Origin of the sequence: Flavobacterium sp., assembly GCF_043756175.1 — a bacterium.
Taxonomy (GTDB): domain Bacteria; phylum Bacteroidota; class Bacteroidia; order Flavobacteriales; family Flavobacteriaceae; genus Flavobacterium.
In genome coordinates this window covers 1-50,822 of the sequence record NZ_JAYURN010000041.1, presented here as the reverse complement: position 1 = coordinate 50,822, position 50,822 = coordinate 1, and the positions used below count along the sequence as shown (strand labels likewise).

General features: G+C 33.5%; 37 protein-coding genes and 3 tRNA genes. 15 read left to right on the top strand and 25 right to left on the bottom strand.

The features are described 5' to 3' along the window. The 7 genes from ACH2BP_RS02370 to rpsU all read right to left on the bottom strand — a co-directional run. Positions 1–90, bottom strand: a 90-nt coding sequence (locus ACH2BP_RS02370; protein ID WP_395056641.1) for a GTP-binding protein, incomplete at its 3' end; no start/stop codon positions are given. 57 nt (positions 91–147) lie between these two features. After that, a tRNA-Thr gene (locus tag ACH2BP_RS02365) sits at positions 148–219 on the bottom strand. Positions 220–274: 55 nt separating this feature from the next. Next, positions 275–355, bottom strand: a tRNA-Tyr gene (locus ACH2BP_RS02360). Between the two features lie 64 nt (positions 356–419). Continuing rightward, positions 420–493 (bottom strand) — tRNA-Thr (locus tag ACH2BP_RS02355). Positions 494–582: 89 nt separating this feature from the next. Beyond that, complete coding sequence (gene hpf / locus ACH2BP_RS02350; RefSeq protein ID WP_395046746.1) at positions 583–885, bottom strand: ribosome hibernation-promoting factor, HPF/YfiA family; 303 nt, start codon at positions 883–885, stop codon at positions 583–585. Positions 886–918: 33 nt separating this feature from the next. After that, positions 919–1,815 (bottom strand): tyrosine-type recombinase/integrase, encoded by an 897-nt coding sequence (locus ACH2BP_RS02345; protein ID WP_395056639.1) that lies wholly within the window; start codon positions 1,813–1,815, stop codon positions 919–921. A gap of 69 nt (positions 1,816–1,884) precedes the next feature. Further along, entirely contained in the window at positions 1,885–2,079 is a 195-nt protein-coding gene (gene rpsU, locus ACH2BP_RS02340) for a 30S ribosomal protein S21 (RefSeq protein ID WP_091473327.1), read from the bottom strand. A gap of 297 nt (positions 2,080–2,376) precedes the next feature. Here rpsU and ACH2BP_RS02335 point away from each other — a divergent pair, with 297 nt between their 5' ends. Continuing rightward, positions 2,377–2,607 (top strand): hypothetical protein, encoded by a 231-nt coding sequence (locus ACH2BP_RS02335; RefSeq protein ID WP_395056637.1) that lies wholly within the window; start codon positions 2,377–2,379, stop codon positions 2,605–2,607. A gap of 374 nt (positions 2,608–2,981) precedes the next feature. Here ACH2BP_RS02335 and ACH2BP_RS02330 read toward each other — a convergent pair whose 3' ends face one another. From ACH2BP_RS02330 to ACH2BP_RS02285, 10 genes are all read right to left on the bottom strand, one after another. Then, positions 2,982–4,151, bottom strand: coding sequence for an acyl-CoA dehydrogenase family protein (locus ACH2BP_RS02330; protein WP_395056635.1), 1,170 nt, complete (start codon positions 4,149–4,151; stop codon positions 2,982–2,984). Between the two features lie 34 nt (positions 4,152–4,185). After that, positions 4,186–5,061: a helix-hairpin-helix domain-containing protein gene (locus ACH2BP_RS02325; protein WP_395056633.1), complete on the bottom strand. Its 876-nt coding sequence runs from the start codon at positions 5,059–5,061 to the stop codon at positions 4,186–4,188. 3 nt (positions 5,062–5,064) lie between these two features. Beyond that, positions 5,065–5,292: a PspC domain-containing protein gene (locus ACH2BP_RS02320; protein WP_395056631.1), complete on the bottom strand. Its 228-nt coding sequence runs from the start codon at positions 5,290–5,292 to the stop codon at positions 5,065–5,067. 73 nt (positions 5,293–5,365) lie between these two features. Then, complete coding sequence (locus ACH2BP_RS02315; protein WP_395056629.1) at positions 5,366–6,634, bottom strand: DUF2851 family protein; 1,269 nt, start codon at positions 6,632–6,634, stop codon at positions 5,366–5,368. 173 nt (positions 6,635–6,807) lie between these two features. Next, positions 6,808–8,166: a pyridoxal-phosphate dependent enzyme gene (locus ACH2BP_RS02310; protein WP_395056627.1), complete on the bottom strand. Its 1,359-nt coding sequence runs from the start codon at positions 8,164–8,166 to the stop codon at positions 6,808–6,810. A 317-nt stretch (positions 8,167–8,483) separates the two neighbouring features. After that, a complete protein-coding gene (locus ACH2BP_RS02305; protein WP_395056625.1) occupies positions 8,484–10,406 on the bottom strand; it encodes a putative porin in 1,923 nt (640 codons plus the stop codon). An 89-nt stretch (positions 10,407–10,495) separates the two neighbouring features. Then, positions 10,496–11,509 carry a hypothetical protein gene (locus ACH2BP_RS02300; protein WP_395056623.1) on the bottom strand — a complete coding sequence of 338 codons (1,014 nt, stop codon included), beginning with the start codon at positions 11,507–11,509 and terminating at the stop codon, positions 10,496–10,498. Positions 11,510–11,526: 17 nt separating this feature from the next. Then, the gene (locus ACH2BP_RS02295; protein ID WP_395056621.1) at positions 11,527–12,471 is read right to left on the bottom strand and encodes a hypothetical protein; all 945 of its coding nucleotides are present in this window, start codon (positions 12,469–12,471) and stop codon (positions 11,527–11,529) included. Positions 12,472–12,498: 27 nt separating this feature from the next. Next, positions 12,499–13,917: a SusD/RagB family nutrient-binding outer membrane lipoprotein gene (locus tag ACH2BP_RS02290; protein ID WP_395056619.1), complete on the bottom strand. Its 1,419-nt coding sequence runs from the start codon at positions 13,915–13,917 to the stop codon at positions 12,499–12,501. Between the two features lie 17 nt (positions 13,918–13,934). After that, positions 13,935–17,123, bottom strand: a complete 3,189-nt coding sequence (locus ACH2BP_RS02285) for a SusC/RagA family TonB-linked outer membrane protein (RefSeq protein ID WP_395056617.1) — start codon at positions 17,121–17,123, stop codon at positions 13,935–13,937. 199 nt (positions 17,124–17,322) lie between these two features. Between ACH2BP_RS02285 and ACH2BP_RS02280 the strand changes: the two genes are divergently transcribed. Further along, positions 17,323–17,982 carry a ribonuclease HII gene (locus ACH2BP_RS02280; protein ID WP_395056615.1) on the top strand — a complete coding sequence of 220 codons (660 nt, stop codon included), beginning with the start codon at positions 17,323–17,325 and terminating at the stop codon, positions 17,980–17,982. Positions 17,983–17,993: 11 nt separating this feature from the next. On the opposite strand, the gene lipB is transcribed toward ACH2BP_RS02280, so the two are convergent. Continuing rightward, positions 17,994–18,692, bottom strand: a complete 699-nt coding sequence (lipB, locus tag ACH2BP_RS02275) for a lipoyl(octanoyl) transferase LipB (RefSeq protein WP_395056613.1) — start codon at positions 18,690–18,692, stop codon at positions 17,994–17,996. Positions 18,693–18,976: 284 nt separating this feature from the next. On the opposite strand from lipB, the gene lysS reads away from it, so the two are divergent. The 3 genes from lysS to ACH2BP_RS02260 all read left to right on the top strand — a co-directional run bounded on the left by lysS (position 18,977) and on the right by ACH2BP_RS02260 (position 21,645). Next, a complete protein-coding gene (lysS, locus tag ACH2BP_RS02270) occupies positions 18,977–20,668 on the top strand; it encodes a lysine--tRNA ligase (protein WP_395056611.1) in 1,692 nt (563 codons plus the stop codon). A 114-nt stretch (positions 20,669–20,782) separates the two neighbouring features. Continuing rightward, complete coding sequence (locus ACH2BP_RS02265) at positions 20,783–21,241, top strand: hypothetical protein (RefSeq protein WP_395056609.1); 459 nt, start codon at positions 20,783–20,785, stop codon at positions 21,239–21,241. A gap of 62 nt (positions 21,242–21,303) precedes the next feature. Further along, a complete protein-coding gene (locus ACH2BP_RS02260; RefSeq protein WP_395056607.1) occupies positions 21,304–21,645 on the top strand; it encodes a hypothetical protein in 342 nt (113 codons plus the stop codon). Between the two features lie 52 nt (positions 21,646–21,697). On the opposite strand, the gene hemL is transcribed toward ACH2BP_RS02260, so the two are convergent. The 4 genes from hemL to ACH2BP_RS02240 form a co-directional block, all read right to left on the bottom strand. Continuing rightward, the gene (hemL, locus tag ACH2BP_RS02255) at positions 21,698–22,984 is read right to left on the bottom strand and encodes a glutamate-1-semialdehyde 2,1-aminomutase (RefSeq protein WP_395056605.1); all 1,287 of its coding nucleotides are present in this window, start codon (positions 22,982–22,984) and stop codon (positions 21,698–21,700) included. 34 nt (positions 22,985–23,018) lie between these two features. Further along, on the bottom strand, positions 23,019–23,885 hold the full coding sequence (locus ACH2BP_RS02250; RefSeq protein WP_395056604.1) for a glucosaminidase domain-containing protein: 867 nt from the start codon (positions 23,883–23,885) through the stop codon (positions 23,019–23,021). Continuing rightward, positions 23,878–24,780 (bottom strand): 1-aminocyclopropane-1-carboxylate deaminase/D-cysteine desulfhydrase, encoded by a 903-nt coding sequence (locus ACH2BP_RS02245; RefSeq protein WP_395056602.1) that lies wholly within the window; start codon positions 24,778–24,780, stop codon positions 23,878–23,880. Before ACH2BP_RS02245 ends, ACH2BP_RS02250 begins: the two co-directional genes overlap by 8 nt. Before the next feature lie 461 nt (positions 24,781–25,241). After that, on the bottom strand, positions 25,242–27,074 hold the full coding sequence (locus tag ACH2BP_RS02240) for a T9SS sorting signal type C domain-containing protein (protein WP_395056600.1): 1,833 nt from the start codon (positions 27,072–27,074) through the stop codon (positions 25,242–25,244). An 838-nt stretch (positions 27,075–27,912) separates the two neighbouring features. Between ACH2BP_RS02240 and ACH2BP_RS02235 the strand changes: the two genes are divergently transcribed. The 3 genes from ACH2BP_RS02235 to ACH2BP_RS02225 all read left to right on the top strand — a co-directional run bounded on the left by ACH2BP_RS02235 (position 27,913) and on the right by ACH2BP_RS02225 (position 40,859). After that, the gene (locus ACH2BP_RS02235; protein ID WP_395056598.1) at positions 27,913–32,667 is read left to right on the top strand and encodes a GEVED domain-containing protein; all 4,755 of its coding nucleotides are present in this window, start codon (positions 27,913–27,915) and stop codon (positions 32,665–32,667) included. 458 nt (positions 32,668–33,125) lie between these two features. After that, positions 33,126–35,372 (top strand): beta strand repeat-containing protein, encoded by a 2,247-nt coding sequence (locus tag ACH2BP_RS02230; protein WP_395056596.1) that lies wholly within the window; start codon positions 33,126–33,128, stop codon positions 35,370–35,372. A gap of 570 nt (positions 35,373–35,942) precedes the next feature. After that, positions 35,943–40,859 carry a GEVED domain-containing protein gene (locus ACH2BP_RS02225; RefSeq protein ID WP_395056594.1) on the top strand — a complete coding sequence of 1,639 codons (4,917 nt, stop codon included), beginning with the start codon at positions 35,943–35,945 and terminating at the stop codon, positions 40,857–40,859. A gap of 1 nt (position 40,860) precedes the next feature. Here ACH2BP_RS02225 and ACH2BP_RS02220 read toward each other — a convergent pair whose 3' ends face one another. Further along, the gene (locus ACH2BP_RS02220) at positions 40,861–41,187 is read right to left on the bottom strand and encodes a hypothetical protein (protein WP_395056592.1); all 327 of its coding nucleotides are present in this window, start codon (positions 41,185–41,187) and stop codon (positions 40,861–40,863) included. A gap of 25 nt (positions 41,188–41,212) precedes the next feature. Here ACH2BP_RS02220 and ACH2BP_RS02215 point away from each other — a divergent pair, with 25 nt between their 5' ends. The 5 genes from ACH2BP_RS02215 to ACH2BP_RS02195 all read left to right on the top strand — a co-directional run bounded on the left by ACH2BP_RS02215 (position 41,213) and on the right by ACH2BP_RS02195 (position 46,961). Then, positions 41,213–41,398, top strand: coding sequence for a DUF5522 domain-containing protein (locus ACH2BP_RS02215; RefSeq protein WP_395056590.1), 186 nt, complete (start codon positions 41,213–41,215; stop codon positions 41,396–41,398). Positions 41,399–41,469: 71 nt separating this feature from the next. Further along, a complete protein-coding gene (locus ACH2BP_RS02210; protein WP_395056588.1) occupies positions 41,470–43,452 on the top strand; it encodes a urocanate hydratase in 1,983 nt (660 codons plus the stop codon). A 64-nt stretch (positions 43,453–43,516) separates the two neighbouring features. Next, complete coding sequence (locus ACH2BP_RS02205; protein ID WP_395056586.1) at positions 43,517–44,047, top strand: DUF4136 domain-containing protein; 531 nt, start codon at positions 43,517–43,519, stop codon at positions 44,045–44,047. A 144-nt stretch (positions 44,048–44,191) separates the two neighbouring features. Further along, on the top strand, positions 44,192–45,157 hold the full coding sequence (locus ACH2BP_RS02200) for a DUF6340 family protein (protein WP_395056584.1): 966 nt from the start codon (positions 44,192–44,194) through the stop codon (positions 45,155–45,157). A 46-nt stretch (positions 45,158–45,203) separates the two neighbouring features. Beyond that, positions 45,204–46,961 (top strand): aromatic amino acid hydroxylase, encoded by a 1,758-nt coding sequence (locus ACH2BP_RS02195; RefSeq protein WP_395056582.1) that lies wholly within the window; start codon positions 45,204–45,206, stop codon positions 46,959–46,961. On the opposite strand, the gene ACH2BP_RS02190 is transcribed toward ACH2BP_RS02195, so the two are convergent. Together ACH2BP_RS02190 and ACH2BP_RS02185 are read right to left on the bottom strand one after the other, a co-directional pair. Then, on the bottom strand, positions 46,962–47,582 hold the full coding sequence (locus tag ACH2BP_RS02190) for a DUF4230 domain-containing protein (protein ID WP_395056580.1): 621 nt from the start codon (positions 47,580–47,582) through the stop codon (positions 46,962–46,964). Between the two features lie 2 nt (positions 47,583–47,584). Next, positions 47,585–48,535, bottom strand: a complete 951-nt coding sequence (locus tag ACH2BP_RS02185; protein WP_395056578.1) for a GSCFA domain-containing protein — start codon at positions 48,533–48,535, stop codon at positions 47,585–47,587. A 117-nt stretch (positions 48,536–48,652) separates the two neighbouring features. Between ACH2BP_RS02185 and ACH2BP_RS02180 the strand changes: the two genes are divergently transcribed. Together ACH2BP_RS02180 and ACH2BP_RS02175 are read left to right on the top strand one after the other, a co-directional pair. Continuing rightward, positions 48,653–50,398 carry an ABC transporter ATP-binding protein gene (locus ACH2BP_RS02180; protein ID WP_395056576.1) on the top strand — a complete coding sequence of 582 codons (1,746 nt, stop codon included), beginning with the start codon at positions 48,653–48,655 and terminating at the stop codon, positions 50,396–50,398. An 8-nt stretch (positions 50,399–50,406) separates the two neighbouring features. Beyond that, a complete protein-coding gene (locus ACH2BP_RS02175; protein ID WP_395056574.1) occupies positions 50,407–50,790 on the top strand; it encodes a RidA family protein in 384 nt (127 codons plus the stop codon). Positions 50,791–50,822: the final 32 nt, after the last annotated feature.

Below are 50,822 nucleotides of genomic sequence, written 5' to 3'. Positions count from 1 at the left end.
TGCTGTTAAAGTAGTTTTACCGTGATCTACGTGTCCGATCGTACCAATATTTAAGTGTGGTTTCGAACGGTTAAAGGTTTCTTTTGCCATTTTACTTAGTTTTAATCTTTAATTATAATATATTAGTGTTCAAATTTTACTTTGTTGAGCCAACTACGGGAATTGAACCCGTGACCTCTTCCTTACCAAGGAAGCACTCTACCCCTGAGCTAAGTCGGCAGAATCCTTGATTTTATAGTTTAAATTTCAGATTAAAATCTAAAATTTCGACTTGTGGGGAGAGCAGGATTCGAACCTGCGAAGTTTACACAGCAGATTTACAGTCTGCCCTCGTTGGCCGCTTGAGTATCTCCCCATTTTATTGATTTTTTCAGTACTGTAAAAGAACAATTTCCAAACCCCTTGGAAATAATTTTTAGAGCCGGCGGAGGGACTCGAACCCACGACCTGCTGATTACAAATCAGCTGCTCTAGCCAACTGAGCTACGCTGGCGAAATCAATAAAAAAAGTCCGCTATTTCTAACGGACTGCAAATGTATGTATTTTATTCATTAATCAAAACTTTTTTTAGAAAAAATTCTCTAAATATGCGCTTTGACTTTTTCTTTCCTTTTCAATAACAATCTTTCTAGAGATTCTGAAGCTAATTCCACCCCTTCTTCGAATGTTTTGCATTGTTTTTTTACAATAAATTCATCTCCTGGAACTATAACTTTTACTTCAACCATTTTGTTTTCTTTATCACTGGTTTTTTCGACTTTTAGAAAGACATCATACGACACTATTTTGTCATAAAATTTTTCTAATTTAACAATTCTCTCTTCTACAAAATCTACTAGTTTTTTGTCAACATTAAAGTTAACTGCATGAACATTTACCTTCATAATTTTTAAATTTTGGTTAAACAATGTGAAGAATTATTTTTGATTTCTAGGATGCGCATTTTGGTAAACATTTTTAAGCTCAGCTAAACTTGAATTTGTGTAAACTTGGGTTGACGCAAGACTTGAGTGACCTAATAATTCTTTGATCGAATTCAAATCGGCTCCGTGATTAAGCATGTGAGTTGCAAATGTATGTCGAAGCATGTGCGGACTTTTTTTTACTTTCTCGGAGACATTACTAAAGTAATCATTAATTAATCGATACACAAATGTTTCGTTGCCTTTATTTCCATTTGAAAGTAAAAATAAATTATCGCCATCTACAATCAACGGAAGTTGTTTTCTTTCAACAAGATACACTTTTATCTGTTGTCTAATTATTGGCAATAACGGGATTATTCTTTCTTTATTTCGTTTACCAATAACTTTTATAGTTCCTGTGACTAAATCTGTATTTGATATTTGAAGCGAAATAAGTTCCGACCTACGGATTCCCGTAGTGTAAAACAAATCGATAATTAGTTTATCTCGCAGCCCTTCAAATCCTTCTTTATATTGTATTTGAGTTAATACTTTGTCGAGTTCTTCTTCCGAAAATGGAATTTGAATTTTTTTTTCTGTTTTGAGCGCTTTGTGTTTAGCTAGTGGATTTATTTCTATTTGTTTGGTTTTTAATAGAAATCTGTAAAACGCCTTGAGCGATGCTATTTTTCGGTTTACCGATGTATTACTCATTTCCCCATTGACCATCGAAACTACCCAGCTTCTTATTAAGGTATAAGAAACTTCTTCGAGTAGTGTATTATCGAAATCTTTTTCAAGGAATTTTTGAAAAAACTGTAAATCCTTACCATAAGCTAATGCTGTAAGTACAGAGTAGTTTTTTTCTTTGAGTAAATAATCTTGAAATTTTTGCTGGTTTGATTGCATAAAAAAAACGTTAGCATAAAAGTACGAAACTTCTATAACTAACGATTTATATTTTAGGAAAATCATTTACTAACTTTCTAAATTCTCTCTCATGTTTTGAACATAAGCAGCTTTTTGAACCATTGCTCTGTTTATAACAGATGGTTTAATGAAAGCTTGACGTTTTCTCAATTGTCTTACGACTCCTGTTTTGTCAAATTTTCTTTTATAGCGCTTTAATGCTCTATCGATATTTTCTCCGTCTTTAATTGGTATAATTAACATAATATAGACACCCCCTTTCTTTAGACTGCAAAAGTATATCTTTATTTTGAATTTTGAATTATAAATTTTGAATTATTTTATAAGTTTTAAAACAACTCTAAAAAAGTATCAAAAAAAAATCCAATTTAGTAATTTTATATTTCATAAGTACATGAAACAACATCTATTGCAATTCATATCGAAAAACAATCCAATCCTTTTATATTACACATGATGTAAAATGCTTATGGTTGAGAAATCTGAAAATTATGATTTCATTCCCGGACAAGCCACAGACGTTTCTATAAATCTTCCAGGTTGGGAAAAAAAGTACGTCCGTTTATTTTTACCGATTTAAGAGATCAGAAATATTTAGAATTTATGATTAAGATTTATCGTGATCATGATGAAGTCACCAATAAGATAGGAGGAATTAACGCACGCGGCGAATTGATCCTATATGATATTTTTGGCGCTATTCAGTTTAAAAATTCAGAGGTTTTCATTGCTACTGGAGCTGGCATCACCCCTTTTATAACTATATTTTGAGATGAGTACAAACAGAATAAATTATATAAAAACCGATTGATTTACACCAATAAAACGTCGAATGGCATCATTATGGGTATTGAATTACAAAAAATACACACAACCGATTACACCAAAGTATTTACCAGAAAAACCATTAATGGGTATATAGAAAAACAAATTGACCGCTATTTTCTAATTGAAAAATTTCGAATTTTGATAAGCATTTTTACGTTTGTGGCTCTACAAATTTTGTAACAAATATTTCAAAAAACCTATTGGAATTAGGCGTGACTTCAGACTCTTTAGTAGTTGAACAATATAAAAGCCAAGAACATAATATTCTTGGCTTTTATATAAAATTCGATTTGACTTCGCTCAGCGTGACAAAATTTTTATTTTACCGCCGGCTTATAATTTTGATTATCAATTATCATTTTCGATAATATTTCTTTAAGAATTTCTGAAGTTCCGCCGCCAATCGGGCCCAAACGACTGTCTCTTAACAAACGAGCTAATGGATATTCTTCCATATACCCATAACCTCCAAGCATTTGTAAGCAATCGTAAATAGCCAAGTCAGCAACTTTTGTAGATTTTAGTTTTGCCATCGTGGCTTCTTTTACCACATATTCTCCTTTGTCTAATCTAGCTACGGCTGCATAATTAAATATTTTACAATGTTCAACTTCTGTGGCATGTTCTACCATTGTATGTCTTAGAGCTTGAAATTTATTTATAGTAGTTCCGAATGCTTGGCGTTGCGACATATAATCTATTGTATAATCGATAGCGTATTCTGCTCTTGCATGTGCATTAACAGCCATAATTAATCGCTCCAAAGCAAAATGTTGCATGATATAAGGAAAACCTTTTCCTTCTTCACCCATTAAATTTTCTTCAGGAATTTCGACATTATCAAACGCTATTTCTGCAGTATCTGAAGCTCTCCAACCTAATTTATCTAATTTTGTTGCAGTTATTCCTTTTAGATTTGTATCTAACAAAAACATACTAATTCCCTTATTGCCAAGCTCTGGACTTGTTTTTGCGGCAACTACATAATAATCGGCATAAACCCCATTAGTTATAAATGTTTTAGATCCATTAATAACATATTTATTTCCTATTTTTACTGCTGTTGTTCTCATACCAGCAACATCACTACCACCAAAAGGTTCGGTAATACACATAGCTCCTATTTTTTCTCCAGAAATGCTTGTTACTAAATAATCTTGTTTAATTCGTTCGCTACCTTCCGCGTTTAAATGCGTCATTGCTAAATATGCATGTGCCCACATAGCCGCTGCGAAACCAGAAGATTTTATTTTTTGAAGTTCTTCTAAAAATACAACCGTATAAAACAAATCTAAATTTAAACCGCCATAAGATTCCGGGTACGCTATTCCGAAGAAACCCATTTCGCCAAATTTTTTCCAAATAAAGCGTTCTATTGTACCTGTTTTTTCCCATTTTTCAATGTGTGGCACCACTTCTTTTTGTAAAAAATCTTGCAAACTCTTTCTGAATAATTCGTGTTCTTCTGTAAAATATATTGAATTCATAATAACTAAGACTGTTAAAAAATATTATGCTTTTTTAGAATTTCAAATATAAGGCAATAATTTTAACTTTTTCAACAGGAAAACCCTTAATTTTTGTTAAATCATCAATATCCTTGATTCCGTTATTCATACTTCGAAAAGTTATAATTTCTTTGGCCAAAGCATATTTAAAATACGGGAATTTTGTTAATTCTTTAGAAGAAACGTTATTGATATCTATTTTATTAGTTGTTAAAGTTCCAGAAACTTTAAAATGAGAGTTTAATTGAATAATCACTTCAGGCGATAACCCCCAAATATCTTCCATTTGATCCATACTAACAAAGGAACCAAAAACTTCTTTTTGTTTCAAAATTCTATCGGAAATAGCTTCACCAATTCCGTAAATTTTCATCAAATCATCTTTTGTTGCATTATTGATATCTAAAATTACAATTTTCTCTTTTTTATCTAAATCTTTATAGTTTGAATTCCCATAAGATTCATTAATCTTTTTGTTTGTAATCCAATCCGGAAATTTGAAATATGGAGAAATTACAGCCAAGAGTGAATCAGAAATTTTAGTCACTTTTTGAAATTCTTGCGAAGAATTTACATATTTATTGGTTTTCCTGAAAGCTAACAATCTATCTATTTCTGCTACTTTCATTCCTAGTTTATAACCTTTGAAATCGTTAATAAAATTAGGATTAAAAGGATACATTTTATTCGTATCTTCATTAGAAATCGATTTCATAGAGTCTATTTCTGTTTGCATCGCCAACCAAAGTTCTTCATCTTTTGTTGCCGTTTTTTTAGTTGAAAAATCTACAAAAAAATATAGTAATTGCACAGTAATTATTAGCCCAACCAAAATAGCCAAACCTATTTTTTGTTCTTTATTAAAAATGAAATATTGTTTGAAATTCATATGTTATAAATCGAAAACTGAAGATCTTTTAGCTCGTATTAAATCCTTTAGTTTTATTAAAAATCCTAATGTTAGATAAACTCCAAACCACAACCCTGCTGTTACAAACGAAATATAAATAAAAAACAAGCGCACACTATTGGCTCGCATTCCCAGTTTATCTGCCAGTCGAGATGCAATATGAAAACCTTGTTTTTCGAAAAGATATTTTAGCTTTATAACGAATCTCATTATTTGCTTGTTCGGTTATTTGTTGATTTGGTTAATCGTTTAATCCTTTGTAAAACTACAAAAAAATCACAAACTAATTCTTCAAAAGCTCTAAGCCAACGACACATTGCAAACATTTGCTTTTGTTACAATATTCATTTTTCAACTGCAATAAAGATTGACTTTCGAATGCATTTTTTGATGTGATTCCTATTACTTTAAATTTATCAATAATTGTATTTTTTTCTGAAGTAATTTGTTCTAAAAACTGAATATTTTCTTCCGATGTTTCTTTTCCTAAACTTTTTTCGTAAGCAAATCGAAAAGGAATAATGGTGTTAATGATTAGCAAATCGATAAATGATTTGGATAATGATTTTGTCTTTTTAGGGCTTATCTTATCAAAGTTATAATGCGTTTGCCAATATTCTGAAACTGAAACTCCAAATATTTCATAAAGCTCTACGATGTTTTTCGCACTAATTATTTTCGAAAATAAATTTTGATGTGTGTGATATAAATTTGCCAATTGTGACAATCGTATTGTAGGAAAATTATCTGGTCGATGCTTAAAGAACTGAACAGATTCTATAAAAACATTTTCTAGTTGGTATTTATTTTGAATGTATTCCCAACGTTGTTTTAAGTCTTTAAAACAATTATCTTCTTTGTCTGATTCTAATAAATTCGCTCGGCCAAACAAAATTGCTTCTAGATTTTCGACTTCAAAAGCTTCCTTACGAATGACAAAAAATGGAATTGATTGGGCTATTTTAAAAAATGATTCACCATTAGTATTCAGACCAAAACTCTTTACCAAAAAACAGAAAAAAGTAGCTTCCCAATCGTTTTTATTTTGTAAAAGTAAAGTTTCAATTGGGTTTGATTTTCTTTCTAAACGTTCAAAAAACAAGCGTTCTTGCCAGTTTTTAAATACAAAATCTGGAATGGTTTTTATTTCATTTTCACAATAAATCCATGATTTTGTTGCTTTTAGTTTTTCGTATAGGTGAATTAATACTGGAGAAACCTGCTTTTTGAGTTCGAGAACTGGAATTTCGGAGTTATCTTTTCTGAAAATTGCCGCATCATTTTCCCAAACTACATGCAAAATTACCGAATCATAATTTTCATCTCGCTCGTGATTGTGCACATACCAATCGGAAGATTTAACATGAATTTCGATATTTCCTGCCCATTTTTGATTATCGATTTCTATTTGTGCGTTAAAAAAATCTGGCCCTGCGAGTTCTGTAAAATTTCCAACGTTAAATATTGATAAATTTTCCCCCGAAGTAGTTTTTAAATTGGTAAAATCAAACTTCTTGTATTGCCAGACATAGTGGAGAAAATCTTCTTTCATTGTAATTATATTATAGGCTTCAAAATGAAAAACTAAAGTAATGAAAAAATACTAATCTCACTAATTTATAAAAACTGGTTTTTTTGTGCAAATCAATAGATTTAGAAAAAAAAACCTGACTGGTTTAGAAAACCTGTCAGGTATATTTTGAAATAACTATATTTTGATAACTATTATATAGATCCTATAATATCATATTTTGTAATAATATGGTGGTTTCCGTTTCCTAAATCGACTAAAACGGCTTGGTTTTCTTTGGTAAACAATTTAGAAACTTCTTCGATAGCTGTCCCTGTTTTTACAATAGGATATGGTTTTCCCATTATTTCACGAATAGGTTTATCGGCAATATTCTTGTCTTCTACATAGCTTCTAAACAAATCTGATTCATCTACAGAACCTACAAAACCTGTAATATCTATGACTGGAATTTGTGATATTTTGTATTTACGCATACGCTCGATTGCGTGTGAAACCAATTCTTCTGTACGAACAATAACTAATGGTTTGTCTATATGATCCTTGATAATATCTTCTGCTTTTGTAATTTCTTCGTCTAGAAAACCACGTTCACGCATCCAATCATCATTAAACATTTTTCCTATATAACGACTTCCTGAATCGTGAAACAATACCACAACAACATCTTCTGGCTTAAAATGTTCTTTAAGCTGCAACAATCCTTTTATCGCTGAACCTGCTGAATTTCCTACAAATATACCTTCTTCTAAAGCAATTTTGCGTGTATAGACTGCTGCATCTTTGTCGGTAACTTTTGTAAAACCATCAATGATATCGAAATCTACATTTTTAGGTAAAATATCTTCTCCAATTCCTTCAGTTATATAAGAATAAATCTCGTTTTCGTCGAAAATACCTGTTTCGTGGTACTTTTTGAATACAGAACCGTAAGTATCTACACCCCAGATTTTTATATTTGGATTTTTTTCTTTCAAATATTTCCCTACGCCAGAGATTGTTCCTCCAGTTCCTACTCCAACAACAAAATGAGTAATTTTTCCGTCCGTTTGTTCCCAAATTTCTGGTCCAGTTTGCTCGTAATGCGCAATTGAATTACTCGGATTATCGTATTGGTTTACGTACCAAGAATTTGGAGTTTCTTCTCCTAATTTTTTTGAAACTGAATAGTATGAACGTGGATCAGTTGGTTCTACATCAGTTGGGCAAACGACAACTTTTGCCCCTACAGCACGAAGTATGTCGCATTTTTCTTTAGATTGTTTGTCTGATATTACACAAATTAGTTTGTAACCTTTTACAATTGCAACAAGTGCCAATCCCATTCCAGTATTCCCTGAAGTTCCTTCGACTATAGTTCCTCCTGGTTTTAGACGACCATCAGCTTCAGCATCCTCTATCATTTTTATAGCCATGCGGTCTTTGACAGAATTCCCTGGATTGAAAGTTTCTACTTTTGCAAGTACTAACGCATTTACGTCTTTTGTGATTTTATTTAATCTTACTAACGGTGTATTTCCGATAGTTCCTAATATGTTTTCTGAATATTTCATTGTTGTTTTGATTTTGGATTTTGATTTTAAAAATCAGTACCTATACATTTAAGATGCAAAGATACATATTAGAATTTTAATTGTGAAATGGAATGTTATTTGAGTGAGATTTGCTTCGCGGGTTCGCTATCGCTCGGGAGAAATTAAAAGAGGACAAGGTATTCTGGTTTCCGCGTGAGGGATAGCAGTGGAAATCCTCTCTCGTCTTTTGGGACGAGAGAGATTGTAACGGATAGCCCGACTTAAGGAGGAACGACGAAAGTCACGCCCACACGAGCGATAGCGAACTGACGCAGTAAATTTTGAAACTTTTTATTTTATTGAAAAAATGTCCAAACCAATCCAAAACGAATTATGAAATCTTTGTAAGGATAATTGGGTGCAGCGTAATAATTCCTTCCTGTAAAACTTGAATTTAAATGCTCGGCTTTTAAGAAAATTCTTGCTTGACGCACTCGGGCATTAATGAAGAAATCGACTAATGGAAAATCGCCAATTTTTGTCTTTTCTTGCACGTAAAATTCACCTAGTAATGGATTGTAATCGTTAGCGTAGTATTTTGTAAAGACTTGAAATGTAAATCCTGTTTGTAAATACATTGCTTTTTTAAACACGTAATCGGAAAAATATAAGGTGTTTCTTGTGAGTAATTTGGGCACATTTAGTATATTCTCATTTTGCGTAACCTGCTGAAACAAAATAGCATTATCCAGAGATAATTTTCTAAATTTTATCTCTTTACTAACTTTAACCGATAAATAATTTATTGCTTTATCATATTGTTTTGGCGTTGAAATAACAATAGCATCTGATGTATCATCATCACTAAAATACAAATAATCATCTAATCTGGTGAGTTGTGCTTCGGCAGAAAGCCATTGTGTATTGGCTTTTAGCTTAATGGTGTTTATTTTTTCGTTTTTGAAATTATTATACCAATTGTAACTCACAAAACTACTCTGAAATAAAGTATAGTTTAAATCCGGCACTTTACTTTGATTTAAATATTGAACTGAAAAATTATTTTTTTCATTCCATTTATACTGAGCCGAAATATCTAAAGTAGAAAATGTTTGTTTTGAAATTGATTTAGAAAATAAGGCTTCTCCTTTTAGTTTGTTATTTGAATACGAATATTTTCCGCCAACGGCATTGAGTTTGTCATTGTTTAGATTTGGTATTGAAACCAGATTGTTAGAAATCACAACCCTCTTATACAAATAATTATATTGATAATTTTCTAGAAAAAAATGAATATCTCCTAATGTATTATTCGAAAAACTAGCGCCGATTTTGTTATAGGCAATGTTATTTTTCGTAACATCAAAATAATTAGAAAACACATATGCATTTCCGAATCTTTCAATTGAAGATTTAGAGCTAAATTCGAAAATTTTAGTTTCGTAACTAAACTGATGGTATATAGAGATATTGTTATCGCTATCTTTAGAATTTATTCTAAAAGAATGGTCTAGAAAATATCTTTTGCCCTGTAGTAGTGATTTAGCATTTTCAAAATAGACTTCTAATCGAGAACGTTGTGTAAACTGAGAATTGCCAGATTCGAAATCTGAAAGATTAGAAACACCTCCGTTTTCGCCATTCAACGCATCTTGACTGGTATAATGAAAATTAGCCAAATACCTCTTGCTTTTTGAAAAATAACTGGTTGTAAACCTAAAATTTCCGGAACTAGACAAAGAATTTATATATTTTCCTAAGGAACGTAGTCCTTTATAAGCGATAGAAAAATTGAGTTGCTCCGAAGTATTTAAGGTAATAAATGCATCGACAGATTGTCCTTGTTCTAAAGTAGTCTTAAAATACAGCTCAGTAATTGGTGTAGCAACTGAATAGTAATTAATATCTTTTGCTTTTGCGTAATTGAAATGTTTGGCTTTAAACCCAAATTCTGGTAAAGTAGTAGGATTATTTAAACCAAAATCTAAAGTATTATAGGTTTGACCATCATTTGCAAATGGCAGTAGTCCAAAATTATCTTTACGCAAGTGATTAAATTTATACTCTTTATGTATTGTTAACGAAGTATCCACATAAGTTGTGTCCTTTTGCAAAGTCACAATACGATACATATTTATAGATGCTTTAGGATTTTCTTTAGGTTTGTCACGCAAAGATTTTTTTATAGTATCATTTTTGCTTATCGACAACTCATCATCTACTTGAGCAAAAGTGCTCATAGTAAAAATGAATAATAAGAATGTAAGAAAGTGCTTCATATAATAAATTGTGTAGCAAAAATACACAATTATTATACATAAAAAAAGCCCACCAATTGGTGGGCTTTTAAATATTCAAAGAAAATTATTTATTTCTTTTTATGTGCCAAATATTTAGCACTAACTTTTTTAGCAGTCTTACCAGAAGCAATCACACCATTTACGTCTTGAATAGTAAATGAACGATAACCACTAACATTAGTACTAATCATAACATCGAATAAAACAGTCTCAGTTCCAGCAGCAGTAGCTGAAGTCCAGATACCACTAGATTGAGCATAAGTTGCTTTAGTTATAGCACCACCTCTTAAATATTCTGTTGAAATTGGAATTTCAAATTCAGGAGATCCAACTAGTGGGAACGATAAAAATGCTAAATCTAAATCTGCATTAGTATATAATGAAGATCTAACTTGGTATACACCATCTGCATAATTATCTATGTCTATAATCATGTGTTCCTCACAAGCTATTGTTGCAGCAGAATAGTTAGCTGTATCAACATTTGAAGCATTATAAAGAAGATAATCTACATCATATATGTCACCAGACAAAGAGCTAGTAAGATTACATAATGTATTACTATACCCACCATCTCCGTAAAAAGTTTTATCAAACTTAAAAACCAAATCTAACTTGTCAGAAATAGAGTTTTGAATTATTACATTAGCTGTTGCAGGTGCAAATTTAGCATTAGCAGTGGTTTCCCCACCAACTTGTAAAACAAGATTTTCAGTACCCTCAACAGTTAGATCGTTTAAAATCTTAAAAGATGCAGTTGCTGAAGTAGCGTATGCAGGAATTTCAATTTCCGAAGGGAAAGTAAAATCTTGACCTGCAGTTGCTGTTCCTCCAATTTGAGCAAGCTTAACGTGCACAGAAACAACTTGTGGCTTATCGATAGAAACTGTTATGTTAAAAACATTTTGATTAACCTCTTGAACAGTTTGTGTTCCTGTAAATGAAAACGCAACAGTACCAGTTACATCACTGGCAGCAACTACTTTAGACTTACCAGTATTATCATCATCATTATTACACCCAACAAACAAAGTAGCTAGTGATAATAATGACAACAAACTTATTTTTTTAATATTCTTCATATTTTAAAATTTTAAAATTATAATTTCTCTAGAACTTGATAAACTTGACGAATACCAGGAGCCCCTCCTCCAGGGTTATGGTAACCAACAGTCATGACTAATCGGTCTTTACCATTTACATTATCTAAAATAACCTTATTAGTATTACCACAATTAAATTGAGGTAAGAAAGGATAACCAGGAGCTTCTCCACCACAAGTGATGATAGGTAAACCATTAGCTGTATTAGAAGTAGCACCATCTGGCTCTAGAGCTGGATAAGAAATTACATTAGCGACAACTTTAAAGTACCAAGTATTATCATCAGCAGCAGGTCCAAATTGACCAAATCTCTCTACCACTCTATAAGTTGTAGCATTAACAGATTCAATTACTGTTTTAGCTGGCCAGTTAATTGTTGTAGCAAACACATTCGAATTTCTCATGTATAATCCTTCAACACATTTGTACTCACCTGCTAAACGAGTTCCAACTGCAACTTTGGTAGTTGCGATATTTGCGTGATCACCACTAGGTGTTTTAGCTACATATCTTAATTTCCAAGCATCACCAATATTTAGAGTAGTATCATCACTACTTAACGGAACACCTGCAACAGTTAAACCACTAATAAGTTCATTATATGTAATCTTAAACGTTACAACTTCACGTTGCTCTGTTGGAGATAAAGTAACTGTTTTTAACAAAACCTCATTAGATTTTACTCCAGCAATGTTTGTAAAACTTTTGTAAACATCAACCGAAGTTGCTCTAACTTCACCTTGACTTATTGTAAAAGTCGCAGGATATTCAAAAGTGTTACCATTACCTACAGTATATCCAACCAAAGGTGAATTTACTGCCAATAATCCAGCTGTGTTCTCATTACCAGTCAATTCATTAGTACTATCGGTACAAGAAAATAACATTCCCAAACCAAATACCGCTAATGCGATTATCGATAAATTTTTATTTGTTTTCATAATTTTTTATTTTAAATAATTAATAAATTATAGCATCCACCAAACTTTCGATGTAAGCTCATTTCCACCTGGAATAGAAGAAACAGCAGCTGCGAAATTTACTTGATTAGTTGTTTCCGAAACTGTAGAATAAAACAGTCTTGAAGGTATAGAAGGAACACCTGGATCTAATACAGGACTTAAAGCAGGATACTTTGTTCTTCTCCATTCTGTCCAAGCTTCAAAACCTTGACAATATAATGCCAACCACATTTGGTTACCAATTATCGGACTACCAGTTGCTGCATCAGTATAATTTAACGTTGGATTAGTTAAATAAGTATTAGCATCAGTTACAGATAAACCATTAAATTCGAAATTAGCAGTAACACCTTTTTTGAAATAAGTTTGAGATGAAACAAGACCACCAGATATTTTTCCTTCAACTGCAGCTTCTGCTAAATATAATTGAACTTGTGCATAAGATAAAAGAACTCCTGGGAATACTTCATTTCTATAAAAACTTCCCAATCCAGATTTTCCAGAAAAATCAGCAGATTCGTCACCTGGAACATTCCCTACAAAACTTCCTCCAGCAATTGGAGCTGCAAATACTGCTAATCTTGGATCTGAAAGTGCATTTAAAGAAGCTACTAATACCGAGCTCACTTTATACTCTTCTCTTCCTACTAAACCAACAAATGTAACGTTTTGAGCACCAGATGCAGCAATATTTGTAACATTTGCGCTATCCGCATTAGAAGTCATTAAATTTCCAGAACTTACTAATGCTTGCAATTCTGCATTTACATTTCTTTTGTCAGAAATTCTCATCAAAGCTTTCAATTTCAATGAATTTGCGAATTTTCTCCATTTAGCAACATTTCCACTAAATATAATATCCCCCGCAGCTGAAACTTCTCCACTTCCGCTTGCAAGCAAAGCATCAGCTTTGGTTAGCATTGCAAGAACTCCATCATAAACTTGTTCTTGAGAATCAAATTTAGGTTTCAAATTCCCTTTAACACCCGCTTCTGAAAAAGGAACAGGTCCGAATAAATCCGTAAGCATTTGAAATGCATTAGCTTGAATAATTAAAGAAACACCTTGAAGATTAGTATTACCTTCTTTTACAGCTAAAGTTTCCATTAATTTTGCATCAAAAATAACGCCTGTGTATAGTGTAGACCATACACCATCTATCGCACCACGTCTAGGTATATAACGCTCTTCGTCGTTATATTGCACTTTAGACCAATGTTGTGCCCAGCAAATACCCATATCTCCACCTTGCTGTATATTATATAAAGCACCTTGTGTTTGACGGATAGTATTTCCTAATAATAAATTAGCAGGAACCTCCGCAGGTCTGTTTGGATCTATGTTTATTTCTTCAAAACCTTGATCACAACTTGTAACAAACATTGTTGCTACTATTGCAAATAAAAATATTGATATTTTTTTCATCTTATTCTATTTTAAAATTAAAATTTAAGGCTTACATTAAACCCGATTGATCTTGCAGAAGGAAGCTGACCAAATTCTTGACCTTGCTCACCATTTGCTGAACTGAAACCTGTTTCAGGATCGATGTGTGGTGCTTTTTTGTATAAAATAGCCAAGTTACGACCTACTACTGATAATTTTAAATTATCTATGGATGTTCCTTTCAAGAATTTTTTAGGAATTGAATATCCTAAATTCATTTGTCTTAATTTTACAAAAGTAGCATCAAAAATAGCACTAGATTCGATGTTATTACCAAAAGCAGCTTTATTAAAAGATTCAGCTCTAACAACTACGTTATTAGTAACATAACCTCCAGCACCATCACTCATAACACCATTTCCTACGATACCACCTTCACGACCTATTAAAGTTTCTTCTAAAACTCCAGAATATCTACCCCAAGCATAAGACATTGAGTGTACATCTCCTCCTACTTTAGTATCAATTAAAGTTGCAAATTCTATGTTTTTGTACTTAATTGTAAAATTAGCACCACCTGTCCAGTCTGGAGCAATATCTCCCAATACTTTTTGAGCATTGTCTATTTGTGGAATACCATTTACATAAATAACTTGACCACTTGAATCTCTTTGGAAATCTTTACCTACCAAAACACCATAAGGCATACCTGGTCTTGCTTGTAAAGTAAGTCCCCATTGACCTCCTAATGTAACAGCATCTAAACCACCCAAATCATTAACAGTATTTTTGTTTTGAGCAAAATTTAAATCAACATTGAAAGAGAAATTTTCTGATTTTAAAGCCGTAATTCCTAATTCTAATTCATATCCTTTGTTAGTCATACTCGCAGCATTTTGCCATGAGAAATTAAATCCTGACGCAGGCTCAACACTTGTTGCTAACAACAAATCCTCACTTTTTTGATTATAGTAAGTTGCACCAAATCTTAATCTATCATTGAAAGCTTTCAAATCTAAACCAAATTCAGTACCTGTATTAGATTCTGGTTGCAATCCGTTATTAAATTCCGTTCCAGAAATTAATGCGAAATTTCCTTGAGGTGTTGGATTTAAATTCACAACATCATTAATATTGTATTCAGCCAACGCTCCAGTACTTCCAACTTTAGACCATCCTCCTCTTAATTTAAATAAATCTAAACCAAAACTCTTCGTATCGAAGATATCTGACAACACAAGAGATCCAGAAACAGAAGGATAAAAGAATGAATTATTACCTTTTGCTAGTAAACTAGACCAGTCATTTCTAGCTGTAAAATCTAAGAAAAACCAAGTTTTATAAGACAATTGACCATAACCAAGAACAGAATTGATTTTTTGTTCTCTGTAATTGTTTGAATAAACCGGAACAGTACCTGTTCTTACATTTGATAAATTGTAAACACCTGGAACCTCTAATTCTCTAGCTTCTCCATATAAAGAAGTTCTAATTCTACTCATTTTATTTGCTCCAGCATTTAAACTAAAACCAATGTTTTCTGATAATTTGGCAGCATAATTAAACATTATGTCTCCATTGATCTCAGAATATCTTCCTTGCAAATTTGTATATGAACCATTAGCTGCTGTTGTAGCACCACCAATTGAAGTATTAGCTGATCCAAAAGCTTGTCTTGTAGTTTCCAACTGAGAATAAGTATCCGTAGAAACCCCTCCTGTAACAGTAAACTTTTCAGACATTTTATATGCCACACTAAATTTACCGTTTACACGATCTCTATCATAAGTATTCTTGTTGTTTTCTAAAACCCAGTAAGGATTGTTTTGATAAGCTGTATTCCAACCTAACGGAGATCCAGCACCAGGTCCAGCTGTAGCTAATGGGAAATTTCTCCAATCTTTTAAATCAGAAAAGTTAACTTGTCTTGCAGACCAAATAAATTGTTGCATTGCATTTTCACCACTATAACCTACCGTTGGCAAATTGTTACTTTTATCTTTAAAGTAATTTACACTAACGTTTGCAGTTATACTTTTTCCTAAATTCAAACCTCCAGCTGCCGAAACATTAAATTTCTTAAAATCTGTGAATGGAACCATTCCTTTTTCGTCAGAATTTCCGAAAGAGAATCTAAAATTAGAATTTTCTCCACCACCAGACAATGAAACACTGTTTGATTGAGAAATTCCTGTTTCAAAAAAATCTTTAACGTTATCTGGGTGAGATACCCATGGAGAAGGCTTACCTCCGTATTTAAACGAATCCCATTGAACAAAAGACAATCCTGCATCTAATGGCAATCCCCAACTTTCATCAGTACCATCTACAGTAGTTCCTCCTGATCCATCAGTAAATTCAAAATAATTATCTCCAGGACGACCAGATTGTCCGTAAGAATTTTGGTAACTTGGTAAAACTAAAGGATTAGAAAAAGTTATATTTGAATTAATAGAAACTCCTAAAGCCTGATTTTTTTTACCTTTTTTTGTAGTAATTACAATTACACCCTGAGCTGCTCTAATACCATATAATGCAGCAGCATTAGGTCCTTTAAGAACAGTTATAGACTCAATGTCGTCAGGATTAATAGAAGCAACACCATTTGGTAAATCTCTACCACCACCTGAACCAGCTTGAGCTGAACCAGCGTTTCCAACTGCAAAACCTGATGTTGAGTTATCGAAAGGAACCCCATCAACAACAAATAAAGCATTATTATTACCTGTAATAGTTGAGTTACCTCTTAATACAACTCTAGAAGAAGAACCAACAGACCCAGAAGAACTTGTTACATTCACACCCGCAGCTTTACCAGCCAAAGCGTTTACTAAATTCGATTCTCTTGCTTCAGTAAACGACTCCCCTTTTAGTGTTGTCGCTGCATATGTAACAGCTTTAGTCGATTTTTTCTGACCCAAAGCCACGATAACAACTTCACCTAATGTCTTAGTATTGTCTTGCATCTTAACATTAATAATTCCAGAAGCATCGACTGTTCTTAAAACATCATTCATACCCATGAATGAAAAAACAAGTACTTCACCTTCGCTTGCCTTGATAGAAAACGCTCCATCAAAACCTGATGATACACCACGTTGAGTACCTTTTACTACAACATTTACACCTGGCATTGGACCACTTGCATCAGTCACAACACCTTTTACAGTTTTCTCTTGTGCAAAAGAAAGCTGCATAGTCAACGCTACTAATAGCGTAAAAATCCATTTGAACTTTGATCTCATATTATTTTTATTTGAGTTAGTTATTCCGCAAACTTCTTAATAATTTCTTAAATAACCAAATAATACGACGGAATATTACAATTTTATTTAAGTTAAATAAAAGATGTAATTATAATCGTAATCATAAGCTCTAGTTTATATGACGAATAATAATGCAAAAGGTTAAGCAAAAAATTATATTTTTGTCAAAATTACTTTTATGTTAAGCTCTTTTTTTTTAACACAATATTTAGAAGCCGGTACAGACGAGGCTGGACGAGGTTGTCTGGCCGGACCTGTTACAGCAGCAGCAGTTATATTGCCAGAAAATTTTGAATCTAAAATTTTAAACGACTCCAAGCAATTATCTGAGAAAATTAGAAAACAATTAAAGCCAATAATTGAAGAATTAGCAATTTCGTTTTCCGTTACACATCTAGAACCTATAGTTATAGACGAAATAAATATCCTGAACGCTTCACTAAAAGCAATGCAAGAATGTGTTTTGCAGTTAAATCCCACCCCATTAAACATTATTGTTGATGGAAATCGTCCATTACTATCTAAGAATAGTTTTAAAAAATGTTCTGGTAAAATATTTACAAATAAAGAAATAGAAATACTACAATCGATACCAAGTAGTAGTATTATTAAAGGGGATTCTAAATACCTGAGTATTGCTGCTGCCTCGGTTTTAGCAAAAACGTATCGTGATGAGTATATGAATAAAATTCATGAGGAATTCCCAATGTATAATTGGAAAAAAAACAAAGGATATCCTACTAAAGAACATCGTGAAGCTATTAGAGAATATGGTGTAACAAAATACCACAGAATGACCTTTAGATTACTTCCGGAACAGACTGTTTTAGATTTATAAGAAATTAACTTTTAAATCATCTTACAATCGAATAATTGTGTAAAATGTTTTAGGATTTTTTCTTTTACTTCTTCTTCATTTACCCTTTCTAAACCAAGCTCTACATTTAATGAAGTTACTGCTTTACCTTTTATGCCGCACGGGATTATATTATCAAAATAACCTAAATCGGCATTTACATTTAATGCAAATCCGTGCATGGTAACCCAGCGAGATGCACGTACTCCTAAAGCGCATATTTTTCTTGCAAATGGTGTTCCTACCCCAAGCCAAACTCCAGTTTCGCCTTCGCTTCTTGTACCTATTATATTATACTCTGCCAAAGTAAAAATTATTGCTTCTTCAAGAAAACGTAAATATTTATGAATATCGGTAAAGAAATTTTCTAAATCTAGAATAGGATATCCTACAATTTGTCCTGGCCCGTGGTAGGTAATATCGCCACCGCGATTTATTTTGTAAAAAGTAGCACCTTTTGCTTCGAGTTGTTTTTCTGATAAAAGCAAATTAGACAAATCGCCACTTTTTCCTAAAGTATAAACATGTGGATGTTCGACAAAAAGAAAATAATTTGGTGTTTCATCTTGGCGTTCTTCTCTCCTATTTTGAATTTTGATATCTAGTACGTTTTGAAACAATTGTTCTTGGTAATCCCAAGTTGCTTTGTAGTCTTTGTGTCCCAAATCTTGAAGTTGTATGGTTTTGTTCATTTTTTTAGAAGGTTCTGAAGTTCTGAGATACAAAGGTACAAAGTTTTGATTCAAATTATGGCAGGCAGATAACACGGATTAAGCGGATTGTTAGAATTTCTCCTTAAGGCTGATTTGAACGATAATGCCGATAATAGCCCTGATAGCAGTGGAAATCCTTTTGTTTTTTCCTTTAAAAAACAAAAGATTGTAACGAATAGCAGGAAATAGCTCCTAAATCTGAAATCTAAAATCTGCAATTTGTAATCTTTTATTATCTTTGTGGTCTTAAATAAACTTTACCTATGCAACTTTCCGAACAAGAAATCATTAGAAGAGAAAAACTGAACGCTTTACGCCAATTGGGAATTAACCCGTATCCTGCAGATTTATTTCCTGTAAATCATACTTCGAAACAGGTTAAAAAAAATTTTGAGGAAGGCAAAAAGGTCATTCTTGCTGGACGTGTTATGAGTGATCGTGATATGGGAAAAGCTTCTTTTGTTGAATTACAAGATTGTGAAGGACGAATTCAATTGTATTTTAATAGAGATGTTCTCTGTCCTGGTGAAGATAAAAGTTTATACAATCAAGTTTTTAGAAAATTAACCGATTTAGGCGATTTTATTGGTATTGAAGGTGAATTATTCTTAACAAAAGTGGGCGAAAAATCGGTTAGAGTAGATAAATTTTCTATTTTAAGTAAAACCTTACGTCCGTTACCATTACCAAAAAAAGATGAAGACGGAAATGTTCACGATGCGTTTAACGATCCTGAATTAAGATATAGAATGCGCTATGTAGATTTAGTTGTAAATCCGCAAGTAAAAGAAGTTTTTGTAAAAAGAACCAAGTTATTTACTGCCATGCGAAACTTTTTTAACGAAAGCGGCTACATAGAAGTAGAAACGCCCATCTTGCAATCTATTGCTGGTGGCGCTGCGGCTCGCCCATTTATTACACACCATAACAGTCTGGATATGCCTTTGTATATGCGAATTGCTAACGAATTATATTTGAAAAGATTAATCGTAGGCGGTTTTGATGGGGTGTATGAGTTTTCTAAAAACTTCCGTAACGAAGGAATGGATAGAACACACAATCCTGAATTTACCGCTATGGAAATATATGTAGCTTACAAGGACTACAACTGGATGATGACTTTTGCTGAAAATTTGCTAGAACATTGTGCTACTGCAGTAAATGGAAATAGCGAAGCAACTTTTGGCGAACATAAAATAAGTTTTAAAGCGCCGTATGCTCGAGTAACCATGACACAATCAATTATAGATTTTACTGGTTTTGATATTTCAGGAAAAAGCGAAGCAGAATTATTTACTGCAGCAAAAGGTATGGGAATTGACGTAAATGAAACGATGGGTAAAGGAAAATTGATTGATGAGATTTTTGGAGCAAAATGCGAAGGAAATTATATTCAACCAACCTTTATTACTGATTATCCTAAAGAAATGTCTCCTCTATGCAAATCGCACCGTGACAATCCAGATTTGACAGAACGTTTTGAGCTGATGGTATGTGGTAAAGAAATTGCCAATGCTTATTCTGAACTAAATGACCCAATTGACCAACGCGAACGTTTCGAAGACCAACTGAAACTTTCAGAAAAAGGTGATGATGAAGCAAATGGTGTAATCGATGAGGATTTTCTTCGTGCCTTAGAATACGGAATGCCTCCAACATCTGGAATGGGAATTGGAATGGACAGACTAATCATGTTCTTGACCAATAATGCTTCTATTCAAGAAGTATTGTTTTTCCCACAAATGCGTCCTGAGAAAAAACAGTTAGAACTTACTGAAGATGAGAAATGGATTGTTGAACTTTTGAAAGCCAACGAAGGAATTTCGATTAGCGATCTAAAAGCAAAATCTGCGTTAAGTGGCAAAAAATGGGATATTGCCAGCAAAGGCCTTAGCAAACAAGGATTAATGAAAATCATGGTTGATGGGGATAGTAAAATTGCTGTTTTGAATTAGAAAATTTAAAACCTAAATATTATAAAATCTGTTCGTTTGAGCAGATTTTTTTGTTTACAATTAAACCTTTTCATTTGTTTATTGTCTTAATGGTATAACTTTAAAAAAAATATCATGAAAAAATTAATTTTTACCTTAGCATTAATTACTAGTCTTTCGTTTGCAGGAATTGCACAAGAAAAAGAAACAGAGAAAAAAGAAACAACCGAAAAATTATCCGCAGATCAAAGAAATGATTTACGACTAAAGGCTATGACTTTAAATTTAGATTTGACAGCTTCTCAACAAAAAGAAATAGCACCAATTATTGCTGAACAAACTACAAAAATGGACTCAAAAAGAAGTGAAATGAAAGCGAGAAAAGAAGCGAAAAAACCGCTTACCGCAAATGAGAAATTTGAAATAAAAAACAAATCACTTGATAATCAGATTGATATGAAATCCAAAATGAAAAAGATTTTAAACGCTGACCAAATGAAAAAATGGGAAGCTAGTTATGGGGAAAGAAAAAATCAAATGCACAAAATGAAAAAACAACACAAAAACAAAACCAAAGGAGAGGTTTCAAAATAATTTTGGTAATTCAGAAAAAAAGTTTAGATTTGATAACTATAACTAATTTATTTTATCAAATTATGAAAAAAGCACTATTAATATTCGTTCTGTTTTTTGCATTCTCATTAAGTGCAAATGCTCAAGATGAGAAAAAAACATTTCAAAAAGAATTATCGATTGAAGAAAAAGCAAAACAAAATGTAGAGTCTTTAACTGCTATTATGGAGATAACAAGCCCAATATCTGAAGCTTTAAATCAACTTTTTTATAGAAAATATAAATTATTGAGCCGAGAAAACATCACCATTGCTCAGAAACAAGAAGTTTCTAATGAAATTGACGCTAAACTAAGAGCTACACTAAACGACGAATTAATTCAAAAGCTTATAGCTAAAGATTTATACAAGAATTTAATAAACTAATTTTTATATACCTAAAAAACTCCCTTATAATAAAATGGGAGTTTTTTTTTATTTACAAATTTTCCGAAACCTTATTTATCGCTTGAATTGTAAAATCTAAATCTTCATAGGTTAAAGCATCGGAAATAAACCAAGTTTCATAAGCCGATGGTGCGATATAAACACCTTCTGCAAGTAATCCGTGAAAGAATTTTTTGAAAGTATCATTATCACCATTTTTTGCAGTTTCGAAATCAAAAACTGGATTAGCATCAAAATGAACCGAAATCATCGAACCCACTCTGTTTATAGTATGCACAATTTTATTTGAAGCAAGTACGCTAGCAATTCCTTTTTCTAAATAAGTGGTTTTCTCTTCTAATCTTGCAAAAACTTCTTGATCTTCATTCAATGCCTTCAACATTGCCAATCCAGCAGCCATTGCCAAAGGATTTCCTGACAGCGTTCCTGCTTGATAAACTGGCCCAAGTGGAGCCAAATAATTCATTATTTCATTTCTTGCAGCAAATGCCCCAACTGGCAATCCGCCACCTATTACTTTACCAAAACAAACAATATCTGCTTTGATATTATATAACTCTTGAACACCGCCTTTTGTAAGACGAAATCCCGTCATAACTTCATCAAAAATCAACATTGCTCCGTTATCATCACAAAGTTGTCTCAAACCCTCTAAAAATCCTTTCTGAGACGGAATACAACCCATATTTCCTGCAACAGGCTCTATAATAATGGCTGCAATTTCGTTTTTATTGGCATCAAACAAGTCTTTTACATTTTGAATGTCGTTGTAGCTTGCCAACAAAGTATCCCTTGCAGTTCCTGACGTTACACCAGGACTATTTGGCGAACCAAAAGTTATTGCTCCGCTACCTGCTTGAATTAAAAAAGAGTCAGAATGTCCGTGATAACAGCCTGCAAATTTAATTATTTTATCTCTTTTTGTAAATCCACGCGCCAATCTAATAGCACTCATGCAAGCTTCCGTTCCTGAGTTTACGAATCTAATTTTATCTATATTTGGCACCATCGAAACGGCTAATTTTGCAATCTCCGTTTCTAATTCTGTTGGCATACCAAAAGAAGTTCCTAATTTTGCCTTTTCAATCACAGCATTTACAACAGGTTCGTAAGCATGGCCTAAAACCATAGGCCCCCATGAGTTGATGTAATCGACAAATCGGTTTCCATCTTCGTCGTAAACGTATGCTCCTTTTGCGCTTTTTGCAAATATCGGAGTTCCTCCTACCGATTTGAATGCTCTTACTGGAGAATTTACTCCGCCTGGTATTACTTTTTCAGCTTCTGCAAACAACTGACTACTTCTTTGGTATAACATAAAAAAATGTGAATTGTGAATTGTGAATTGTGAATTATTTTATAATAATAATTTGTCCTAACGAAATTGTGTTATCTAAAAAATTATTTTTCTTTTTTAGTTCGTCTATAGTAATATTAAACTTTTTTGAAATAGAATACAAAGTATCTCCTTTTACCACTATATATTGGTTTTCATTATGGAGTATTCCTTCTATTTTATCCGATTGTTTTACTTGAAAATCTATCCCTAAAACTTCAGCATCATATTGTTGCAAATGGTATCTTTCTATGATACCAATTAGTTTTTCTGGGTATTTCACATCGGTTGCATATCCTGATTTTTTAAGACCTCGTGCCCAAGCTTTGTAATCATTTTTTTGTAATAAAAATAATGGTTTGTACCACGCTCTACTAGTTAAAAAATAAGAATGATCTCGATAGGATTCTTCTGCATACTCGTATTTTCTGAAACATTCTTGTGCCGTATCGTCATCATGCTTAATACTTTTCCCTGTCCATTCTTTGTGGCATTTTATACCAAAATGATTATTTGCCTGAACACTCAGATTACCTGTTCCAGCTCCAGATTCTAAGATACCTTGTGCGAGTGTAATACTTGCAGGGATACCATCTCGAATCATGTTTTCTTTTGCAACTTCTTTAAACTGGGAGATGTATGCCAAAACCATTTCGGTAGTAACTCTCAATTTCTGAGTAGCTTCTAAAATCTCCGTTTTGGGTGGTGGTGTATTTTCTTTTTCAGATGTTTTTGTCTCGACCTTTTCTACAGGAGCATCAACCTTTTGTTTGATGGTAGTTTTCTGAGTTGTACGCACTGTTTTTTTAGGCTGCACTTTGGGCTTAGAAACCCCGCAACTTATTAATAATGATACTAATATTAGAAATGCTATTTTATTCATCAAAAACTATTTTATTCATTTTTTTCTTTTCTAACAGTCCATTCATGCCACTTATTCCTTGTAAACCTCCTGTATGAATCATTAATATTTTTGAACCATTTGGAAAATAATTATTAGCAATTAAATTCATAATACCGAAAACCATTTTCCCTGTATAAATAGGGTCTAAAGGGATTTTTGTATCAATATAAAACTGGTTTATAAAACTAATTAGTTCCGCAGTTACTTTGCCATAACCGCCAAAATGATAATCAGTTATTAATTCCCAATTGTTATTTTTTGCAAACTTACGAATTTCATCTTTCAAAAAGTCTCCTTTCAAGGCTGGAAATCCAAGAATTTTTTGATTTGGGTTGGCACTATTCATTATTCCCGAAATTGTTCCACCTGTTCCTATGGCGCAACAAATATAATCGAAATGAGAATCTTCGTCTGTCAAAATTTCTTCGCAACCTAATACTGCTAACTTATTTGTTCCACCTTCTGGAAGCAAATAATGATTTCCATATTTAGTATTCAGTTCAGAAATAAATGATTCTGACATTTTATTTTGATATACTTCTCGAGAAATAAACTCAAATTTCATTCCACAATTTTGAGCAAATAGTAAAGTTGGATTGTTTTGAATTTTGTCCGCCAATTCGTCACCTCTAATAACCCCAACAGATTCGATTCCTGATTCCTGACAAGCAAATGCCACCGCTGCTATATGATTTGAAAAAGCACCTCCAAATGTAATTAGTTTATCATAATTTAACTCTTTTGCTTTAAGAATATTGTATTTCAGTTTTCTGAATTTATTTCCAGAAACAAACGGATGCAACAAATCCTCACGTTTTAAAGTTAATGTGATGGAGTCATTTTGGCATTTTATATTTTGATTGATAGAGTTCATGTTTTAAAACACAAAGATACAAAGGCTCTGAGGAACTCAGGTTTAAAAAATAATGAATTCGTAACCCGCTGGGTAAAATTATTAAAACAGGATTGATTTTCTTCTCTTTATAGTGACATTATATTCGCCTTTAAGCAACCTTTAAGTCGTCTTAAGCATTTTTTGAATTTGCGCTAAATATTCTTTATGTTTTTGTGAGAAACGATATTAAATGGCAAATTATTTTCTAGAAAAATTTAGAACTAACCAAATTAACGGTAATCATAACCGAAATATCAATCTGAGATTGTCGAAGATCATATAAAAAAGCACTTCGATATCCAGACGTTTCGGGACAGCAAACAATCTGTTTTAAAAAATATGTGATCATGAGTATTGCTCGTGTTCCTATTAAAAAATAATTAAAACCTAAAATAAAAAAGCAGCTCGAAAGCTGCTTTAATTTAATGTGTAATTAACCTTTATTTTTTATTAAAAATAGAAACTTTTTTAGTTATTTCCTGATTTGCTCCAGTGATTAGCTTTACAATATACACTCCTTCACTTAGACCAACTGTGCTATATTCGTAACTAAGATTAGAACCTAAGTTTGATTTAGAAAAGACTGTTTTTCCAGAAACATCATACAAAGCACAAGACTTCAAATCTATTGCTTTAGGGTTTTTGATAGTTAAAAATGAACTTCCATTGTTCTGAAAAATATCAAACTCACTAGTTAAATTGTCATTAGTACTCAATGTATTATCAACAAATGTAATTTCAAATCTATTATTATTTACACCTGATTGAAGTGAAACTTCATATTCAGAATTTTTTATATCATGGTACAAATCTGTTATTTTGTCATGTAAATAAACATTCTCAGCACCATCGAAATTAATAAAACCGGCTACTTGAATTCTAAAGTTTGCATCTGTATTATTTTTGAATCCAACTGGATATTTATTATTAATATCAAATTTGTTTGCAGAATGTACATATTCTGTATTATCTAGATACAAATACATATCATATGGCAAATTGGCGTCTACATCAGAAGATTTAGAATCCGCTCTATCTAATCCTTCAACTGCATTTGGCATAAAAGCTAAAACAACTTGGCGAACAGCTTGATCATTCAAAGAAACATTAATTTTTACATGTGGTGTTGGTGCTTTACTTATTTGGGTGTAATCAATTCCCGCGAGGTTTGGTATTTCTTCATAAAAACCATAATCGACATTTACACCACTAGCATTTTTTTCAAACTGCGAATTTGTTGGAATCCCTTCTTTTCTGTAAACTCGGTGCGTATTTTTTATTTGTACATTTCCAACCGCAGTACCTCTAATCATAAAACCCTGCCCAATTGGAGCAAATCTTCTTTCATAATTATTCAGAGGCGTACTAAAAACTGGCCCCTGTGTTCCAGCTGCCGTATAAGTATAAAATGTAGCAGGTGTGTATAAATTTGTAGACCCATTATAAACACCATAACCACCTCTATAAGAAGCTATAAAATGAGTATTTACTGTTTTATCATGTTCCCAATACAATGCTGTTCCATCACATAATGCCGTATTTGTGGGGTCCGTTAAAAACAATTGCATGTCTATTGCACTTGGGTAAGGATTTCCAGCAAGTGTTTGTGTTGCAGCTAGAACAGCTACATTTATTGTACCGTCATTGGGTTTTCCTCTAAAATCATATCTTTGCGCGCTTCCTGCATTGTTTGTTCCCGATCCTAAGTGCGGTACAGTTGCATCCGAACCACTTGTTCCCTTCATAGTAAAGCCCTGACCTGCTCCAAGTGTTGAAGCTGCAGCTACTTGTGACCATTGACCATATGTTGTTGCTGTCGTGTATTTCCAAATCCAATGAGATGCTATCGAAAGTGCTGCCGCTCCAGAAACTCCATCATAATTACCAAGACCTAAAATTGTCGCTGTAGTAGTTGCTGTTCCAGTAGTAGGAATACCAAGCTGTGTGATTCCAAAAGAAGAGTTTCCTCCAACAGCAAGTGAACCTCCAACTGGAGAACACCAATAATTATACTGAAAGTTATTTACTGTTCCTTCCTGGAAAACAGACAAAGAACCCAAACCAATATTTGCACCCCCAACTGCTGCAGTTCCTTGCAAAAATTGAGATTGATTCCTTAAATAAACATTACTTGTTGCGGCATTCAACTCTACATTTCCTGTTACGTAAACATACTGATCATTTACATACATGTATGTATTAGGACTTACATACATCTGAGACTGAGAAGTCATTCCTATTAAGAATAACAATAATAAATAGTTGTATTTCATATTTTTACGCATTTAGTATGTGTTTATTAATTTGAATTATTTCAAGTAAATTATTGTTTTTCATGAAATTATAAAAACAAATATAAAAAAAAGAAATTAAAAATTTTGGTTATGATAAAAAAAAAAACATCGAACATACAATTTATATTAAACCCTTATTTTTTTTTAAATTTTAAAACCCTTTTTTCAAAATAAACGTATATCAAGAAAATATCTTAATTTATTAGTAAGTACTATCTAAAAAATTAATTACTAATGAAATTTGATGATTTTAAATTCATTTTTGTTTTTATAATATCATAAAAGTTGATTAAACAAAAGTTAAAAATAAAACAAAAAAAAATATCGTAATTAAAAACTTACTTTTTTAACTATTAAAAAACAGACACATTAAAATTTTTCAAAGAATCGCAATAACATAGCAATTACATACCGTTGGAGTCTCAAAAATATATTTTTTTACACAAAAAATCACACTTATTTAACATAAAACACATCCGTATCACAAAAAAAATGTAAAAACATAATGATTTAACAAATAAAATTAATAAGTTTATATTTAAAAAGTAAGCAAAAAAAGACACTTTAAAAAGTATAACTACTTTTAATTTTGTTTTTTTTCAAATTAATGAAACACATTAAATTATGTTTATTTAAAATTTTATCCCATTGCATCTATATTATATAAACAAATTTAACCCCTACATTGAAATTAATATTACGGTTTTACCGTAAAAAATGTTAAAGTTTTTTATAAATAAATCAAATTTATGAAGTATTACATCTTAATGAATTAAATATAAAGTAAAAATTAGCCACAATTTTAATAACCCCTACTATGATAAAAAATTACAATTCTAATTACAAAAGTTCTTGTTTTACTAAAACAAACGAAACTTTCGACATTTCTTTTCATACAAAAAGAAAAATTTATTTTACGAAATTCACACACGGAAAGAAGACCGATTTTTTTACGGTACTTTTTCTCTTATTCGCAACATTATTTTCATTTAATATTGGGAATGCGCAAACAACGACTATTTATAACACACCTGGAGCAAAATCTTGGGTATGCCCATACGGAATGACCTCTGTGCAGGTAGAAGCTTGGGGTGGTGGCGCAGGAGGTAGAAGCTCTGCGAACACTAATGGTTTTGTTGGTGGTGGTGGTGGTGGTGGTTCTTACGCCAAAAGAAACTCTATCCCTGTAACCGGAGGAACCACTTATAATTTTACAGTTACCTTAGGTACAGGCGGTGGTGCAAATACCGCGGGAGGAGCTACATCTACAACATTTAACACTGTAGCAATTAATGCCCCTGGCGGTTCTGTAGGCGTAGCCTCGGCAGCTGGAATTGCTGTCGCAGGAGGTCTTGGTGGTATCTTAGGAACAGGAGATGTAACTTATCTTGGAGGAAATGGTGGTAGTGGATATGGCGTTCCGAATGCTGGTTCTGGAGGAGGAGGAGGCTCTGCTGCTGGAACAACTGGCGCTGGAAATCCCGGTGGTAACGCTACTGCTACAAATACACCAGGTGCTGGAGGTGCTGCAAGAGCTTTGTTTGGAGGTGCCGGAGGTGCTGGAGGTAATAATGCAAACGGTGTTGCTGCAACCATAAATTATGGTGGTGGTGGTGGTGGTGCAGGCCACAAAGGAAATCTTGGTGGCGCAGGTATGGATGGGGCATTAATTATCACATTTACTTGCCCAACAGAAACAGCTAGTGCAGGACCCGATCAATCATTGGCTTGTGGCGCAACAACAGCAACACTAGCAGGAAATGCACCATCTAGCGCAGGACTAACAGGTACTTGGACAGTAATTTCAGGTACAGCGACAATAACATCTATAAATTCTCCTACATCTGGAGTAACAGGATTAGCCAGTTCAGGCACTGCTACATTAAGATGGACTATAAATAATGGTTTGTGCGGCACATCAACTGACGATGTAATTATTACCTCAAAAGCAACGTCAGTAATAACAACAAATCCTATTAACTCCAGTATAGCAGTTGGAGCAAATACATCGTTTACAGTTGTTGGTTTAAATACTCCTACTAGTTATATTTGGGAAGTAAGTACTGATGGTGGTGGTTCGTGGTCTACAGTAACAGACGGAGGTGTATATACAAATGCAACAACCGCAACATTAAATATTACGGGAGCAACTTTTAGCATGAGTGGCTATAAATATAGAGCTAAAGCAGTAAATGCTTGTGGTACTTCAGCAGCCTCAACAGAAGCAACACTAACTGTTATTTTGGTATATTGTACGCCAAGTGTTAGTGCAGCTGGATACGAAAGCCTAACTTATTTTACGAATGTCTCATTTGTAGGAACACTATTAGATACTTCAAACAATTCAACGTTTTCATCAGCTCCTAGGGGATATCAAGATTTTACTGGATTGCCTACGTTATCTCAACAAGCTCAAGGGGAAGGAGTTAATATTTCTACTCAAGTTACCAATCGAGGATACATGAAAGCTTGGGTAGACTGGAATAAAGATGGTGACTTCTTAGATCTTGGTGAAGACGTATATTCTTCTGGAGGAGTTGCAACTTATTCGACCACTTTTGGTTTTGTTATACCCGCTACTCAACCAGTAGGCAATTACAGAGTAAGAATAAGAATAAATAAGGATGACAATACTGCTCCTTATGATCCTGGAGCGGTTTCAGTTTATACTGCCTGTCAAGTACTTTCATATTATGGAGAAGCAGAAGATTATTTATTTACAGTTATACCAAGTTGTAACGCTCTAATTACAGGAACAACAAACGGAAGCACATGTGGAGCTGGTACTACTACTCTGTTAGCAACAGGAAATGCTGGAGTTACACAATATCGTTGGTACACTACCCCAACTGGAGGTGCTCCAGTGGCTACTACAGCAACTGGTAGTTGGACAACCCCTTCTATTTCTAGCACAACTCTATATTATGTTACTGCATTCAATGGCACTTGCGAATCTTTAGTAAGAACTTTAGTTAAAGCAATTTATAATCCAAATGCTACATTAAGTTTCACTCCTTCAAATCCAGAAGTTTGCGGCGAGAATGTAATCATTTCTATTACAGTGTCTGGAGATACCGAACAAGCTTATCTAATAGACGAAAATTTTGAGGGCGGCATGGGCACTTTTACAAATGTTAATTATAATAATATTTATGGCGCAACAGTAGCTACAAATGCAGCTTGGCAAAGTAGAACAAGTACATATGTACCCATAAACCCTCCTGGTCAAGTATGGTTTCCAGCGATATCATCAGGATTCGGAACTAATAAATTTGTATCTAGCACTTCAGATTTAGGTAGTTATAATATTCATACAGGCTTGGTTTCTGCCACTGTAAATTCTACAACTTTTACAGATTTAACTTTAACGTTTGATACTTATTATTCTCGTTATTATATAGATGGAGCTAACCTTACTTTAGATTATGTTACTGTTGACGTTTCAACCAATGGTGGTGGAGCTTGGACAGAAATACAACGTTACACTTCAGATATTGCAATTGGAACCAGAATGCAAAGCTTATCATATAACCTTAATGCTTATATAAATCAGGCCAACTTAAAAGTTCGCGTTAGATATTATGGCGAATGGTGTGATGGTATAGCAATCGACAATGTCAAATTATTTGGAACAAGACCATTAAACACATCTTTTACATGGAGTGGAGCTTCTTTACCTGACGCTTTCGTCGATGCCGCAGCAACAATTCCATATACAGCAGGAACACCTATTGTATCTGTTTATATAAAACCTACATTAGCACAGTTAGAGTTAGGAACATATACTTTTACCGCAAGTGCAACATTAGCAAATGGCTGTATTGCAAGCACTCCAATAACCGTTACAAACACTTCTAGAGTTTGGAAAGGAACAACTGACACAGATTGGAATACAGCTAGTAACTGGTTACCTGCTACGGTACCTACTTCTGCGAATTGCGTTATTATACCAAGTAACACTATAATTTCTGGGGCTGGCTTTAATGCATATGGAAAAAACTTAACTATAAAATCAACCGGAAATTTAGAACTACAATCCTCAAATAATTTGACGATAACAGATTTTATTAAAAACGAAAGTGGTGTTTTCAACGTTAGAAATAGTGCCAACTTAGTTCAAATAAACAATATTCCCAATACTGGTAATATAACTATGCAAAGAATTGCAAACATAAGAAAACAAGATTATGTATACTGGTCATCGCCTGTAGCAAGTTTTGCTACTAGCGCAATATCTCCTGGAACGACATCTAGCTATATATACAAATGGACGCCTACAATTGGTACAAATACAAATGGCTGGGGTAATTGGACAGGCGGTAGTGAAACAATGACGTTAGGAAAAGGTTATATTGTACGAGGACCAGATGCTTTTTCTTTAAGTCTTTTTACTAACTATACGGCAAATTATGTTGGCGTGCCTAATAACGGTACGATTACGATGCCTGTATTAAGAGGGACGTATGATGGAGCTAATTATTCAACTGGAGTTTCTACAACACTAGCAACAAAAGATGATGACAACTGGAATCTTTTAGGAAATCCTTACCCATCGGCTATTAATCCAACACAATTTTTAGCAGCTAACACAAACCTTGCTGGTTTTGTAAAAATATGGACCCATGGTACTTTACCTGTTTCATTAACAGATCCTTTTTATCAAGATTTCGCATATAATTACACCCCAGGAGATTACGTTACATATAACGGTTCAGGATCTACTGCGGGACCAGGTGTAAATCAAATTTCAGCAGGTCAAGGATTCTTTACATTAATGAATCATACTTCTGCGGCAGCATCTGAAAATGTGACTTTTACAAATGCAATGAGAAGAGATGGTTCAGGTAATACATATAACAACTCTCAATTCTTTAAAGGTACAGATAAAACACCACAAGAAAACCACAGAATTTGGTTAGATTTAGTAACAGCAACAAATAAAAATGTTAGAACACTTCTGGGTTATATAGACGGAGCAACAAATGAAACTGATAGATTATACGATGCATTTACAGACGAAAAATTAACTCTGAACTTATATTCTCTAATTGGGACTGAGATGTTTAACATTCAAGGAAAAAAACTGCCTTTCGAGAATACTGATTTTGTTCCTATGGGATTCAAAACAAACGAAAGCGGCACTCACAATATTGCTATTGCATTTGTTGATGGTCTTTTCTCAGATGCATCGCAAAACATTCTTATAGAAGATAAGTTATTAAACAAAACTCATAATCTAAAAGAATCCGCATATACGTTTACTACAATGGCAGGAACATTTGATGACCGATTTGTATTACGTTATTCAAAAACAAATTTATCAAGTGATGATTTTAAAGTAAATAATACCGTTAAAGTTTTTGCGAATAACAATACAATCAACATAACTTCAACAAGTGAAGCTATAAAAGATGTAATTATTTATGATGTTTTAGGAAAAACAATAATAAACAAAATAAACATTAACAAACAAGAGGTTTATCTAAACGAATTGAAACAAACAAGCACAATGCTTATTGTTAAGGTAACTTTAGAAAATAACGAAGTGGTTGTTACGAAAGTGATTTTCTAACATATTGAAACATTAAACTAAAGTCGTAAAGATTAATTTCTTTACGACTTTTTTAGTCATAATTTTGTAATACATTATCTGAATATATTGTATAAAAAAACCTTCACCTTGAAAAAAAAGTAGTATTTAATTTAAAAAATAGAAAAAATTTGATTTAATAAACAATATTTATTAATTTTATCCTGAAAATAAACATAGGAAAAACACCAAAAAACATAATTGTTATTTTTTTTTGATTAATTTTACGTCGAAAATATGTTAATTTAAAGTTTTATCAAATTATAATTATTTTATAAAAACAAATTTAAAACCTACTGATAAAAAAAAATTACGGTTTTACCGTAAAAAATGTTAAAGTTTAAAAAAATAAATGAAAATAAAAAACAAAACACCCAATTTAAAAAAAATACACAGCTATAATATTTTATCTAATTTGTCTTAAATATAAACCCTTAACTATGAAAAACCTATACTTAAATTATATTGCCATCGTATTGATAGCATCGTTTAGCTCCCTGCAAGCACAAGTTGGAGTTGGAACAGTAACCCCTTTTGGAGCCTTAGACATTACCTCTGCAAATGACGGATTACTAATCCCTCGAATTGCATTATCTGCAACAACTGTGGCAACAGTAGTTACACCAACCACATCAGAATTAGTATACAATACTGCGACTGCCGGAGCAGGAATTACCGCCGTTACTCCTGGTTTTTACTATTGGAACGGTGCTCTTTGGATAAAAATTCAAACAGGCCTAAATAGCGATTGGACTATTTTAGGAAACGCAGGAACAGTTGCAGCAACAAATTTTGTTGGAACTACAGATGCCATAGATTTTGTTACTAGAACAAATAACACCGAAAAAATGAGGGTTACTAGTGCAGGAAATGTGGGTATAGGAACTACTCTCCCTACTAGATTGTTACAAACAAACAGTAACCTAGCAACAACAGAGAGCAGTATTGCTTTTTCTAAAGCTGCAACAGTTGGATTAATAACTGGAGTAGCTGCAAACCCAGACCCTTATACAGGCGGAGGATCTGCACTTAACGGAAAAGCGTTTATTCACGCAAATGGTGGTACAAATTTACAAATTGCAACCACATCAGCTAATAGTATAGAGTTAGGTACTAATGGAGCAAACAGAATGACCATTGACGCTAATGGAAATGTAGGTATAGGAACTACTTTACCAACCGGATTACTAGACCTAACTACAACTGATAAAGGTATCGTTATACCTAGAATTGCACTTACGGATTCAAGCTTGCAAGCACCTGTAATAAACCCACAAGGCGGGGTAATACCCTCAGGAACAATAATATACAATACTACAACAGCCGGCGTTACCCCTAACAATGTGGGGCCAGGGTTATATTTTTGGAATGGCACAAGATGGATAGCCTTTGCAGGTTCTGCCGGAGGTCTTGACTGGTCATTAACGGGTAATGCCTCTACTTCTCCGGGTACATTTGCTGCTCCAGGAGTTAGTTACCTTGGTACTTCGGACGCACAGGCATTACATATTTCAACAAATGGAGCACCAAGATTACAAATTGCTCCAGCTGGAAATACCGGAATCGGAGTTGGTGCTACAGCAGTAGATTTATTAAGTATTACAAACAACAACAATACAAACCAAAGAGGTTTATTATTAAATAACAATACTACATTAGCAAATGCTAGAGGAATAAGCATCATACAAGCAAGTACAGGTGCTGGCTCAGCAGGTCTTATTATAAACAACACTAACGCTACTGACGGACTAGGAGCGATTATAGTAGGTCAAAATGTAGGTATAACTTCATTAGCGGGTTCGGGAACAACCTCTAATGGAGCAGGCTTCGGAATAGCGGGTTTTGGAAAAACAGCAGTAACAAGTACTGGTGTTGCTGGCGTAGGACAAGGAGGATCTTCATCATCATCTTTCGCAGGTTTTGGATCAGGAGTAGCCGCTACTGGAACAACTTTAGGTTTGTCTGCATTTGCTTCAACCACAACTGGCGATAGAAATGCTGCTCGTTTTGATGCCCTTAACGCAACTGCAACACTAGCAGATGATCCAGCAGCTAGTTTAGCCGGAGTTGCAACAGGTGTTGATCCTGATGGAGCTGGAGGATTAGGAGCATCTACTGTTACTTATGGTGGTTATTTTTCAAGCGGTGGTTCAGGTGTAGGATTTGCCTATGTGGGTGCAAATATTGGTGCTACTAATTATAAAATTATTGGTAATGGTACAGTATCAACAATTGTAGCAAGTGACAAAGCAAACGACTCTAAAAAAATCATGTTTGCCCCAGAAGCTCCTGAGGTATTATTTGAAGACTATGGTGTAGGACAGCTTTTAAACGGACAAGTAATAATTAATGTAGATCCTATTTTCGCAAAAAATATTTTTGTAGACGCTAAGCATCCGTTAAAAGTTTTCATTCAATTAGAAGGTGATTGTAATGGCGTATATGTAACTAGCAAATCAAAAAATGGATTTACTGTAAAAGAACTAAACGGAGGAAATTCTAATGTAAGTTTCTCTTGGCATATTGTTGGAAATAGAGCTGATGAAAAAGACAATACTGGAAAAACAGTAAATTATCAAACATTACGTTATCCAGATGCACCGACAGCATTACCTAGTCCTGAACTAAAACAAACTAAATTAGAAAAAGTAAAAGATGCTGATACAAGTAATAATGATATCAAATAAGCTTTCTTAAATAATTTTAAAAATTCCAAAAAGACCTTGATTTTAAATAATCAAGGTCTTTTTTTTTAAACAAAATTATAAGTCATAAATAACTAAAAAATATTGAGAGATCATTTTAAATTGAAATCAACCAAAATTTAAAAAAGGAACAAGCACTTACTCAATTGTAGAAATACTGATAAAAATAGAAAACAAAATTTAAAGCATAAACAATTACAATCATCAGAAGCAAATTCAGATCAGAAACAAACAATAGCTATTTAAGACCACATGAAAACTTATTTCCTTCGTGACCTTTTTTTAATATTTGTTTTATCTAAAAATTATCAAATCAATACTTTATTGATAAAAAAGCAACATCATTCTTAAAAAATGATATTCTATTATACAAAAAACTTAAAAACACAAGTTTTACTTACTAAAATGTATATTTTGTCGATTATTTACGTGCTTTAACGATTATTTGTGTATTTCATCGATATTAACGTTCACATTAACGAAAATTTAGTATTTTCCAAGGCAATTAATTAACATTAAATTAACTAACTAAACAACTTAAACAATACTGCTGTGAAAAAAAAATACGCTTTCGGTCTTTTATCAGTTTTTTTGTTGAAAACCAAAAAAACAAACAATAAAAAACTCTTAAAAACCAATTCTTGGATAGCTCTTATTACTTTACTTATTGTTCCTTTACTTTCAACCAGCCTCTTAAATGCGCAAACTACAATAATCAATCCTGCAACTGTAGGAGGTTTTGAAAGCGGAACTACTTTTGCCTCAAATGGATGGACAAATACTTCTGGCACAGCCACACGAAACCAATGGATATGTAACACAGGGGCAACCGTAGGTTTTTCAGGCACAAGATGCGCATATGTTTCTCAAAATAGTGGAGGCACTCCACCGCCACATACATATGACGTAACAGCCGCGAGAGCAACTCATGTTTACAGAGACATCACAATACCAGCAGGAGAAAGCAATATTGCTTTAAGCTTTACTTGGATTGGACAAGGGGAGACATCTTTCGATAGACTAAGAGTATGGGTAGTACCTACAACAGTAACTCCTGCATACGGAACCGGAATAACAACATCTGGAACTGCTCCTACTGGTAACATACAAATTGGAGGAGATTTAAATTCTCAAGGTACGTGGACAACTGCAAATTTAACTTTACCAACTGCTTATGCTGGTACAACCGTACGTTTAGTTTTCGAATGGACAAATGACGGAAGCGGAGGAACACAACCTCCAGGAGCAATAGATAATATATCTTTAGTCTCTAGTGCTCCATCAGCTCCATGTGCTTACACAGCTTCCAATGGATCTTATTGGATAAGCAACGTTACAACCACTGGCGGTTTTTCTAACATAAATAACACTACAACATTCACTTCAGGAGGATATGGAGATTATTATGCTAGTCAAGTGGTAAGTCAAATTGCAGGTGGCGCAATAAACTTTGCAGTTAACATGAGCTCAGGCACGCATGGAATAAATATTTATGTAGACTGGAACAATGATTTTGATTTTGCAGACGCTGGAGAAAAAGTATATGCTTCAGCAGGTTATGTTGCTTCTGCTGCAAGCTCATTTAATATTCCAGGAGCACAAGCTATTGGAAATTATCGCATGAGAGTTGTTAGTCATTATTTAAACACTAACCCTCCAGCTTGCAGTAGTGAAACCTATACTGAAGCGGAAGATTATAGAATACAAGTAACAACGCCTCCAACTTGTTATCCTCCAACAGGATTAGCCGCCAATGCAAGCTCTACAACATCTGGAGATGCATCTTGGATAGCACCTACAATAGGAACGGCACCAGCTGGATACCAATATGTTATATCTACCAGCAATACATTACCAGGCGGAGCAGGAACTCCTGTAGCAGTAACTACAGCTTCCTTTACTGGATTAACACCAAATACAACTTATTACATTTTTGTAAGATCAGATTGTGGCGCAGGAGATTTTAGCTCTTGGATAGGAACTTCATTATTTACAGGATATTGCTCATCCACTTCAACAGGATCAAGTTATTTTGTAAATAATTTTTCAACATCAGGAGGAACATCTAACATAACTAATAATGGCTCTGGACTTTCGGCGGGTGGTTACGGTAATTTTACAGCACAAGTTGTAAGTCAAGTAGCATCAAGTTCTGTTAGTTTTTCGACAGCAATTACTGGAGGTACCGCAGGTATTAATATTTGGGTCGATTGGAATAACGATTTAGATTTTAATGATGCAGGAGAAAAAGTATATGCTAGTGGTGCATATGTTTCTACAGCTACTGGGACTATTGGCGTACCCGCTACGGCAGCAGTTGGAAACTATAGAATGAGAATTGTTGCTAATGGTTCTTCAACAAACCCAGCAGCTTGTGGTTCTACAACTAGCTCAGAAACTGAGGATTATACTTTTACAGTTTTGGCCCCATTACCTTGTGCTGGTAATCCTACAGCTATCTCAGTTTTTATTGCATCATCAACTTCAACTACAGTAAGTTGGACCGCAGGAGTTCCTGCGCCTTCTAGTGGGTATGAGTATATTTTATCAACAACAAATACTTTTCCTGCACCAGCTGCAGTGCCAACAGGTTCTGTAGGCGCAGGAATAACATCTGTAACACTTACCGGATTAACATTAGGAACCACATATTATTTTTGGGTAAGAGCAAATTGTACTGCTTCCGGAACTGGGAATGGCGTTTGGGTGGGTACAACAACATTTACACAACCAACATGTTCAGTAGGACCTGGCACAGGTACAACTACATTAGGTTGTCCAAATACAATATCTGGAGGATTAGGATTAAGTGGCGCACCAGCACCACCCATAAATTGTTCTACTGGCGCATGTGCCAATCTAGAAGCTACATTCTCGCCTATTAAACAAACTACAAGTTATACTGTGGCTTCAATACCTTATGCACCGCCCTATCAATTTAATTGCATGAGAAACCCTGTAAGTGTTAACATTGATGACAAATGGTCTCCAATAATTAATTTACCATTTAACTTCTGTTTTTATGGAAACACTTATAATAAATGTTTAATTGGTTCTAATGGTGTTATAACATTTGACACCGTGGTAAATACCCCCGGGGGTACATGTAATTGGTCTTTCAATACAGATTCTGGAACAGCCTCAAACATTCCTGTAGCTGGTCATTCTGCTTTAATTGAAAACTCAATTTTTGGCGTTTTTCATGACATTAATCCTTTAATTGGAGGAGAAGTGGGTTGGGAATTGATTACACTAAATACTGGATGTAGAGCATTAGTTGCTTCATGGTCTAATGTACCAATGTATTCTAGTGACACAACAAACGATTATACAGGAATGATGGTGTTATACGAAAACACTAATATTATAGAAGTTTATATTCAGAAAAAAAGAATAACCACACATACTAATTCTTCTGGAGGCATATGGAACGGTGGTAATGCTATTGTTGGTCTTCAAAATGCAACAGGAACATTAGCAACTGTAGCACCAGGCAGAAACGGTTTAGATCCTGATTGGACTGCTACAAATGAAGCATGGCGTTTTACACCAAACGGTGCAAATGTTCCAACTTCTATAAAATGGTATGAAGGAGGAGGAACCACAGGAACTGTCGTAGGAAACGCAGCTACTGTAAGTGTATGCCCAGCTGCTACAACTGTATATACTGCAGAGTTAACTTATACATTATGTAACGGTCTTGTATATTCAAATACTGCACAAACAACTGTAACTGTAAACACTGATAAAACTTGGAATGGTTCTGCAGACACAAACTGGAATACTGCTAGCAACTGGACTCCTTCTGGTGTACCTACTGCTGCTCAGTCTGTAAGCATCGCTAATGTTACAAATGACCCAATTATAGGAACGGGAGCAAACGCATTGGCTTGTAGTGTAACAGTACAAAACGGAGGTGTTTTAACAATAAATGCTGGTTATAGTATTACTGTGACTAATGCTGTGACTGTTATTTCAGGTGGTGCTTTTAATATTAAAAACACAGGAAGTTTAGTACAAACAAATAATGTTATGAATTCTGGAAATATTAATATGGAACGCATAGCAAATCTTCGCTTACAAGATTATTGTTATTGGTCTTCTCCTGTTGGTAACTTACTAGCCGGAACATTCCCAGTGCAAAGTGTGTCGCCACTAACGCCTGCTGGATATATATTTAAATGGGGAACAACTACCGCTAATCCAAATGGAGGTCAAGGCAATTGGGTAAATACAACAGAAAATATGATTCCTGGTACTGGATATATTCTTCGTGCACCAAACGGATTTACAAATGCCGCTCCAAGTGCACTAACAGCAAACTTTATTGGAGTGCCAAATAACGGAACATTTTCTCCTTCAATTTTTAGAGGTACTAATTACACTACTGTAGGAACCCAAGGAATACCAAGAACAGCAACAGATGACAACTGGAATCTAATAGGAAACCCTTACCCGTCAGCTATAGGTGTAAATGAATTTTTGACATTACCAGCAAATAGCAATATAGTTGGAAGTGTTAAAATTTGGTCTCATGGATTATTACCCACAAATGTAACCGATCCTTTTTACCAAAATTTTGCAGTAAGTTATTTCCCATCAGATTATATTACTATTAATTTAACAGGAGCAACGAGTGGAGCTCTTGACTACAAAATTGGCTCAGGTCAAGGATTTATGGTTTTAATGAATGCAGGAGCTGCTGGTTCAAACACCGTAACTTTCAATAATTCGATGAGAAGTCCAGATTTTGCTAATAATCAGTTTTATAAAAATGCAAATACAACAAATACATTAGAGAAAAATAGAATTTGGTTAGATCTAGTATCATCAACAGGAGAAGTAAACAGAACCCTAGTAGGATATGTAGAAGGTGCAACAAAAGATGAAGACCGTTTATATGATATGTTTACAGATAATAAACCAAGTCAAAATTTTTATTCTTTGATTAATGAAAATCCAATGATTATCCAAGGAAAAGCATTGCCATTTGATATTAATGACACTATACCAATGGGAGTTCAAATTCCTGCTTCAGGAACTTTTAATATTGCTATTGCAGAGGTTGACGGATTGTTTAAAGGTGGTGCTCAAATTGTATATCTAGAAGATAAATTATTAAACGTAATTCATAATCTTACTGCAGCACCTTATCAGTTTTTAGCGGATCAAGGCATTACAAACGATAGGTTTGTAATTCGTTATACTAAAAAAGCATTTTCAAACAATGATTTTAATTCTTCAAATAACATAAAAGTATTTACTAATGGTGGTATCAATATAATATCAACTAAAGAAAATATTAAAGATATTATTATTTATGATGTTTTAGGAAAAACTTTATTAGATAAGAAAAATGTCAGTAAACATGAAGTTATATTAACAGAATTAAGACCAACAACAAATGTTCTAGTCGTTAAAGTAATTTTAGCAAATGACACAGTAGTGATTAAGAAAGTAATTTATTAAATTACATATAATATAAAAATTTCCAAAAAGACCTTGACTTTAAATAATCAGGGTCTTTTTCATTTGTATAAGCCTCTCTTTCAAAAATAATATTTCTATAAGCTTTGTTGCTATCTTTGTATCTAATGGTTTTGATTAAAAAATCAGTAAAATACCAAATATAAAAAGGCAAAATAAGTAACTCTAATTGCTGACGAATGTGAATTTTTTCGTGGTTTATTAAAACTTTATTTGTTTTGTCAAAACCATTTCTAATAATTACAAAAGGAAAAAAAGTAAGTCCTCGGTATTTTTTTGGAATTAAATATTTAGAAACAATTAGAAACATACTTTAAAGTTTATAAATTTGTAATATGAATTTACAAAGTAAAGAAAATAAACCCATAGAAGGTGAAGATTTTTATTACACACCCGAAGGCTACAAATGTTTTACAGAGAAATTCCACCTAAAGCGTGGACATTGTTGCAAAAGCGGTTGTCGCCACTGTCCTTATGGTTTTGATAAAAAAACAGGAACTATTAAAAACAAGACTTCTTAGACATTTTAGACTTCTTAGGATAAAAAAAATCTGAAAAATCTAAAATTCTAAAATCTAACTAAACTAAAAAAATGACTTTTCAAGAACAAATAAAACAAGGAATACCAGCTACACTTCCTAATCATAAACCATACGAGTTAGAAATAAATCATGCGCCAAAACGAAAAGAAATTCTTTCGGCAGATGAAAAAAAATTAGCTTTAAAAAATGCTTTACGCTATTTTGATGCAAAACACCATGCCACATTAATCAAAGAATTTTCAGACGAACTAGAAACTTACGGACGCATTTATATGTATCGTTTTCGTCCAGACTATGAGATGAAAGCTCGCCCAATTTCTGATTATCCTGGGAAATGCGAACAAGCAAAAGCTATCATGCTCATGATTCAGAATAATTTAGATTATGCTGTAGCACAACATCCACATGAATTAATTACTTATGGTGGAAACGGCGCTGTTTTCTCAAATTGGGCACAATATTTATTGACAATGCAATATTTATCAGAAATGACCGATGAGCAAACACTAGCTATGTATTCTGGTCACCCAATGGGATTATTCCCTTCTCATAAAGAAGCACCAAGAGTTGTGGTAACTAACGGAATGGTAATTCCTAACTATTCTCAACCAGATGATTGGGAAAAAATGAATGCTTTAGGAGTTTCGCAATACGGACAAATGACAGCAGGGAGTTATATGTATATTGGTCCACAAGGCATTGTACATGGAACCACTATTACAGTTTTGAACGGTTTTAGAAAAATTAAAAAACCTACATCAGGAGGATTATTCGTAACTTCTGGATTAGGCGGAATGAGTGGCGCGCAACCCAAAGCAGGAAATATTGCGGGTTGTATTACAGTTTGTGCCGAAGTAAATGCAAAAATTACACACATTCGTCACAGCCAAGGTTGGATAAATGAAGTTTATGAAAATATAGATGAATTGGTTGCCAGAGTCGCTTTGGCGAAAGCCAATAAAGAAGTCGTTTCTCTTGCTTATTTAGGAAATGTGGTTGATATTTGGGAACGATTTGATCAAGAAAACATACATATCGATTTAGGTTCCGATCAAACATCGCTACACAATCCTTGGGCTGGCGGTTATTACCCTGTTGGAATTTCATTTGAAGAAGCCAACGAAATGATGTCCAAAAATCCTGAATTATTCAAAGAAAAAATACAAGAAACTTTACGAAGACACACAACAGCGATAAACAAACACACCGCAAAAGGAACTTATTTCTTCGATTACGGAAACGCATTTTTACTTGAAGCTTGTCGTGCAGGTGCCAATATTATGGCAGATAACAAAATAGATTTTCGCTATCCGAGTTACGTGCAAGATATTATGGGACCTATGTGTTTTGATTACGGATTTGGTCCATTCCGTTGGGTTTGTGCCTCAGGAAAACCAGAAGATTTAGCAAAAACCGATGCAATTGCCTGCAAAGTTCTCGAAGAAATGATGCAAAACTCGCCAGAAGAAATCAAGCAACAAATGCAAGACAATATCACTTGGATAAAAGGCGCTCAGGAAAACAAATTGGTTGTGGGTTCACAAGCACGAATTTTGTATGCTGATGCCGAAGGAAGAATAAAAATAGCAGAAGCATTTAACCAAGCGATTGCAAAAGGAGAAATTGGAATAGTAATTCTAGGTCGTGATCATCATGATGTTTCAGGAACAGATTCACCCTACAGAGAAACTTCAAATATATATGACGGATCCCGTTTTACTGCCGATATGGCGATACAGAATGTGATTGGAGACAGCTTCCGTGGCGCAACCTGGGTATCTATTCACAACGGTGGTGGCGTTGGTTGGGGTGAAGTAATAAATGGAGGTTTTGGTATGGTTCTTGATGGATCTAAAGAAGCTTCAAAACGATTAGAATCGATGCTTTTTTGGGATGTAAACAACGGTATATCAAGAAGAAGCTGGGCAAGAAACGACAATGCCATTTTCGCAATAAAAAGAGCAATGGCAACACAACCTTTATTAAAAATTACCATCCCTAATATAGTTGAAGACGGATTATTAGATTTTTAGATAATTAGAATTATCGATAATAATCTAACAATCCAAAAATTTAATAATCTAACAATCTTGAATTATGAAAACAATTAAATTTTTATCGATATTGATAACATTCTTATTAGCCTCATGTAGTGCAGTAAGGGTAAATTCTGATTATGACAAAAAAACAGATTTTTCGGTTTATAAATCCTATGCTTTTCATAAAACCGGCATAGACAAAGTTGAAATTTCCGATTTAGATAAAAAACGTATCCTTCGTTCAATCGATGAAGTGATGACCGCTAAAGGTTTTACAAAAAGCGAAACACCAGATTTGTTAATTAACATTACTACCAAAGCCGAAAAAAATATTAATGTTAACCAATTTAATGCAAATTACGGTTATGGTTGGGGATTTGGTTGGAATCCGTATTGGGGAACTAATTATACTGTAAATACAAATACCGAAGGAACATTAACAATCGATTTGATAGATTCTAATAAAAGAGAGTTAATTTGGCAAGGTGAAGGTGTGGGATATCTGACAAAAAATACAGACAAAAAAGACGAGAATATAAAATGTTTTATTACTAGTATTTTAGCCCAATATCCACCTATAAAAAAATAAATATAAAAAGTGTATAGATGGTCTGTCCTTTTGCAGACCATCTATTTTAAATGGAAAAATATGATTCAAAAATACTTTAACACAGCATTCCTACTTATTACAAGCGTCTTTATATCGTCATGTAGCTCTACAAATTTACTGACTATGAATGTCCTACAACCTGCGCCAGTAAACATAAATGCTAAAGATATTTCCATAGGAATAATAAACAGAAGCATACCATCTAAAAAAAATGAAGCTATCGATGCCATAGATAAAATTTTATCTATCGAAGGTAAAAATTTAGATAAAGAAGGAGCTCAAAATACTATTGCAAGTTTACAAAACGAACTTTCTAAAAACAACCAAATCATTGGCGCTAAAATTATCGAAGGGCAAAACCTGAAAAATACAGGTTTAGATCTTTTCCCTGAAGCCCTTTCTTGGGAAAAAATAGATCAAATATGTAAAGAAAATAAAGTAGATGTAGTATATGAACTCTCCTATTATGATACCGATGCAAAAGTTGATTATAAAGTGAATAACGTAGAAACAACCAATATTTTAGGCCTAAAAATTCCGCTTATAGAACACCAAGCAACCATTACAACACTCATAAAAACCGGATGGCGAATATATTCCCTAAAAAACAAAGTGATTGTAGATGAATTCTCAACGCTCGACAACGTAACGTTATTAGGAAGAGGTATAAATCCTGTTAAAGCAATTGAAGCTATTATAGGAAGAAAAGAAGCTGTACTAAACCTAAGCGATAAAATAGGACATTCCTATGCACAAAGAATATTACCATACAATATAAGAGTTTCGAGAGATTATTTTGTAAAAGGTACTAATAATTTTGTCACCGCAATGCGAAGAGCACAAACAGGAAAATGGGATAGCGCAGCTGAACTTTGGGCAAAAGAAGTAGACAATCCTAATGGTAAAATTGCTGGAATGGCTTGTTATAACATGGCGATTATAAATGAAATTAACGGAAATTTAGACACCGCAGTCGAATGGGCTTCAAAATCATATTCAGATTACAACAATAAATTAGCTTTAAAATACCTAAACATTCTAAAAAGAAGAATAAATAAGAACAAACAACTTGAAGAACAGTTGAAATAATTCTAAAGATTTAGTACTTTTACTTCCAAACAACAACTATAGAATTATGGAAGCGCCTTTTGAAAGCAACCCACTGATTGACAGACTACCAAAGCATTTAAAGCAGTTTATCAAGCCCCAAGATTATAGTGACTACACTCCTGTAAATCAAGCTGTGTGGCGTTATGTAATGCGTAAAAATGTAGATTACCTGTCTAAAGTTGCTCATGAATCTTATCTTATAGGGTTAGAAAAAACAGGTCTTGAAATAAATAACATCCCAAATATGTATGGCATGAACCGAATTCTAAAAGAAATTGGTTGGGCTGCCGTAGCCGTAGATGGATTTATTCCACCTAATGCATTTATGGAATTTCAAGCATACAATGTGCTTGTTATTGCATCCGATATTAGACAATTAGAACATATAGAATATACGCCTGCTCCAGATATTATTCACGAAGGAGCTGGTCACGCACCTATTATTGCCAATCCAGAATATGCTGAGTATTTACGTCGTTTTGGTGAAATAGGCTGCAAAGCCATATCCTCATCACGTGATTACGAAATGTATGAGGCAGTACGATTACTTTCAATAGTAAAAGAAGCAGAAGGAACACCACAAACCGAAATAGATGCTGCCGAAAAACAAGTAGATTTCTTGCAAAATAATATGGGAGAAATGTCAGAAATGGCACAAATACGAAATTTACATTGGTGGACAGTTGAATATGGTCTAATCGGAACAATCGATAATCCAAAAATATATGGTGCCGGTTTACTTTCTTCTATTGGCGAAAGCGCTTGGTGCATGACTGAAAATGTAACCAAACTTCCCTACTCTATTAATGCCGTAAACCAAAGTTTTGACATTACAAAACCACAACCTCAGCTTTTTGTTACCCCAGATTTTGCTTACTTAAGTGAAGTTTTAGAAGAGTTTGCAAACAAAATGGCTTTAAGAACTGGTGGATTGTCCGGCATTCAGAAACTAATTAATTCGAAAGCGATTGGAACTATCGAAATGAGCACAGGATTGCAAGTTTCAGGTTTGTTTACCAATGTTATTGAAGATGACGGAAAACCCGTTTACATACAAACTACTGGTAAAACATCTTTGTCTTATCGAGAAAAAGAACTCGTGGGTCACGGAACATCATATCATGCAGAAGGTTTTGGGAGCCCAATTGGGAAACTAAAAGGAATTAATCTTGCTATCGAAGACATGAGTCCCCGCGATTTGAAAGCCTACGATATTTACGAAGCTGGAAAAGTCACTTTGGAATTTGAAGGAAACATCATAGTTTCTGGCGAAATTATTACTGGATCACGCAATTTGCAAGGTGAAATTATACTAATAAGTTTCAAAAATTGTACAGTTACTCATGGCGAAACCGTTTTGTTTCAGCCAGAATGGGGGATTTATGATATGGCAGTAGGTAAAAAAGTAATTTCAGCTTTCTCTGGCCCAGCTGATATAAATAGTTTCGATATGATTACACATATTCCTTCATCTAAAACCATCAAATCTAAAAAAACACCTGAACGTGAAGAATTAGAAGGATTATACCAAAATGTACGTGATATTCGCGAAGGGATATCGACTAATTTATCATTAGAAAACACTTTCGACAAACTGCTGGAAAATCATCCGAAAGATTGGTTGCTTTCAGTAGAAATTGTAGAATTAATTCATACTAAAGACACTGTACTTACATCAAAAATTATTTCTCATTTAGAAAATTTGAAAGTGTCTAGACCCGAAGTAAAAAAATTAATCAGTAATGGGTTAGAACTAATTTTAGAAAAAGAATCGGCAGTATAATTAAGGTTTTATTTTAGCAGAAAAATCGCTTTCTTTTCCAATAATATTTCCTTCGTATTGTAATTTCCAGCCCATCGAGTTGGTAAGAATTAGCATTTTAGACAATTCAGAAATTAATCGATTTTGAGCATTAGATTTCAAGGTCGATTTCTCTATTTTTTTGGCTAAACTTGCCTTAGCCTGTTTGTTTATTTTGTTATAATCATCGCCAGTAAATGGGTTCAGTTTACTTTGGTCTACATCGTAAAATTGAATGTCTGGTGAGATTTTTATTTCTTCCTTTGGAATATTAAGAATGGTAATTATTTTATTTTTCTCATCAATATCATATTCCATTTGATGTAAATCGTAAGCAACGGTTACCTCAGCATTTACTACGATTAATGCTTTTTTATCAAAAGAAACCATACCGCCAAAATAAGTATCTTGGTCTTTATAAGTTAGCACTTCGGCAAAATGACCTTCTGTAACAACTAGTTTTCCAACATTTACAATTTGTTGTTGTATTAACGCTGTGCTGTTTTCTAAACTTGAATTGTCATCTTTTTTGAATGTGCAAAACTTGAATAGTATAACAATCGCAATTATAATTCCTATTCCTGATACTATTTTGTTTCGCATAATTAAAATTTCATAAATGGATATATGACTACAAGTTTAGTGATTTTATCTTGAAGTTTTGATAAAAATTCCTGATGAGAATCAGATTTTGGGTTAAAAGGTTTGTGATGCAATCCTTTTTGAATATCACAAACTTGTTGCATTGTAGCAAACTCCTTTTCATCAATATAATTCTCAAAAAAACGAATCCAAATATAATCGATGGCGGTTTGGTTTGGGTGCAACATATCTTCGGCATAAAAACGATAATCTCGGAGTTCGTCCATCATGATTTCGTAAGAAGGAAAATAATTACACTTCGACAAGCTCAGTGTGACAATACTGTGAATTGCTGAAATTAGATACGATTTACTCAAAGTATTTTCCGCAAACCCATCTTTAATGTGTCGAACGGGCGAAACGGTAAAAACAAATTTTGCTTCTTTGTTTGCTTCCGTTATTAGAGTAATTATGTTTTGTAAACTTTGCTGAATGGTTTCGATAGAAAGCAATTCTTTTACAAACTGTTTTTGCGGGACTTTATGACAATTGGCAACAATTTCTTTGGTTTCAATATTTCGGTAAACCCAAGCGGTTCCTAACGTGATTGTAAAATGTATAGCTTTGGTTATTTGGTTATTTGTGGAATCGATTAATTCATTTAAAGTTGCTAAAAAATCTTCTTTATTTCCTTTTGACATTTCTGAATGAACTTCATAACAATGCCAAGATTCGTGATGAAAAAAGATGTCTTTTTCGGTAAAATATTGTTTGTGAATACTTCTGAAAATTAGTTTTTCGATAGAAACAACATTAAAAATAATCCCAAACGGATTGACTACATTTTGAAACTTAAAATACTCGAATTTTTCCGCCATATTTTCGGCAAAGCAAGAACCTAGTGAGACTATTTTGGAATTATAGTTTATTAGATGATTGCTTTTTACCAAAGGAATTTTTGTAGTAAAGTTCATTTCTATTTAATTGTTATTAAAAACACAAATTTAGTAATCAATTATCATTACGCCTATTTATTTGTTATTTTTGCTCTTCTAAAATGGAAAGCCATTTTAATATTAATATTTTCTTCTATGAAACTCCTATATTCTTACTTAATAAAACATAAAACATTATTACTCTTTGCCTTAGTTATGGCTGCCATAAACATATGTTTTAGCTTAAGCGATTCGATTATTACAGGTAAACTCATGCAAGATTGTGGTGTGGGAATTGCTAAATATAAAGGAAACGAAATGGGTTTCCTAAAAGCTGTTGGCTTTTGGATTGGACTTTCGCTTGGTGCTGCTATGATTTCTAGAATTACTAAAAATTTTCAGGATTATTTTACTAATCTAGTGATTCAACGCACAGGTGCTGAAATGTACACCGACGGAATTAAAAAATCTTTAGACTTACCCTATGAAGATTTTGAAGACCAACGAAGTGGTGAAACATTGAGTAAATTACAAAAAGCACGTACCGATTCGGAGAAACTAATCACACTTTCTATTTCATTAATATTTCAAACCATTATTGGATTTATTTTTGTGATTGTTTACATTTCTCAAATTGACTATCGCATTGCTTTTGTATTTATACTAACAGCACCAATCATTGCTTTCATTAGTTCGTTTTTGGGCAAAAAAATCAAAGTAGTTTCTAGAAGAATCGTACAACAAACCAATTCGCTTGCTGGATCTACAACTGAAAGTTTGCGAAATATCGAATTAGTAAAAAGTTTAGGCTTAACACAACAAGAAGAAAGTCGTTTAAATTCAAATACACATAAAATTTTACACTTAGAAATAGAAAAAATTCGTTTTATTAGAAGTTTAAGTTTTATACAAGGAACAACGGTTCATTTTATGAGAACTTCTGTTGTTTTTACTTTATATTATTTCTTATTTAGCGATAAAATAGTAGTGGGAGATTTGCTCACGATGGTGTTTTTTACCTTCTTTATTTTTAATCCACTCCAAGAATTAAGTGCCTTTATTATTGCGAAAAATGAAACGAAAGTTTCGATGGAAAATTTCGAAAATTTATTAAATGCTAAATCTGAGTTTCGTCCAGAAAATCCTAAATCGATAGGTAAAATTGCTTCTTTACAATTTATAAATGTTAGTTTTAAACACAAAACAGCAAAATTTTCAGCGGTCGAAAATATCAATTTTCATATCAAACAAGGAGAAACAGTTGCATTTGTTGGTCCATCAGGTGCTGGGAAAACAACTTTGGTCAAGTTGTTAGTAGGATTGTATCCGCCAGCGTTAGGACAAGTTTTATATAACGGCATCGATTCTAATATTATTGATTTATTAGACTTACGCAAGCAACTTGGTTTTGTAACACAAGATGCACAATTATTTTCGGGAACTATTCGTGAGAATTTATTGTTTGTAAAACCTGACGCTACCGATCAAGATCTTTTGGATGCTTTACACAAAGCCAGTTGCGAAAAATTACTAAATCGTGCTGAAGACGGACTAAATTCGACCATTGGTGAAGGTGGAATTAAGGTTTCTGGCGGCGAAAAACAACGTTTGTCTATTGCTCGTGCGATATTGAGAAATCCAAATTTATTAATTTTTGACGAAGCAACCTCAGCACTAGATTCGATTACCGAAGAAGAAATAAACACCACTATTAGAAATATTTCAGACCAAAACCGAATTACTGTTCTTATTGCACACAGACTATCTACCATTATGCATGCTGATACCATTTTTGTTCTAGAACAAGGAAAAATCATCGAACAAGGCAAACACGAAGATTTACTGGCAGAAAAAGGTTTGTATTATGCCATGTGGAGACAACAGATTGGAGAGAGAAAATAATTTACACTATGTTTCAAAAAGAATATTTACATCCAAATCAAGGCTTTTCACAAGTCGTAATTATAGAAACTGACGAAACCAAAACCTTGCATATTTCAGGGCAAATTGGCGAAGGAAATGATTTAGAATCACAAACTATTGCCACATTTAAAAATTTAGAAACCCTTTTAAAAGAATGTAATTCGAGTTTTCAAGATGTCGTAAAAATGAATACCTATATTGTAAATTTCAATCCAGAAGTAGATTTGCCTATTTTTAGAAAAGTCCAAAAAGTATTTTTAGGTGTTGAAAATTATCCAGCAAGCACTTTAGTTGGCGTTAGCGTTTTAGGAAATAGAAATTGGCTTATTGAGATAGAAGCAACGGCTGTAATTGATAAAAAAGCAATATAAACAAAACCCTCCAAGAGTTCCAAACTCTTGGA

What these genes read in the sequence shown, in the direction of transcription:
- hpf (WP_395046746.1), bottom strand. Translation starts at nt 885, where the DNA reads ATGAAGGTAAATGTTCATGCAGTTAACTTTAATGTTGACAAAAAACTA.
- ACH2BP_RS02345 (WP_395056639.1), bottom strand. Translation starts at nt 1,815, where the DNA reads ATGCAATCAAACCAGCAAAAATTTCAAGATTATTTACTCAAAGAAAAA.
- rpsU (WP_091473327.1), bottom strand. Translation starts at nt 2,079, where the DNA reads ATGTTAATTATACCAATTAAAGACGGAGAAAATATCGATAGAGCATTA.
- ACH2BP_RS02330 (WP_395056635.1), bottom strand. Translation starts at nt 4,151, where the DNA reads ATGAATTCAATATATTTTACAGAAGAACACGAATTATTCAGAAAGAGT.
- ACH2BP_RS02325 (WP_395056633.1), bottom strand. Translation starts at nt 5,061, where the DNA reads ATGAATTTCAAACAATATTTCATTTTTAATAAAGAACAAAAAATAGGT.
- ACH2BP_RS02320 (WP_395056631.1), bottom strand. Translation starts at nt 5,292, where the DNA reads ATGAGATTCGTTATAAAGCTAAAATATCTTTTCGAAAAACAAGGTTTT.
- ACH2BP_RS02315 (WP_395056629.1), bottom strand. Translation starts at nt 6,634, where the DNA reads ATGAAAGAAGATTTTCTCCACTATGTCTGGCAATACAAGAAGTTTGAT.
- ACH2BP_RS02310 (WP_395056627.1), bottom strand. Translation starts at nt 8,166, where the DNA reads ATGAAATATTCAGAAAACATATTAGGAACTATCGGAAATACACCGTTA.
- ACH2BP_RS02305 (WP_395056625.1), bottom strand. Translation starts at nt 10,406, where the DNA reads ATGAAGCACTTTCTTACATTCTTATTATTCATTTTTACTATGAGCACT.
- ACH2BP_RS02300 (WP_395056623.1), bottom strand. Translation starts at nt 11,509, where the DNA reads ATGAAGAATATTAAAAAAATAAGTTTGTTGTCATTATTATCACTAGCT.
- ACH2BP_RS02295 (WP_395056621.1), bottom strand. Translation starts at nt 12,471, where the DNA reads ATGAAAACAAATAAAAATTTATCGATAATCGCATTAGCGGTATTTGGT.
- ACH2BP_RS02290 (WP_395056619.1), bottom strand. Translation starts at nt 13,917, where the DNA reads ATGAAAAAAATATCAATATTTTTATTTGCAATAGTAGCAACAATGTTT.
- ACH2BP_RS02285 (WP_395056617.1), bottom strand. Translation starts at nt 17,123, where the DNA reads ATGAGATCAAAGTTCAAATGGATTTTTACGCTATTAGTAGCGTTGACT.
- ACH2BP_RS02280 (WP_395056615.1), top strand. Translation starts at nt 17,323, where the DNA reads ATGTTAAGCTCTTTTTTTTTAACACAATATTTAGAAGCCGGTACAGAC.
- lipB (WP_395056613.1), bottom strand. Translation starts at nt 18,692, where the DNA reads ATGAACAAAACCATACAACTTCAAGATTTGGGACACAAAGACTACAAA.
- lysS (WP_395056611.1), top strand. Translation starts at nt 18,977, where the DNA reads ATGCAACTTTCCGAACAAGAAATCATTAGAAGAGAAAAACTGAACGCT.
- ACH2BP_RS02265 (WP_395056609.1), top strand. Translation starts at nt 20,783, where the DNA reads ATGAAAAAATTAATTTTTACCTTAGCATTAATTACTAGTCTTTCGTTT.
- ACH2BP_RS02260 (WP_395056607.1), top strand. Translation starts at nt 21,304, where the DNA reads ATGAAAAAAGCACTATTAATATTCGTTCTGTTTTTTGCATTCTCATTA.
- hemL (WP_395056605.1), bottom strand. Translation starts at nt 22,984, where the DNA reads ATGTTATACCAAAGAAGTAGTCAGTTGTTTGCAGAAGCTGAAAAAGTA.
- ACH2BP_RS02250 (WP_395056604.1), bottom strand. Translation starts at nt 23,885, where the DNA reads ATGAATAAAATAGCATTTCTAATATTAGTATCATTATTAATAAGTTGC.
- ACH2BP_RS02245 (WP_395056602.1), bottom strand. Translation starts at nt 24,780, where the DNA reads ATGAACTCTATCAATCAAAATATAAAATGCCAAAATGACTCCATCACA.
- ACH2BP_RS02240 (WP_395056600.1), bottom strand. Translation starts at nt 27,074, where the DNA reads ATGAAATACAACTATTTATTATTGTTATTCTTAATAGGAATGACTTCT.
- ACH2BP_RS02235 (WP_395056598.1), top strand. Translation starts at nt 27,913, where the DNA reads ATGATAAAAAATTACAATTCTAATTACAAAAGTTCTTGTTTTACTAAA.
- ACH2BP_RS02230 (WP_395056596.1), top strand. Translation starts at nt 33,126, where the DNA reads ATGAAAAACCTATACTTAAATTATATTGCCATCGTATTGATAGCATCG.
- ACH2BP_RS02220 (WP_395056592.1), bottom strand. Translation starts at nt 41,187, where the DNA reads ATGTTTCTAATTGTTTCTAAATATTTAATTCCAAAAAAATACCGAGGA.
- ACH2BP_RS02215 (WP_395056590.1), top strand. Translation starts at nt 41,213, where the DNA reads ATGAATTTACAAAGTAAAGAAAATAAACCCATAGAAGGTGAAGATTTT.
- ACH2BP_RS02210 (WP_395056588.1), top strand. Translation starts at nt 41,470, where the DNA reads ATGACTTTTCAAGAACAAATAAAACAAGGAATACCAGCTACACTTCCT.
- ACH2BP_RS02205 (WP_395056586.1), top strand. Translation starts at nt 43,517, where the DNA reads ATGAAAACAATTAAATTTTTATCGATATTGATAACATTCTTATTAGCC.
- ACH2BP_RS02200 (WP_395056584.1), top strand. Translation starts at nt 44,192, where the DNA reads ATGAATGTCCTACAACCTGCGCCAGTAAACATAAATGCTAAAGATATT.
- ACH2BP_RS02195 (WP_395056582.1), top strand. Translation starts at nt 45,204, where the DNA reads ATGGAAGCGCCTTTTGAAAGCAACCCACTGATTGACAGACTACCAAAG.
- ACH2BP_RS02190 (WP_395056580.1), bottom strand. Translation starts at nt 47,582, where the DNA reads ATGCGAAACAAAATAGTATCAGGAATAGGAATTATAATTGCGATTGTT.
- ACH2BP_RS02185 (WP_395056578.1), bottom strand. Translation starts at nt 48,535, where the DNA reads ATGAACTTTACTACAAAAATTCCTTTGGTAAAAAGCAATCATCTAATA.
- ACH2BP_RS02180 (WP_395056576.1), top strand. Translation starts at nt 48,653, where the DNA reads ATGAAACTCCTATATTCTTACTTAATAAAACATAAAACATTATTACTC.
- ACH2BP_RS02175 (WP_395056574.1), top strand. Translation starts at nt 50,407, where the DNA reads ATGTTTCAAAAAGAATATTTACATCCAAATCAAGGCTTTTCACAAGTC.